At 67.6% G+C, this 56,455-nt stretch carries 59 protein-coding genes (2 of these 59 cut by a window edge); 28 read left to right on the forward strand and 31 right to left on the reverse strand.

Annotation, left to right across the window (positions count from 1 at the left end; all coding sequences use genetic code 11):
• Window positions 1-630 carry the 3' portion of a TetR/AcrR family transcriptional regulator gene (locus BJ987_RS07955; protein ID WP_209886250.1) on the forward strand. It extends 129 nt beyond the left edge of the window, so the window shows 630 of its 759 coding nt (coding positions 130-759); the start codon falls outside the window, past its left edge; the stop codon is at window positions 628-630.
• 9 nt (window positions 631-639) lie between these two features.
• On the opposite strand, the gene BJ987_RS07960 is transcribed toward BJ987_RS07955, so the two are convergent.
• Entirely contained in the window at window positions 640-1,176 is a 537-nt protein-coding gene (locus BJ987_RS07960; protein ID WP_209886253.1) for a carboxymuconolactone decarboxylase family protein, read from the reverse strand.
• Between the two features lie 203 nt (window positions 1,177-1,379).
• Between BJ987_RS07960 and BJ987_RS07965 the strand changes: the two genes are divergently transcribed.
• Complete coding sequence (locus BJ987_RS07965; protein WP_209886256.1) at window positions 1,380-2,267, forward strand: nuclease-related domain-containing protein; 888 nt, start codon at window positions 1,380-1,382, stop codon at window positions 2,265-2,267.
• 6 nt (window positions 2,268-2,273) lie between these two features.
• Here BJ987_RS07965 and BJ987_RS07970 read toward each other — a convergent pair whose 3' ends face one another.
• The 6 genes from BJ987_RS07970 to urtA all read right to left on the reverse strand — a co-directional run bounded on the left by BJ987_RS07970 (window position 2,274) and on the right by urtA (window position 7,975).
• Window positions 2,274-3,035: a GntR family transcriptional regulator gene (locus BJ987_RS07970; RefSeq protein ID WP_209886259.1), complete on the reverse strand. Its 762-nt coding sequence runs from the start codon at window positions 3,033-3,035 to the stop codon at window positions 2,274-2,276.
• A 7-nt stretch (window positions 3,036-3,042) separates the two neighbouring features.
• Window positions 3,043-3,735, reverse strand: coding sequence for an urea ABC transporter ATP-binding subunit UrtE (urtE, locus tag BJ987_RS07975; RefSeq protein ID WP_209886262.1), 693 nt, complete (start codon window positions 3,733-3,735; stop codon window positions 3,043-3,045).
• Window positions 3,735-4,568 carry an urea ABC transporter ATP-binding protein UrtD gene (urtD, locus tag BJ987_RS07980; RefSeq protein WP_209886265.1) on the reverse strand — a complete coding sequence of 278 codons (834 nt, stop codon included), beginning with the start codon at window positions 4,566-4,568 and terminating at the stop codon, window positions 3,735-3,737. Before urtD ends, urtE begins: the two co-directional genes overlap by 1 nt.
• Window positions 4,565-5,710, reverse strand: a complete 1,146-nt coding sequence (urtC, locus tag BJ987_RS07985; RefSeq protein WP_209886267.1) for an urea ABC transporter permease subunit UrtC — start codon at window positions 5,708-5,710, stop codon at window positions 4,565-4,567. The genes urtD and urtC overlap by 4 nt, the downstream gene beginning before the upstream one ends.
• Window positions 5,707-6,591, reverse strand: a complete 885-nt coding sequence (gene urtB / locus BJ987_RS07990; RefSeq protein WP_209886270.1) for an urea ABC transporter permease subunit UrtB — start codon at window positions 6,589-6,591, stop codon at window positions 5,707-5,709. The genes urtC and urtB overlap by 4 nt, the downstream gene beginning before the upstream one ends.
• A gap of 109 nt (window positions 6,592-6,700) precedes the next feature.
• Window positions 6,701-7,975 carry an urea ABC transporter substrate-binding protein gene (gene urtA / locus BJ987_RS07995; protein ID WP_209886273.1) on the reverse strand — a complete coding sequence of 425 codons (1,275 nt, stop codon included), beginning with the start codon at window positions 7,973-7,975 and terminating at the stop codon, window positions 6,701-6,703.
• Between the two features lie 467 nt (window positions 7,976-8,442).
• Between urtA and BJ987_RS08000 the strand changes: the two genes are divergently transcribed.
• Window positions 8,443-10,269: an acyl-CoA dehydrogenase gene (locus BJ987_RS08000; RefSeq protein ID WP_209886276.1), complete on the forward strand. Its 1,827-nt coding sequence runs from the start codon at window positions 8,443-8,445 to the stop codon at window positions 10,267-10,269.
• Window positions 10,270-10,288: 19 nt separating this feature from the next.
• Here BJ987_RS08000 and BJ987_RS37170 read toward each other — a convergent pair whose 3' ends face one another.
• The 5 genes from BJ987_RS37170 to BJ987_RS08020 all read right to left on the reverse strand — a co-directional run bounded on the left by BJ987_RS37170 (window position 10,289) and on the right by BJ987_RS08020 (window position 14,131).
• The gene (locus BJ987_RS37170) at window positions 10,289-10,573 is read right to left on the reverse strand and encodes a DUF3349 domain-containing protein (protein ID WP_307869534.1); all 285 of its coding nucleotides are present in this window, start codon (window positions 10,571-10,573) and stop codon (window positions 10,289-10,291) included.
• Between the two features lie 9 nt (window positions 10,574-10,582).
• On the reverse strand, window positions 10,583-10,909 hold the full coding sequence (locus tag BJ987_RS37175; protein ID WP_245365866.1) for a DUF3349 domain-containing protein: 327 nt from the start codon (window positions 10,907-10,909) through the stop codon (window positions 10,583-10,585).
• 11 nt (window positions 10,910-10,920) lie between these two features.
• Window positions 10,921-11,205: a hypothetical protein gene (locus BJ987_RS08010; RefSeq protein WP_209886279.1), complete on the reverse strand. Its 285-nt coding sequence runs from the start codon at window positions 11,203-11,205 to the stop codon at window positions 10,921-10,923.
• A gap of 10 nt (window positions 11,206-11,215) precedes the next feature.
• Window positions 11,216-12,436, reverse strand: a complete 1,221-nt coding sequence (locus BJ987_RS08015) for an inorganic phosphate transporter (protein WP_209886282.1) — start codon at window positions 12,434-12,436, stop codon at window positions 11,216-11,218.
• Window positions 12,437-12,538: 102 nt separating this feature from the next.
• The gene (locus tag BJ987_RS08020; protein ID WP_209886285.1) at window positions 12,539-14,131 is read right to left on the reverse strand and encodes an ATP-dependent DNA ligase; all 1,593 of its coding nucleotides are present in this window, start codon (window positions 14,129-14,131) and stop codon (window positions 12,539-12,541) included.
• A 93-nt stretch (window positions 14,132-14,224) separates the two neighbouring features.
• Between BJ987_RS08020 and ramB the strand changes: the two genes are divergently transcribed.
• Complete coding sequence (gene ramB / locus BJ987_RS08025) at window positions 14,225-15,631, forward strand: acetate metabolism transcriptional regulator RamB (protein ID WP_209886288.1); 1,407 nt, start codon at window positions 14,225-14,227, stop codon at window positions 15,629-15,631.
• Between the two features lie 58 nt (window positions 15,632-15,689).
• The gene (locus tag BJ987_RS08030) at window positions 15,690-15,962 is read left to right on the forward strand and encodes a hypothetical protein (protein WP_209886291.1); all 273 of its coding nucleotides are present in this window, start codon (window positions 15,690-15,692) and stop codon (window positions 15,960-15,962) included.
• Window positions 15,963-15,964: 2 nt separating this feature from the next.
• Here the strand turns inward: BJ987_RS08030 and BJ987_RS08035 are convergent, their stop codons facing one another.
• The 5 genes from BJ987_RS08035 to BJ987_RS08055 all read right to left on the reverse strand — a co-directional run bounded on the left by BJ987_RS08035 (window position 15,965) and on the right by BJ987_RS08055 (window position 21,065).
• Window positions 15,965-16,792, reverse strand: a complete 828-nt coding sequence (locus tag BJ987_RS08035) for a class II fructose-bisphosphate aldolase (protein WP_209886294.1) — start codon at window positions 16,790-16,792, stop codon at window positions 15,965-15,967.
• A 17-nt stretch (window positions 16,793-16,809) separates the two neighbouring features.
• Window positions 16,810-17,760 carry a hexose kinase gene (locus BJ987_RS08040; RefSeq protein WP_307869535.1) on the reverse strand — a complete coding sequence of 317 codons (951 nt, stop codon included), beginning with the start codon at window positions 17,758-17,760 and terminating at the stop codon, window positions 16,810-16,812.
• A complete protein-coding gene (locus tag BJ987_RS08045; protein ID WP_307869536.1) occupies window positions 17,757-18,965 on the reverse strand; it encodes an N-acetylglucosamine-6-phosphate deacetylase in 1,209 nt (402 codons plus the stop codon). The genes BJ987_RS08040 and BJ987_RS08045 overlap by 4 nt, the downstream gene beginning before the upstream one ends.
• Window positions 18,966-19,239: 274 nt before the next feature.
• Complete coding sequence (locus BJ987_RS08050) at window positions 19,240-20,262, reverse strand: ROK family protein (RefSeq protein WP_307869537.1); 1,023 nt, start codon at window positions 20,260-20,262, stop codon at window positions 19,240-19,242.
• Window positions 20,259-21,065 (reverse strand): SIS domain-containing protein, encoded by an 807-nt coding sequence (locus BJ987_RS08055; protein WP_307869538.1) that lies wholly within the window; start codon window positions 21,063-21,065, stop codon window positions 20,259-20,261. Before BJ987_RS08055 ends, BJ987_RS08050 begins: the two co-directional genes overlap by 4 nt.
• 367 nt (window positions 21,066-21,432) lie before the next feature.
• On the opposite strand from BJ987_RS08055, the gene BJ987_RS08060 reads away from it, so the two are divergent.
• From BJ987_RS08060 to BJ987_RS08075, 4 genes are all read left to right on the forward strand, one after another.
• Window positions 21,433-22,683 carry an extracellular solute-binding protein gene (locus BJ987_RS08060; RefSeq protein WP_307869539.1) on the forward strand — a complete coding sequence of 417 codons (1,251 nt, stop codon included), beginning with the start codon at window positions 21,433-21,435 and terminating at the stop codon, window positions 22,681-22,683.
• A gap of 50 nt (window positions 22,684-22,733) precedes the next feature.
• Entirely contained in the window at window positions 22,734-23,630 is an 897-nt protein-coding gene (locus BJ987_RS08065; protein ID WP_307869540.1) for a carbohydrate ABC transporter permease, read from the forward strand.
• Window positions 23,627-24,529 (forward strand): carbohydrate ABC transporter permease, encoded by a 903-nt coding sequence (locus BJ987_RS08070; RefSeq protein WP_209886297.1) that lies wholly within the window; start codon window positions 23,627-23,629, stop codon window positions 24,527-24,529. Before BJ987_RS08065 ends, BJ987_RS08070 begins: the two co-directional genes overlap by 4 nt.
• Window positions 24,530-24,617: 88 nt before the next feature.
• Window positions 24,618-25,409, forward strand: coding sequence for a DeoR/GlpR family DNA-binding transcription regulator (locus BJ987_RS08075; RefSeq protein WP_209886299.1), 792 nt, complete (start codon window positions 24,618-24,620; stop codon window positions 25,407-25,409).
• Here BJ987_RS08075 and pnuC read toward each other — a convergent pair.
• A complete protein-coding gene (gene pnuC, locus BJ987_RS08080; RefSeq protein WP_209886301.1) occupies window positions 25,406-26,077 on the reverse strand; it encodes a nicotinamide riboside transporter PnuC in 672 nt (223 codons plus the stop codon). The genes BJ987_RS08075 and pnuC overlap by 4 nt on opposite strands.
• Window positions 26,078-26,134: 57 nt before the next feature.
• Window positions 26,135-27,184 (reverse strand): XdhC family protein, encoded by a 1,050-nt coding sequence (locus tag BJ987_RS08085; RefSeq protein WP_209886303.1) that lies wholly within the window; start codon window positions 27,182-27,184, stop codon window positions 26,135-26,137.
• A gap of 391 nt (window positions 27,185-27,575) precedes the next feature.
• Here BJ987_RS08085 and uraD point away from each other — a divergent pair, with 391 nt between their 5' ends.
• The 3 genes from uraD to pucL are packed head-to-tail and all read left to right on the forward strand — an operon-like array spanning window position 27,576 to window position 29,298.
• Window positions 27,576-28,076, forward strand: a complete 501-nt coding sequence (gene uraD / locus BJ987_RS08090; protein ID WP_209886314.1) for a 2-oxo-4-hydroxy-4-carboxy-5-ureidoimidazoline decarboxylase — start codon at window positions 27,576-27,578, stop codon at window positions 28,074-28,076.
• Window positions 28,073-28,390 (forward strand): hydroxyisourate hydrolase, encoded by a 318-nt coding sequence (gene uraH, locus BJ987_RS08095; protein WP_209886317.1) that lies wholly within the window; start codon window positions 28,073-28,075, stop codon window positions 28,388-28,390. Before uraD ends, uraH begins: the two co-directional genes overlap by 4 nt.
• A gap of 2 nt (window positions 28,391-28,392) precedes the next feature.
• Entirely contained in the window at window positions 28,393-29,298 is a 906-nt protein-coding gene (gene pucL / locus BJ987_RS08100; protein ID WP_209886320.1) for a factor-independent urate hydroxylase, read from the forward strand.
• A gap of 4 nt (window positions 29,299-29,302) precedes the next feature.
• On the opposite strand, the gene BJ987_RS08105 is transcribed toward pucL, so the two are convergent.
• On the reverse strand, window positions 29,303-29,920 hold the full coding sequence (locus tag BJ987_RS08105) for a TetR/AcrR family transcriptional regulator (RefSeq protein WP_209886323.1): 618 nt from the start codon (window positions 29,918-29,920) through the stop codon (window positions 29,303-29,305).
• Between the two features lie 100 nt (window positions 29,921-30,020).
• Here BJ987_RS08105 and BJ987_RS08110 point away from each other — a divergent pair, with 100 nt between their 5' ends.
• The 5 genes from BJ987_RS08110 (at window position 30,021) to puuE (ending at window position 34,707) form a co-directional block, all read left to right on the forward strand.
• The gene (locus BJ987_RS08110; RefSeq protein ID WP_209886326.1) at window positions 30,021-31,085 is read left to right on the forward strand and encodes an SDR family oxidoreductase; all 1,065 of its coding nucleotides are present in this window, start codon (window positions 30,021-30,023) and stop codon (window positions 31,083-31,085) included.
• 11 nt (window positions 31,086-31,096) lie between these two features.
• Window positions 31,097-31,432, forward strand: a complete 336-nt coding sequence (locus BJ987_RS08115; RefSeq protein ID WP_209886329.1) for a hypothetical protein — start codon at window positions 31,097-31,099, stop codon at window positions 31,430-31,432.
• A 138-nt stretch (window positions 31,433-31,570) separates the two neighbouring features.
• Window positions 31,571-32,806 (forward strand): DUF6986 family protein, encoded by a 1,236-nt coding sequence (locus BJ987_RS08120; RefSeq protein WP_443677953.1) that lies wholly within the window; start codon window positions 31,571-31,573, stop codon window positions 32,804-32,806.
• An 18-nt stretch (window positions 32,807-32,824) separates the two neighbouring features.
• Window positions 32,825-33,793 (forward strand): allantoicase, encoded by a 969-nt coding sequence (alc, locus tag BJ987_RS08125; RefSeq protein ID WP_209886332.1) that lies wholly within the window; start codon window positions 32,825-32,827, stop codon window positions 33,791-33,793.
• Window positions 33,790-34,707, forward strand: a complete 918-nt coding sequence (gene puuE, locus BJ987_RS08130) for an allantoinase PuuE (protein WP_209886335.1) — start codon at window positions 33,790-33,792, stop codon at window positions 34,705-34,707. Before alc ends, puuE begins: the two co-directional genes overlap by 4 nt.
• 77 nt (window positions 34,708-34,784) lie before the next feature.
• Here puuE and metE read toward each other — a convergent pair whose 3' ends face one another.
• From metE to aceA, 3 genes are all read right to left on the reverse strand, one after another.
• The gene (metE, locus tag BJ987_RS08135) at window positions 34,785-37,091 is read right to left on the reverse strand and encodes a 5-methyltetrahydropteroyltriglutamate--homocysteine S-methyltransferase (RefSeq protein ID WP_209886338.1); all 2,307 of its coding nucleotides are present in this window, start codon (window positions 37,089-37,091) and stop codon (window positions 34,785-34,787) included.
• Between the two features lie 204 nt (window positions 37,092-37,295).
• Complete coding sequence (locus BJ987_RS08140) at window positions 37,296-38,168, reverse strand: 3-hydroxybutyryl-CoA dehydrogenase (RefSeq protein WP_209886341.1); 873 nt, start codon at window positions 38,166-38,168, stop codon at window positions 37,296-37,298.
• A 151-nt stretch (window positions 38,169-38,319) separates the two neighbouring features.
• Window positions 38,320-39,609, reverse strand: coding sequence for an isocitrate lyase (gene aceA, locus BJ987_RS08145; RefSeq protein ID WP_209886345.1), 1,290 nt, complete (start codon window positions 39,607-39,609; stop codon window positions 38,320-38,322).
• 485 nt (window positions 39,610-40,094) lie between these two features.
• Here aceA and BJ987_RS08150 point away from each other — a divergent pair, with 485 nt between their 5' ends.
• Window positions 40,095-41,222, forward strand: a complete 1,128-nt coding sequence (locus BJ987_RS08150) for a lipase family protein (protein WP_209886348.1) — start codon at window positions 40,095-40,097, stop codon at window positions 41,220-41,222.
• A 51-nt stretch (window positions 41,223-41,273) separates the two neighbouring features.
• Here the strand turns inward: BJ987_RS08150 and BJ987_RS08155 are convergent, their stop codons facing one another.
• The 3 genes from BJ987_RS08155 to BJ987_RS08165 all read right to left on the reverse strand — a co-directional run bounded on the left by BJ987_RS08155 (window position 41,274) and on the right by BJ987_RS08165 (window position 43,675).
• On the reverse strand, window positions 41,274-42,503 hold the full coding sequence (locus BJ987_RS08155; protein WP_307869541.1) for an AI-2E family transporter: 1,230 nt from the start codon (window positions 42,501-42,503) through the stop codon (window positions 41,274-41,276).
• A gap of 102 nt (window positions 42,504-42,605) precedes the next feature.
• Window positions 42,606-42,809 (reverse strand): hypothetical protein, encoded by a 204-nt coding sequence (locus tag BJ987_RS08160; protein ID WP_209886351.1) that lies wholly within the window; start codon window positions 42,807-42,809, stop codon window positions 42,606-42,608.
• A gap of 122 nt (window positions 42,810-42,931) precedes the next feature.
• Window positions 42,932-43,675 carry a GntR family transcriptional regulator gene (locus BJ987_RS08165; RefSeq protein ID WP_209886354.1) on the reverse strand — a complete coding sequence of 248 codons (744 nt, stop codon included), beginning with the start codon at window positions 43,673-43,675 and terminating at the stop codon, window positions 42,932-42,934.
• A gap of 200 nt (window positions 43,676-43,875) precedes the next feature.
• Between BJ987_RS08165 and BJ987_RS08170 the strand changes: the two genes are divergently transcribed.
• The 6 genes from BJ987_RS08170 to BJ987_RS08195 all read left to right on the forward strand — a co-directional run bounded on the left by BJ987_RS08170 (window position 43,876) and on the right by BJ987_RS08195 (window position 47,939).
• On the forward strand, window positions 43,876-44,265 hold the full coding sequence (locus BJ987_RS08170) for a hypothetical protein (RefSeq protein ID WP_209886357.1): 390 nt from the start codon (window positions 43,876-43,878) through the stop codon (window positions 44,263-44,265).
• Between the two features lie 19 nt (window positions 44,266-44,284).
• A complete protein-coding gene (locus tag BJ987_RS08175; protein ID WP_245366680.1) occupies window positions 44,285-44,911 on the forward strand; it encodes a hypothetical protein in 627 nt (208 codons plus the stop codon).
• Window positions 44,908-45,597, forward strand: a complete 690-nt coding sequence (locus BJ987_RS08180; RefSeq protein ID WP_209886359.1) for an ESX secretion-associated protein EspG — start codon at window positions 44,908-44,910, stop codon at window positions 45,595-45,597. The genes BJ987_RS08175 and BJ987_RS08180 overlap by 4 nt, the downstream gene beginning before the upstream one ends.
• A 21-nt stretch (window positions 45,598-45,618) precedes the next feature.
• Window positions 45,619-46,467, forward strand: a complete 849-nt coding sequence (locus BJ987_RS08185) for a polyphosphate kinase 2 family protein (RefSeq protein ID WP_209886362.1) — start codon at window positions 45,619-45,621, stop codon at window positions 46,465-46,467.
• Between the two features lie 150 nt (window positions 46,468-46,617).
• Entirely contained in the window at window positions 46,618-47,373 is a 756-nt protein-coding gene (locus BJ987_RS08190) for a DsbA family protein (RefSeq protein WP_209886365.1), read from the forward strand.
• Entirely contained in the window at window positions 47,370-47,939 is a 570-nt protein-coding gene (locus BJ987_RS08195) for a vitamin K epoxide reductase family protein (protein ID WP_209886369.1), read from the forward strand. The genes BJ987_RS08190 and BJ987_RS08195 overlap by 4 nt, the downstream gene beginning before the upstream one ends.
• 4 nt (window positions 47,940-47,943) lie before the next feature.
• Here BJ987_RS08195 and BJ987_RS08200 read toward each other — a convergent pair whose 3' ends face one another.
• From BJ987_RS08200 to BJ987_RS08220, 5 genes are all read right to left on the reverse strand, one after another.
• Window positions 47,944-48,975, reverse strand: a complete 1,032-nt coding sequence (locus BJ987_RS08200; RefSeq protein WP_209886372.1) for an alpha/beta fold hydrolase — start codon at window positions 48,973-48,975, stop codon at window positions 47,944-47,946.
• A 128-nt stretch (window positions 48,976-49,103) separates the two neighbouring features.
• The gene (locus BJ987_RS08205; RefSeq protein ID WP_209898052.1) at window positions 49,104-49,403 is read right to left on the reverse strand and encodes a DUF2516 family protein; all 300 of its coding nucleotides are present in this window, start codon (window positions 49,401-49,403) and stop codon (window positions 49,104-49,106) included.
• A gap of 197 nt (window positions 49,404-49,600) precedes the next feature.
• Window positions 49,601-50,281: a heparin-binding hemagglutinin gene (locus BJ987_RS08210; RefSeq protein ID WP_209886375.1), complete on the reverse strand. Its 681-nt coding sequence runs from the start codon at window positions 50,279-50,281 to the stop codon at window positions 49,601-49,603.
• Window positions 50,278-50,775 (reverse strand): helix-turn-helix domain-containing protein, encoded by a 498-nt coding sequence (locus tag BJ987_RS08215; protein WP_245365868.1) that lies wholly within the window; start codon window positions 50,773-50,775, stop codon window positions 50,278-50,280. Before BJ987_RS08215 ends, BJ987_RS08210 begins: the two co-directional genes overlap by 4 nt.
• 147 nt (window positions 50,776-50,922) lie before the next feature.
• A complete protein-coding gene (locus BJ987_RS08220) occupies window positions 50,923-52,242 on the reverse strand; it encodes a DUF445 domain-containing protein (protein WP_209886377.1) in 1,320 nt (439 codons plus the stop codon).
• 220 nt (window positions 52,243-52,462) lie between these two features.
• On the opposite strand from BJ987_RS08220, the gene BJ987_RS08225 reads away from it, so the two are divergent.
• The 4 genes from BJ987_RS08225 to BJ987_RS08240 all read left to right on the forward strand — a co-directional run.
• Window positions 52,463-53,164 carry a TetR/AcrR family transcriptional regulator gene (locus BJ987_RS08225; protein ID WP_209886380.1) on the forward strand — a complete coding sequence of 234 codons (702 nt, stop codon included), beginning with the start codon at window positions 52,463-52,465 and terminating at the stop codon, window positions 53,162-53,164.
• Between the two features lie 135 nt (window positions 53,165-53,299).
• On the forward strand, window positions 53,300-54,751 hold the full coding sequence (locus tag BJ987_RS08230) for an ABC1 kinase family protein (RefSeq protein WP_209886384.1): 1,452 nt from the start codon (window positions 53,300-53,302) through the stop codon (window positions 54,749-54,751).
• A gap of 16 nt (window positions 54,752-54,767) precedes the next feature.
• On the forward strand, window positions 54,768-56,018 hold the full coding sequence (locus BJ987_RS08235) for a saccharopine dehydrogenase family protein (RefSeq protein ID WP_209886387.1): 1,251 nt from the start codon (window positions 54,768-54,770) through the stop codon (window positions 56,016-56,018).
• A 96-nt stretch (window positions 56,019-56,114) separates the two neighbouring features.
• Window positions 56,115-56,455, forward strand: the 5' portion of a protein-coding gene (locus BJ987_RS08240; protein ID WP_209886390.1) for a class I SAM-dependent methyltransferase. Its footprint extends 292 nt past the window's final position; the window shows 341 of its 633 coding nt (coding positions 1-341); its start codon is at window positions 56,115-56,117; its stop codon lies off the right edge, out of view.

Here is a 56,455-nt window from a genome sequence, read left to right on the forward strand (position 1 = left end):
GAGATCGCGGACGAAGCCGGGCTGGAGGCCCTGACCATGCGCGCGGTCGCGGCGAAGCTGGGCCTCACACCGATGGCGACCTACACCTACATCCCGGGCAAAGCGGAACTCGTCGACCTGATGCTGGACACCGTCTATCAGCAGATGACCCGGACCGATCTGTCCGAACTGGACTGGCGCGCGCGGGTCACCGCCGTCGCCGAGGAGAACCGCGCGCTGCTGGCGCGGCATCCGTGGGTGGCCTATCTGCCCACCACCCGGCCGCCGCTAGGCCCCGGTCTGGCCGCCAAATACGACCATGAGCTGCGGGCCTTCGAACGCATCGGCCTCAATGACGTGGAGATGGACGCCGCGCTGACCCACCTGCTCGGGTTCGTCACCGCGGTCGCGCGCATTTCCATCGACACCACACGTGCCGCCGCCGACAGCGCGATGTCCGACCACCAGTGGTGGGAACGCGCCGCGCCGCTGCTGGAGCAGGTCTACGACAGCGAGCGCTACCCGGTGGCCGCCCGCGTCGGCGCGGCCGCCGGGCAGAACCACGACGCGGCCTACAGCGCCGACCACGCCTGGAAATTCGGGCTCATGGTGGTGCTGGACGGATTGGAGACGCTGCTCATCGAACGCTGAGCGGCTGGTTCAGAAACCGTCACGCTGGATGCGCAGCGCGGTGATGGAGGCGGCCAGGCCCTCGTATTGGTTGGTCAGCAGGACGATTTCGATGAGACGGCGCTCGTCGTAGTGCTCGGCGAGCGCGGCCCAGGCGCTGTCGTCCAGATCGCGGGTGGCCACGATCTGGTCGACGGCGGTGAGCAGGGCGCGGTGCTTGTCCGACCAGCCGGCGGCGGTGGGTCCGGTGCGCAGACGTTCGAGGATCTCGGGCGTCACGCCGGCCTTGGCGCCGAGCCGGATGTGGTGGTCCATCTCGTAATCGCACTGGCGCAGATGGGCGACGCGCAGGATGACGAGTTCGGCGTCGTGCCGGGGCAGCCGTCCGCCCGGCATGAGTTTGCCCGAATAGTGCAGCCAGCCGCGGAACAATCCGCCGGTGCGGCCCAGCGTGCTGAACAAATGTGCGTCGCTGGTTCCGGCGGCGCGCGAGAGCGCCTGCCAGACAACCCAGTTGATCGGGCCCAGTTCCCGGACCCGGCCGGGTGCGATCCGTGGTTCCGTCATCGCGGTCCGCCTCTCACGTGGGGTTCCCGCCCGTCCGGGCCGGCGCTGGCGAGCGTACCTGCGAATGCCGCCCGGATCGAGGGCCCCAGTTAGTTCTCGGCTTTCGGTAGCCCCAACTCGGCAAGGCGGGCATCATCGGAACCGGCGTGCTGGGCGAGGCAGGGTAGCCGCCGCGCTTCGAGACAGGTTGGCAGGGGAAAGAAATGCTGGTGAAGATCAGGGCTGGAGCGCAGCTCTCGGCGGCCGAACAGGAGTTCGTCGACTGTCTGCGGTCCTACCCGAGCACCGGCCTCGCCGCCGTCGACGTGCATGTGGGGATGCACGGCACCCGGCAGATCGACGCGGTGGTCATCACCCCGCGCGGCATCACCGTCGCCGAGATCCGTGGGTTCCGCAAGCGGCAGAGCGGGATTCTCAACCTCACCGGCGACGGACCGTGGCAGGTCAGCGCGGCTCCGGCGGCGCTCGACGACAGCGACACCAGCCCCACCGACCGCCTGGAACAGTGCGTTTACGCGGTGCGCGCGAAAATCGAACGGGCGCTGCAGGATCCGGGCGACGTCTGCGGCGTGGTGGTCTTGGTCCCGCAACGCGGTGCGATGGTGCGGCCCGCTCGGACATCCATCCGGCCGGGCATCGATGTGGTGATCGCGAATGTCGACGACGCCACCGAGCTGCGAATCTATCTGGAGGGCTTCTCGGCCGGGGCCCGCAGCTGGACGGTAGATCGGGTGGTGCAGGCCGCGCAGGTGCTGGGGATGGATCCGAAGCCGTCGCGGGCCGAACTGCTGGCCGACGGGTTCGACGAAGTCCGGCCGGCCCCGCTCGGCGAGGTCACGCCGGCGGCCAAACCGCCGCGTCCGCCACGTCCGCCGCACACGCCCGGTCCACATACTCGGCGGCAGCAGGCCGGTGCCTGGGGCGCGGTGGTCGTCGCGGTCATCGGCATGCTGCTCGTGTTCTGGGTGGTCGCCAAGGTTTTCATCGACGGCCCGGCGGACTCCGGTCCCGCGCCGACCACGACGATCTCGGTGACGCCCACACCGCCCCCGACCACCCGGCACTGCTGGCCCTTCCAACCGGACTGCTGACCTTCCTCAATCCCGCACGGCCCGACCCAGTTTGGTGAGTTCGAGCGCCTGCTGAGCGCGAGCCAGGACGTGCGAGCGGGACATTTCGAGGTGGGCGAGCAAGGCGCGCAGCGCGGTATCCGGGTCACCGGCGAGCAGATGTTCGGCGATCGTGATGTGCTCGGCTGTCATGGCGGCGACGCGGTCCGGGGTGTACCGGTCGAGCGTGCGGACCGGCCGGACCCGGATATAGACCGCGGCCAGCGCCTCGGTCAACGCCGCGTTTCCCGCCGCGGCGAGGAGGGTGGTGTGGAATTGTTCGTCCGCGGCGACTAGGTCGGGGCCGGGGGCCGGCGGGGTCTCACGGAATCGTCGCCAGGTCTCGAGCTCGGCGCGCACCAGGGAAAAGTCATGTCCCGCCGTGGCATTCGGCGGATCCCAGCCGGTGAAGGACGGCGGCGCGGACCGCGCCGTGCCGCCGAGTGCGCGCTGCATGCCACGCGCTTCCAGCAGTATCCGCAATTCGTAGAGCTGGTCGAGTTCCTGTAGCCGCGGCCGGTACGGATACAGCCCGTCGGACTGGCGTTCGACCAGCCCGTCGGCCCGCAACCGGGCCAGGGCCTCGCGCACCGGGGTGCGCGAGACACCGTAGATGTCGGCCAGCCGCTCTTCCCGGAGACGTTCGGTGGGCACGATCGTTCCGGCGGCGAGATCTCGTCGCAGCGCCTGGTAGACCTGCTCTCCGAGCCGGCCCGCCGCCCCGGCTTCGCCTGTCCCCCGGCCGGCCATGGCCGGCTCAGATCGCCATCGCCGAGCGGACCGCGGTCTCCGCGCCCGCCCCGCCGTCTCCGGTGGAACTCACCCGCCCCGATTGCAGCACGTAATACCGTTGCGCCGCTTGCAGTGCGAAACCGATGTGCTGTTCCACCAGCAGCACACTGAGCCCGCCCCGCTGGGTGAGATCGATGATGGTGCGTTCGATCTCGGCGACGACGGAGGGCTGGATGCCCTCGGTGGGCTCGTCGAGGATGAGCAGCACGGGTTCGGTGATCAGGGCCCGTGCGATGGCCAACTGCTGCCGCTGGCCGCCGGAGAGCAGGCCCGCCTTGCGAGGGAGTAGTTCGCGCAGGGCGGGGAACAGGTCGAGGGATTCGTCGATCAACGCTTTGCCGCGTTTGCGGCCGTCGGCGACGACCTGCAGGTTCTCCGCTGTGGAGAGCTGGGGAAAACTCTGCTGCCCCTGCGGAACGTAGGCGATGCCGCGTTCGACCCGCCTGGAGGGGGACAACTTGGTGATGTTCTCCCCTTGAAAACGGATCTCGCCGGACTTGGCGGCGATCAGTCCGACGGCGGTGCGCAGCAGGGTGGTTTTGCCCGCTCCGTTGTGGCCCATGATGGCGACCACGCTGTCGTCGGGCACGGTCACCGCGACGCCGTGGATGACTTCGGTCCGGCCGTAACCGGCGTGCAGGTCGATGAGTTCGAGCATCAGGCCTCCTCCAACACGTGGGCGGTCTCTTCGGTTTCCAGTTCGGTGCCCACCGCGGCGGCGGTGCCGAGGTAGACCTCCTGCACCTTGGGATCGGCCTGCACCTCGGCGACGGTGCCCTCGCTGAGCACCTTGCCGCCGGCCAGCACGGTGACCGAGGTGGCGAAGGCCCGCATGAAGTCCATATCGTGCTCGACGACCACCACGACCCGCTCACCGCCGATGCGGCGCAACAGGTTTCCGGTCTCCTCGCGTTCCTCGGCGCTCATACCCGCGACCGGTTCGTCGAGCAGCAGTACCGACGCGTTCTGTACCAGCAGCATGCCGATCTCCAGCCACTGCTTCTGACCGTGTGCGAGCACGCCCGCGGGCTGATCCCGCAGCGCGCCCAGACCCGTGATCTCCAGCGCTTCTTCGATACTCGGCAGGACGGACTTGCGCCGCCGGAGCATGGTGAACGCGGAACGGCGGGCCCCGGCCGCGATATCCAGGTTCTGCAGCACGCTCAGTTGCTCGAAAACGCTTGCCGTCTGGAAGGTTCGGCCGACGCCGAGCCGGGCGATCTGGTGCACCTTCTTGCCGAGCAGTTCCGCGCCGGACTTCTGCGCCGAACCGGTGGCGGGCACCAGCCCGGTGATCGCGTCGATCAGGGTCGTCTTACCCGCGCCGTTCGGCCCGATGAGGAAACGGAGATCACCTTGCAGCACAGTCAGATCCACATCGGTGACCGCTTTGAAGCCGTCGAAACTGACCGACAGGCCGCGGATTTCGAGGTATTCGCTGTCCATGCCCGCATTGCCGCCGGGCTTGGGTTCGTGAGTTGCCGTCGTCATCGGGATTCCACCTTCTCCGGCTCGACCGTTTCGACTTCGGGGGTTTCCGGCGGCGCCGGCGCTTCCCGGCCACGCCGGAACCTGCTGTCCAGGAAGCCCTTCAGCATGGGCCACACACCCGCGAGCCCAGCCGGGATGAAGCCGACCACCACGATGAACAGCACGCCCTGCAGGTAGGTCCACCCCGAGGGGAACTGCTCCGAGAGCGCGGTCTGCGCCCAGGCCACGCCGATCGCGCCGAGCACCGGCCCCAGCAGCGTGGTGCGCCCGCCGATCGCGACGCCGATCAGGAAGGCGATCGAGGGCACGACGCCGATATCGGCGGGGGAGATGATGCCGACGATCGGGGTGAACAGCGCGCCCGCGATACCGGCGAAGAAGGCCGCCACCACGTACGCGACGATCTTGACGTTGGCGGGGTCGTATCCGAGGAAACGGACCCGCTCCTCCTGATCCCGCACCGCCACCAGCAGTTCCCCGTACCGGCTGTGCATCAGCTGCCGCACCAGCGCGACCACCGCGAGCAGCGTGCCCGCCGCGATGAAGAACAGCATCTGGCGGTTCACCGGATCGGACAGTTTGAAACCGAAGAACGCCCGGAAGTCGGACAGGCCGGTGAACCCGCCGATGGCCTGCTGGCCGGTGAGCCAGATGGCGAGGGCGGCGGCCAGCGCCTGACTCAGGATGGCGAAGTAGGCGCCTTTGACCCGGCGCTTGAACACGCCGTACCCGAGCACCGCCGCCACCAGTCCCGGCAGCACCAGGATGCCCAGGATGGCTACCGGCGCGGACGCGAAAGGCTGCCAGAACGACGGCAATTCGCGGATACCGGAGATCTCCATGAACTCCGGTACGTCGTTGCCGAGTCGCGCGGCATCGGTCATCTGCAGATGCATGGCCATGATGTAGGCGCCGATGCCGAAGAACACGCCCTGGCCGAGGGTTAGCATTCCGCCTCGGCCCCAGGCCAATCCGATGCCCGCCGCGACGATGGCGAAGCACAGGAACTTGGCGAGCAGGTTCAGCCGGAAATCGCTGAGCACCGCGGGTGCCACCGCGAACAGCAGGACGGCGGCGATCGCGAACCCGCTCAGCGCTTTGAGCGAGGAGCCCGCACGCAGTGTGCCGACGAGTGCGGTCATGCCAAACTCCTTGTCCGGACGGTGAACAACCCCTGCGGGCGGACCTGCAGGAAGATGACGATCGCGGCGAACACGATGACCTTCGCGATGGACGCGGTGGTCGAGTACTCGATGAACGAATTGAGCAGGCCCAGCGCGAAGGCCGCGATGACCGTGCCCTTGATCTGCGTGAGCCCGCCGATCACGACCACGAGGAACGCGTCGATCAGATAGCTCTGCCCGATGGTGGGGCTGGTCGAACCGATCAGCGTCAGCGCCACGCCCGCGACCCCGGCCAGTCCGGAGCCGAGGAAGAACGTGCTGATATCGGTGAAACGTGAGGAGACGCCGCTGGTTTCGGCGAGGTCGCGGTTCTGCACCACGGCGCGGATCCGGCGGCCCAGCGACGTCGTCTGCAACACCACGGCCAGCACGGTCACCGCGACGACGGCCAGCACCAGGATGAAGATGCGGGTCTTGGGCACCACCGCGCCCATGATGTCGACGCCGCCGCTCAACCAGGAGGGGGCCAGCACGTTCTTGGCGGGCGCGCCGAAGATGTCCCGGGCCAGCTGCTGGAGCACCAGCCCGACACCGAAGGTGACCAGCAGGGTGTCCAGCGGCCGGTTGTACATCCAGCGGATCAGGCCCATCTCCAGCGCGGCGCCCAGCGCGCCGCCGACCAGGAATCCGATCAGCAGGGAGACGAACAGCGAGACGCCCGCTGACGAGATGACCTTCTGCACAACATAAGTGGTGTAGCAACCGGCCATGATGAACTCGCCGTGCGCCATATTGATCACGCCCATCTGACCGAAGGTCAGCGACAGGCCCAGCGCCGCGAGCAGCAGAATCGATCCCAGGCTCAACCCCGTGAAGAGCTGGCCGACAACGACATCCATAAAGTTCTCCTGTGACTGCGTTGCGGCGCCCGCGGCACCGCGTGTTCGCGGCCCACCCCGAGTGGATGGGCCGCGAACATTCCGGCCGCGAACTCCGCGCTCGGGTGGGCTACTTCAGGCCCTTGGCCCAGTCGTAGGACTTCAGGTACGGGTCCGGTTGCACGGCCTTGCCGGAGTCCCACACCGTGTAGATCAGGCCGTCCGGGCGGATTTCGCCGATCCGGGCGGTCTTGGTGATGTGGTGGTTGCTGCCGTCGATGGTGACCAGGCCCTCGGGCGCTTCGAAGCTGACGCCGTCGGCGGCGGCCTGAATGTCGGCCACGGCGAAGGACTTCGCCTTCTCGACGGTGTTCTTCCACAGGAAGACCGAGGCGTAGGCGGCTTCCATCGGGTCCGAGGTCGGCTTGTCCGCGCCGAACGCGGCCTTGTAGTCGCCGACGAACTTCTTGTTCACCGGCGAATCCACGGTCTGGTAGTAGTTCCAGGCGGTGAGCTGGCCCGCGATGTTCTGCGCGCCGATGCCCGCGACTTCTTCCTCGGCGATGGACACCGAAATGACAGGCATCTCAGCGGCTTTCAGGCCCGCGTTGGTGTATTCCCGGAAGAACGCGACATTGGAGTCGCCGTTGAGGGTGTTGAACACCGCGCCCGCCTTGGCGCTGCGCACCTTGTTGACGATGGTGGAGAAGTCGGTGGAACCGAGCGGGGTGTAGTCCTCACCCTTGATCTCGATGCCGTTGGCCGCCGCGTACGCCTTGATCTCACGGTTGGCCGTCTGCGGGAAGACATAATCCGAGCCCACCAGGTAGAGCGAGGTCACGCCCTTCTGCTTCAGGTAGTCCAGCGCCGGAATGATCTGCTGGTTGGTGGTGGCGCCGGTGTAGAAGATGTTCTTGCTGTCCTCCAGGCCCTCGTACTGGACCGGGTAGTAGAGCAGCGAGTTGAGGCTCTCGAATTTCGGCTTCATGGCCTTGCGGCTCGACGAGGTCCAGCCGCCGAAGACCGCGGCGACACAGTCGGAGCTGATGAGTTTCTCGGCCTTCTCGGCGAAGGTCTTGGGGTCCGAGGCGCCGTCCTCGAGCACCAGTTCGATCTTCTTGCCGAGGACGCCGCCGGCGGCGTTGATCTGGTCGACCGCGAGCTTGGTGGAGTTGGCGACGGTGACTTCGGAGATCGCCATGGTGCCCGAAAGCGAGTGCAGGGAGCCGACTTTGATGGTGTCCCGGGAGGTGTCGACGCAGGAGGCGGCGGTCGAGCCGGGCGCGGCGTCGTCTTTTGCTCCGCAGGCGGACAGCAACAGGCCGGCGAGCGCCAGCGCGGTCGGCGCGACCAGTGTTCTGGTCAGGCGGGCATGTGGCCGGCGGGCGGCACGGGATTCTGGCATGGGGCGAACCCTTCTAACTTCATCAGGTGGAGCGGCGGCGCTGGACGCGCCGTGCCGAATACGCCCGCCTGCGGCACCGGCACGGTTCGTATCGGCTGCTCGCGGGGTGCCGCGGCGGCCTGTGCACCGCGCTGTATACAGCGGCTGTATTCGTGATGCGAACGGTAGCCAGAAGTTGTTGCGAGGGAATATCTCTCGGTGACGAGTCCGTTGCGTGCGTTTCGGCTGCGTGAATTAGTGCTCACCGCAAGCCTTTCCGACATGCGCGGCTGTTGGTCGACCAGCGTCCGCGAAATGTCACAGTTACCTCACAGCTATCGCTTTGGGGAGCCGGGAAACCTACGGTCACGTAGTGTTTTGCCTACGGTTGCGTAGCTCGACAGCGGTACGGCACTCTTCGTTTCGTACGACGTCAGAACCCGAATTCGCGGCCACCGGGCCGCGGCGGTGAGTCAGGGAGGACCACGGTGGGTCACTACAAGGCGAACGCGCGAGATCTCGAGTTCAACCTTTTCGAGGTGCTCGAACTGGACAAGTTGCTCGACACCGGCGCCTACGGTGACCTCGATTCCGACACCGTCCGCGAGATCCTCGGCGAGGTGAAGCGGCTGGCCGAAGGGCCGATCGCCGAGTCCTTCGCCGCGGCCGACCGTGACCCCGTGACCTACGACCCGGCTACGTATTCGATCTCCGTGCCGGAGCCGCTGCGCAAGACCGTCGCCGCCGTGCACGAGGCGGACTGGAGCCGGCTCGGCCTGCCCGAGGGAATGGGCGGCACCGCGGCGCCCGCCGCCGTGGTGTGGGCGGTGCAGGAGATGATCACCTGCGCCAACCCGGCGGCCAGCTTCTTCAATATGGGCCCGGTCATGGCCTCGGTGCTCTACAACGTCGGCACCGACGAGCAGAAGCGCTGGGCCACCGAGGGATACGAGCGCGGCTGGCAGGGCACCATGGTGCTGACCGAGCCGGACGCCGGCTCCGACGTCGGCGCGGGCCGTACCAAGGCGATCGAGCAGGAAGACGGCTCCTGGCATATCGAGGGGGTGAAGCGGTTCATCTCCGGCGGTGACGTCGGCGAGACCGCCGACAACGTCTTCCACCTGGTGCTGGCGCGGCCCGAAGGCGCGGGCCCGGGCACCAAGGGCCTGTCGCTGTTCTATGTGCCGAAGTTCCTCTTCGACTCCGAGACGCTCGAACTCGGCGACCGCAACGGTGTCTACGTCACCGGTGTCGAGCACAAGATGGGCCTGAAATCCTCCCCGACCTGCGAGGTGACTTTCGGCGGCGCGGTGCCGGCCAAGGGCTGGCTGGTCGGCGGGGTGCACAACGGCATCGCCCAGATGTTCCAGGTGATCGAGAACGCGCGCATGGTGGTCGGCATCAAATCCACCGGCACCCTGTCCACCGGATACCTGAATGCCTTGGAGTACGCCAAGACTCGCGTACAGGGCGCCGATCTCACGCAGATGACCGACAAGGCGGCCCCGCGCGTCACCATCACCCGGCACCCGGACGTGCGCCGTTCCCTGGCGCTGCAGAAGGCCTACGCCGAAGGTCTGCGCGCGGTCTACCTGTACACCGCCGCGCACCAGAACGCCGATGTGGCGCAACTGGTTTCGGGAGCCGATGCCGATCTGGCGCACCGCGTCGACGACCTGCTGCTGCCCATCGTCAAGGGCGTCGGCTCCGAACGCGCCTACCAGTACCTCACCGAATCCCTGCAGACCTTCGGCGGCTCCGGCTACCTGCAGGACTACCCGATCGAGCAGTACATCCGCGACGCCAAGATCGACTCGCTCTACGAGGGCACCACCGCCATCCAGGCGCAGGATTTCTTCTTCCGCAAGATCATTCGGGACAAGGGCGCGGCCCTGGCCCACGTCAACGCCCAGATCACCGCTTTCCTGGACGGCAAGACCGGTCGCTTCGACACCGAACGCGCCCTGCTCGCCACCGCCCAGGCCGACGTCTCCGCCATGGCCGCCACGCTCACCGGGTACCTGATGGCGGCCCAGCAGGATCCGGCCGAGCTCTACAAGGTCGGTCTCGGCTCCGTCCGCTTCCTCATGTCGGTCGGCGACCTGCTCATCGGCTGGCGTCTCCTGGTGCAGGCCGAAATCGCCGCCGCCGCCCTGGGCGCGGGCGCCGGCCCCAAGGATGTCCCCTTCTACCAGGGCAAAGTCGCCACGGCCGCGTTCTTCGCGAAGAACGTCCTGCCCGAGCTGACTGCCACCAAGAACATCCTGGCCACCCTCGACACCGACATCATGGCCCTCGACGAAGCCGCCTTCTGACCCGTCGCCCAGGCGGTGCTCACTGGTCCGGGGTCGGCCAGGGAGCTTCGAGGCGGGACTGCACGCGGGTCACGTCGGTTTCTGCGGGCAGCTCGTCGGTGACCTTGGTGATCATCACCTGGATGTCGGTTTCGTCGGCCGGGAAATCGCCGGTACTGGCGAGCTCGGCCGCGATCAGCCGAACTTCGTCATCGGAGAGCCGGCGGCGCAGCAGGGCCAGCAGCGGAATGTAGTCGGATTCCGGGACGCCGTCGGGATATCCGGCGCGCAGCCAGTCGATGATGGCGTGCAGGAAAGGAGGCACGGCGGCTCGTCAGTCCGACTCGGTGAGCGGGGTCGCCAGCGGCCAGCCGCCGGCGGCCAGATGCGAGGCGACGCGGGCGACGTCCTGGGGATCGGGCTGCTCGATCGCGAAGCGGGTAATCGCGTTCTCGATGTCGGCGTGGCTGATCTCCGACTCGGGATTGCGGTCGGCGACCAGTTCTTCGGCGATGGTGACGACCTCGTAGTCGGTCAGATGGCGGTGCAGCACCGCGAACAGCGCGACGTAATCGGATTGCGGGACGCCCTGGGGGTATCCGGCGCGCAGCCAGCCGATGACCCGGCCGAGCAGCTTCTGCCGTGAGGCTTGTTCCGTCATTGCTTCGCCCTTCAGGACTGTCCGAACACATGGATGCCGAACTTGGCGGCGAGGAAGGCCTTCGCGGTGTAGAGGATGCCGACGACGATCGCGGCGAGCACCAGCGCGAAGCAGACCCAGGCGCCGGCCAAGGCCGGGTAGTTCCGCCGGGCCGCGCTGCCGTCCGGGCCGACACTATCCGCCGACGACCACAGCCGCACACCGACCGCGAAGACGATCGGCAGTCCGGCGCCGAGGATCAGCGCCGCCAGGGTGACATCCCACAGCGCCTTCAGATTGGTGGTGAGCGTATGCATGCCTGCTCTCCTACTTCTTCGCCGGCCGCGGACCGGCGGACACCTCGGTGGACGTGATCACCTTGGTCTCCACCTCGGCGACATTGACGACTTCGGTCGAGCTCGGCCACTCGTTGACGTTGTGTGTGTCGACCGGATTGCGACGCGACCGCAGCCACATCAGCGTCGACAGCGCGATCAGGATCGCGAACACCACCAGCACGCCGGCCAGTCCGCCGATGAAATGTGCGATGGCCCAGCAGATCGCGCCCGCCACACCGGCCAGCGGCAGCGTCAACATCCAGGCGACCACCATCCGGCCCATCACGCCCCAGCGCACTTCCGCGCCCTTGCCCAGGCCGCTGCCCAGGATCGAGCCGGTCGCGGTCTGGGTGGTGGACAGCGGCAGCCCGAAGTGCGCCGAGGTCAGAATGATCGCCGCCGAGGAGGATTCGGCGGCCAGCCCCTGCGGCGAATCGATCTCGACCAAGCCTTTGCCGAGGGTGCGGATGATCCGCCAGCCGCCGAGGTAGGTGCCCGCCGCGATGGCGACGGCACACGCGGCCATCACCCACAGCGGCATCTCCGCGTCCTTGGTCAGCGTGCCGTGCGCGACCAGCGCCAGGAAGATGACGCCCATGGTCTTCTGCGCGTCATTGGTGCCGTGTGCCAGGGAGACCAGAGAGGCCGAACCGATCTGTCCCCAGCGGAAACCGGTGGTGACCTTGTCCTCATTCGACCCGCGGGTGATCCGGTAGACCGCGCGCGTGCCGATCGCGGAGACCAGCGCCGCCACGATCGGCGCGAGCACCGCGGGCAGCACGATCTTGGTCAGCACACCCTGGGAATCACCGGTCCAGATCACCCCGCCCCAGCCCAGCGAGGCGATGGTGGCGCCGATCAGCCCGCCGAACAGCGCGTGCGACGAACTCGACGGCAGCCCGAACAACCAGGTCAGCAGATTCCACAGAATGCCACCGACCAGACCCGCGAACACGATGCGCAACAGATCCTGTCCGTGCACCGAATCGAGTTGCACGATGCCCTTGGCCACGGTCGCGGCGACCGCGACCGACAGGAACGCGCCGATCAAGTTCAGGACCGCCGATACCGCGACCGCGACCCGCGGGCGCAGCGCCCCGGTGGCGATCGAGGTGGCCATCGCGTTGGCAGTGTCGTGGAAGCCGTTCGTGAAATCGAAAGCGAGTGCCGTGACGATGACTATCACGAGTACCAGTAATTCGGCGGTCACGGCTCCAGTGTCCCGTATGGGCTGTCCGGATTGCCATGCGGTTGCCGTATGTCGCGTTCTGATCGGTATGCGCTAGCGTGGTTCGCCGAGCTCTATCCCCCGTCAGGGCAGTAGCGCGCGTACGGCGTCGATCGTGTCCGCGTCGGCCGGGCCCTTGTCGGGCCGATAGCGGACGACGCGGGCGAAGCGCAGTGCTACTCCGCCGGGGTAGCGCGGGCTCACCTGGACACCGTCCAAAGCGATTTCGACGATGAGCTCCGGCCGCAGATAGACGGTGTGCTCGTCTCGTGCGCGTTCGTGGCGCGGGAATTCCGCTGTCTGCCAGCCCAGGAGCGCGTCGGTGAGGCCCTTGAAGGTCTTACCGACCATGACCGGTTCACTGGTTTCCGGATCGCGGGCGCCCAGGTGCAGATTCGACAGGTATCCGGTGCGGCGGCCGTAACCCCATTCCGCGCCGAGCACCATCAGGTCCAGGGTGTGCGTCGGTTTGATCTTCTGCCAGGCCCGGCCGCGGCGGCCCGCGGCATAGGGCGCGTTCAGCGCCTTGATCATGACGCCCTCGTGGCCGGAAGCCAGGACGCCGTCGAAGTATTCGGCGGCGGCCTCGGCGTCCGGACGGATCAGCGCCGGGATGGTGTATTCGGCGGCCACCTCGGTCAACGCCGCGCGGCGCTGGTAGAGCGGGGAATCGAGCAGGTCGCGGCCGTTCAGGTGCAGACAGTCGAAGAAGTACGGGTGCAGCAGCAGTTCCTTGGTGACCGTCGCCGCCGCGGCTTCGGCCACCGGACCGGGCGCGTCGGGCGCGGGTTCGGGTACCGGGGTGGTCTCGACGGGGGTGAGCACCGAGGTCGCGAAGCGGCTCATCGTCTCCTGGAACGGGCGCGGGCGACCGGAATCGGTGAGCGCCAAGGTTTCTCCGTCCAGCACGACGCTGGTGCAATCCAGCGCGCCGACCAGGGCCACCAGTTCGGGCACGCGATCGGTGATGTCGCGCAGGGTCCGGGTGAACACCCACACCCGGTCGCCGTCGCGATGCACCTGGATGCGGGCGCCGTCCATCTTGTGCTCGACGGTCACCTCGCCGTCGAACTCGGCGAGCACTTCGTCCAGGGAGGCGCCGGGGGCGGCCAGCATCGGCTGGATCGGCCGGCCGACCTCGAGCCGGAACTCCCGTAACGCGGGCGCGCCGCCGGTCAGCGCGGCCGCGGCGGTGACCGGCAGCTGCCCGGACAGCATGTAGGCGCGACGGACCAGCTCGACCGGAACGTCCGCGGCGGCGGCGACGGCTTCGGCGACGATCGCGGTGAGCGCGCCCTGCCGCAGCTCGCCGGTGAGCAGGCGCAGCAGGAAGCCCTGCTCGTCGGCTGTCGCGGCGGCCCACAGCGCCGTCAGCAGCTCCTTGCGGCGGTTCGTCGAACCGCTGCCGGAAACGCCGGCCAGCTCGGTGAAAGCCGCGTCGACGGCGGCGACCGTCAGCGTCGCGGTCGTGGCCGGGGTGCCGTCCACCGTGGTGAGGGTGCGCCAGCCGGTGCCGATGCGGCCCTGCCGGAGCTCGCCGGAAACCCACGCCACCACCGGCGCCAGCTCCGCCGTCTCGGCAGCGGCGAGCAGCGCGGAGAGGGCAGCGATTTTCGTCTTCCGGGACCGGGTGGCGCGAACGGTCTCCGAAGCCTGGACGACATCCGAGAACAGCACGCGTCGACGGTAGCGCGCCCCTGTGACAACTGGCTCGGCACCGCTGTTAAGACCGCATTGGCAGGTGTGTGAAACGGCGCCTAAACTGGACATATGGCCAAGACTTACGTCGGGGCGCGGCTGCGTCAGCTGCGGACCGAGCGGGGACTGAGCCAGGTCTCACTCGCCACCAAGCTGGAGATCTCGGCGAGTTACCTCAACCAGATCGAGCACGATGTGCGCCCGCTGACCGTGCCGGTGCTGCTCAAGATCAGCGAAGTCTTCGGCGTCGACGCCACCTTCTTCTCCTCCCAGGACGACACCCGGCTCATCGCCGAGCTCCAGGAAGTGGTGATGGATCAGGAGCTCGGCATCGAAGCCGACACCCAGGAGATCGCCGACATGGTCTCCGCGCATCCGAGCATGGCCCGCGCGCTGGTGAACATGCACAACCGCTACCGCAACACCAGCGCCCAGCTCGCCGCCGCCACCGAGGACCGTTTCGCCGACGGCTCCGGCAGCGCCGCCATCAGCAAACCGCACGAGGAAGTCCGCGACTTCTTCTATCAGCGCCAGAACTACATCCATGAGTTGGACACGGCCGCGGAGAAACTCACCGACCGGATCCGTTTCCACGGCGGCGACGTGAACCGCGAGATCGCCCGGCTGCTGCGCGACCACGACGTACGCATCGTCGAACGCATCGACCTGGGCGAGGGCCTGCTGCACCGCTACGACCCCGAAGCCCGGGTGCTGGAGATCGCACCGCACCTGTCCGGCGGGCAGCGCACGTTCAAACTCGCCGCCGAACTCGCCTATTTCGAATGCGGTGAGCTGCTCGAAAAGCTGGTCGAGGAAGGCAATTTCGCCACCGAGGACTCGCGCAAACTGGCGATGCTCGGCCTGGCCAATTACTTCGCCGCCGCGACTGTGTTGCCTTACACGCACTTTCACGAAGTGGCCGAGGACTTCCGCTACGACATCGAGCGACTATCGGCCTTCTTCACCCAGAGTTACGAGACCATCTGCCACCGGCTTTCGACCTTGCAGCGGCCCAAACTGCGCGGCGTGCCGTTCTCCTTCGTCCGGGTGGATCGTGCGGGCAATATGTCGAAAAGACAGTCCGCCACCGGTTTCCACTTCTCCTCCAGTGGCGGCACCTGCCCGCTGTGGAATGTCTACGAGACCTTCGCCTATCCCGGCAAGATCATGACCCAGATCGCCCAGATGCCGGACGGACGCAAATACCTCTGGGTGGCACGAACGGTCGAACGCCGGGCCACCCGCTACGGTCAGCCCGGCAAGACCTTCGCCATCGGCCTGGGCTGCGAACTGCGCCACGCCGCCCGCGTCGTCTACGCCGACGGCATCGATCTGGACGAGGCCACCCCCACGCTGATCGGCGCGGGCTGCCGGGTCTGCGAACGCACGAACTGCCCGCAGCGGGCCTTCCCGCCGCTGGGCAAAGTGCTCGATATCAGCGAACATCGCAGTTCGGTCTCGCCGTACGTGCTGAAATAGTTTCTCGCGGTTAGGCTTGTCGGCGATCCGTGCACGGGATACGTCAGGGAGAGCGCTTATGACCCAGTCGAAACCGCGCTATGAGATGCCTACCGGCATGTACATCTACGGCACGCCGGAAGGCTGGCGGCACAGTATCTTCACCGAAAACTCGATGATCTGCGGGCATCTCTATCGCATTCCGGCGGACGCCACCGCGTTCCAGGCCAGGCAATCGGCCACCGAAATGCTCACCGAGTACGCGCGCGAATTCCACGACGCCGACATCAGTCTCAGCTGGACTCGGGAAGCCGCGGACAAGTGGATGGCCGACGTGGTGCGAAGGTCCTGAGTTCAGCGGGCCAGGACGCCGAGCAGGTGTTCGACTTCCCGCTGGATCGCCGTCCGGCCGGGCGCCAGGTATTTGCGCGGGTCGGAGAGGGTTTCGGAGCCGCCGAGGGCCGCGCGGACGGCGGCGGTCATGGCCTGGTTCAGCCGCGTGGCCAGATTGATTTTGGTCATGCCGTGCTCGACGGCGGCGCGCAGACCGGCGTCGGGCACACCGGAGGAGCCGTGCAGCACCAGGGGGACGGGAACTTTCGCGGATAGTCGGGTGATGAGGTCGTTGTCCAGTTCGGCGGTGCGCGTGTGCATGGCGTGCGAGGAGCCGACGGCGACGGCCAGGGCGTCGACGGTGGTGGCGGCGACGAACTCGGCGGCTTCGGCGGGGTCGGTGCGAACACCGGGGGCATGCGCCCCGTCTTTGCCGCCGACTTCGCCCAATTCGGCTTCGACGAAGACGCCGCGGGCGTGGCACCAGGCGGCGATGTCGGCGGTGGCGGCGACATTCGCGGCGTAGTCCAAGGCCGAGCCGTCGTACATGACCGAGGTGATGCCGAGGTCGACCGCGGTCCTTACGAGATCGAAGGTGGTGGCGTGATCCAGGTGGACCGCGAGCGGAGCGGTGCTGTCGGCGGCGATCCGCAGGCAGGCGAGCGCGAGCGGTGCCGGACCGCCGTGGTAGGCGGCGGTGTTCTCCGAAATCTGAAGTACCGCAGGGCAATTCGCGGCTTCGGCGGCTGCCGCGATGGCCTCGGCGTGTTCCAGGGTGATGACGTTGAACGCACCCAGGCCGCCGGGGCGGGCGGCGGCGATCAGCTCGGGCACAGGCGTCAACGGCATGGGTGGGGCTCCTGGAACTAGGCGGTGGTCGGTTGCGAGGTGGTCAGTTTTTCCACCACGACGGTGGGCGCGATGCGGGTGCGCAGGCAGCGGTCGATTTCGCCGGCCACCGGAATGACGACGGCGGCGGCGGAGGTGGCGACGGCGTTGACCAGAATGGCGGGCCAATCGGGTTCGCCGCGTTCGGACAGCGCCGCGATGACCGCGGCGGCAGCGGAATCGCCCGCGCCCGTGGGGTTTCCGGCCAGCACCTCGGGTAGCTCGGCGAACCAGGCGCCCTCGGGGGTGATGGCGATCATGCCGTCGGCGCCACGGGTGGCGATGACGGCGCGGGTGCCGCGGTCGAGCAGCAGTGGGCGGACCGCGTGCACGACCTCGTCGGGGGTGACGGGGACGCGGCCGGTGAGGCGTTCCAGCTCCTCGGTGTTGGGCATGAGGATCACCCCGGGGACCTCGGCGGCCAGCCGCAGCGCCTCGCCGTCCACGTCGCAGATGGTCGGGACGCCCGCGTCGACCGCGATGCGGGCGATTTCGGCGGGCAGACCGGGATCGATCCCACCGGGTAGGGAACCGGAGATGACGAGGCCGTTGATGTCGGGTAGCAGACCGGCCACCCGGATCGTGAGTTGTTCCGCGGCATGGGGATTGGAGACGCGAGCGCCCGGCTCCCAGAGGGCGGTGGCGGTGCCGTCGTCGGATTCGCTGATCACTACCGTGCGGCGCACCCAGGGCAGGGCGTGCACGAAATCCACCGGCATCTCCAGCTCCGCCGCGGCGGCGAACGCGTGGTCCGCGAAACCTGTTGCTCTGGCGTATTTTCCGAGCTGATTCAGTACTCTCGTGACATTGATGCCCTTGCCGCCGATGCGCTGCTCGACCGAGCGCACGCGGTGCGCCTGGCCGCGTTCGAAACGCTCCACGCGATAGGTCATGTCGTAGGCGGGATTCATTGTCACGGTGAGGATCACGACAACCACTGTCCACGTCTGAGCACCCGGCGCAAGTGCAGATTGTCATCGGCTATCACCAAGTCGGCGAACTGGTTTGTTCGCAAGTCACCCACATCGGTCAGCCCGGCCGCCGCGGCCGGCACCGCGGTAGCGGCGGCCACGGCCGCCCGCAGCGGCACTCCGCATTCCGTGACCGCCCACGACACGCATCGCAGCAGGGTGGCTGTGCCGCCGGCGATGGACCCGCTCGGTACCCGGGCGACGCCGTCGACCACGCGCACCGACTGTGGCCCGAGCCGATATTCGCCGTCCGGCATGCCGGCGGCCTGCATCGCGTCTGTGACCAACGCCACACTGCCGGGCGCGGCGGCGAAGGCCATCGCGGCGAAGCCCGCGTCCACGTGAACGGCGTCGCCGATCAACTCGACCACCGCGTCACCGGCGGCCGCGGCCACCAGGGCCGCCGCCACCGGACCGGCCGAGCGGTGATGCAGAGTGGGCATGCCATTGGCGAGATGCGTGACGAGGCTTCCGAACCCGCTCGGGCGCAGGGCTTCCCGGAACGCGCGGAAGTCGCTGTCGGTGTGACCGAGGGCGACAACCACCCCGTGCTCCGAGAGGAGTTCGGCCACTTGCGGGTATCCGGGCAACTCCGGCGCGATCGTCATCACCCGAAGGTGCCCGCCGCCGGCGGCGATCAGCTGCTCGGTCAGCCGCGGATCGGGATCGCGCAGGAACCGAGGGTCCTGCGCCCCGCAGCGCGCTACGGCCAAAAACGGTCCCTCGGCATGAATCCCGCCGATCACGCCGTCGTCGGCCAACCCGCGCAACACCGCCGTCTGCGCGACCATGTCCGCCGGGGCGCCGGTGACCACACTCGCCACCACCGTGGTGGACCCGCGTGCATGATGGAATGCCGCGGCCGCCCGCGCTTCCCCGGCATCGACGGTATCGAACCGATGCCCGAACCCACCGTGATTGTGGATGTCGACCAAACCGGGCAGCACCGTGCCCTGGAACACCGGTTCCGGTGCCTCCGGGTGGTCGGCACGCCATTCGGCAAAGGTCCGGACCGCCGCGATGCGACTGCCCGCGATGCTCACCACACCGTCGTCCACCAGGTGTTCGGCCGATACCAAGCGTCCGCGTACGTCGAATACCCGCGCCGATGTCATGCGCTGACCCCCATGGTTTTCCAGATTGCCGGGCGGTGTCTTACCCACGCTCCAACGGTCGGTCGACCGTATCCAGGGCAAGTCCGGTACATCGGCGGCAAGTACGCAGATCGTGCTACCGGCGGCAAGTACGCAAATCGTGCTACCGGCGGCAAGTATGCAGATCGTGCTACCGGCGGTGACAAGTGATCTCGGCGGCTTCCGTGTGAATACCGCACCGGCTGCATACTCGGCCTCGGGTGGTCGGACCTGTGGAGACGCGGGTGCGCAGGTCGTGGAACATCGCGGCGGGCCGGGCTGGATCGGCGCGGACGACGGCGGTTCATGCGAGCTCACCATGCCGGGCGAACAGGGCGGCGCCCGCAAGCCCGGCGCGGGCCCCGAATTCACCGAGCACTACCTCGGGTGCGGGGACCAGGCGCAGACGCTCGGTCAGCGCTCGGTGCAGCGGATCGGTCAGGGCCGCACCCGCGCCCGCGAGCCCGCCACCGAGGATGATCAGTTCCGGGCAGGTGGCATGGATGAGGCCCACCAGCCCGTCGGCGAGCGCGTCGACGGCGTCGGCGAGGACTGCCTTGGCGTCGGTATCGGTGTCCCGGAGCCCGAAAATCTCCGCGGCGCCGGCGGTTCGGCCGGTCCGGGCGGCATATGCGCGTGCGATGGAGGCCCCGGAGGCGACCGTCTCGACGCAGCCGGTATTTCCGCAGGCACAGGGCAGGCCGTTGTCGTGGCGGACCGAGATGTGGCCGTATTCGCCCGTCTGCCCGATCCCGCCGCGCACCAATCTGCCGCCGACAGAGAGCGTCCCGCTGATGCCGGTGCCGAGGATGACCACGCACACGTCGTCGTGTCCGCGGCCCGCGCCGAAGCGCCACTCGGCCCAACCGGCTACGGCGACATCGTGTTCGATCAGCACCGGCAGGTGCCAGCGGGCGCTGAATCGATCACCGATATGCACATCACGCCAGCCGACGTTGGCGCTGAACACCGCGATGGACCGCTCGACGTCGATGATTCCCGGCAGCACGACCGACGCTCGGGCTACCGAAGCGCGCTGCCGCGGAGTCAGCCGGGCGAGCAATTGATCGCCCAGCACGCCCATCGTCTCGAAAGCGGCCTCGCCCTGCGGAGTGTCCAGGACGCCGGAAGCCAGGGCGGCTCCGGTGATGTCGGTGATTTCGCCCTTCATGGTGGTGCCGCCGACGTCCAGGGCGAGCACCAGCGCGTCGTCCGGCACCGCGTGCGGGACCGCCGTGCCGCGGGCTTCGGGGCGCACCGAATCGGGTGACTCGGTCGAAGGTGTGCCGGGGCGAGGACGTTGTTCGCGCGGGGTCGTTCGGTTCACTGCTCGAGAATGATCGAGCGGTTGAGGTTGCGCGGATGGTCGGCGTCGAGACCGAGGTCCGCGGCGCGCAGCAGGCAGAGTCGCTGCACGCGGACGAGATCGGCCATCGGATCGATTTCGCGGTGCTCCAGGTGTGCGCCGGTCACGGCGACGTCCTCGGCGAAACCGGGCTCCAGTGGGCCGAAGGCCCAGACGGCCCGGCCGGGAGCGGCGATGCTGATCGGGCCGTGGCGGTACTCGGTCGCGAGGTAGCCCTCGGTCCAGGCTTGGCAGGATTCGCGCAATTTCAATCCCGCCTCGTCGGCGATGGCCGCGGCGAAACCCATGCCCACGAAGCTGATCTGCTCGGCCCGGCGCACGGCGGCCAGTGACTCCGCCGGGTCTTCGGCGAGCACGTCGCGGGCCTGCGCGATGGCCGCGGCGAGATCCTCGCCGAGGTGCCAGCGCAGGATCGCCAGCGTCGTCGTGGCGAATCGGGTTTGTACCACCGACTTTTCGTCGACCTCGTCGATCAGGATCGCATCGCCCAACTCGAGCACCGGGGTGCCCGGACTGCTGCAGATGACGGTGCGTGGAATGTGCGCGGGGATCTGCTCCATCGCCCGCACCACCTCGGTGGTGGTGCCGGAGCGGCAGATGAACAGATAGCGGTCGTATTCGCGCCCGAGCCGGAGCTGGCTCGCGGGCCAGGCGTCGGTCAGGCCCTGACCGGCTTCCTCGCGCAGCGCGGCGATGGCGCGGGACATGAACAGCGATGTTCCGCAGCCGACCACGGCCACGCGCTCGCCGGGTCGCGGCAGCACGGCGCGGTGCTCCGCCGCGATTGCGGCGGCTGCTGCCCAGTTTTCGGGCTGGGTGGAGACCTCGGATTCGAGGTGGGTGCTGGGGGCGGGAGCGGAGCCTGCGGAGTGACCAGAGGGGGCAGGAGCGGAGCCTGCGGAGTGACCAGAGGGGGCGGGAGCGGAGCCTGCGGAGTGACCAGAGTCGGGGGAGGTGTGAGCGGAGGTCGGCACCTCATCAGAATCACCCTGGTGATCGTTCATGTCAACTTTACATTCAAATCAGTCACATACGATCACCGATGGCGCTACATTGTCCGCAAGGCGGTGGGTTGCTCCCATCATCGGCGGGTCCGGCCTGTGCCGGGTGCAAAATTGAAAGGTTCTGCTCGTGAAAAGAACGTTCCGCGGATTATTCGCGGGAATCGCGATGTCCACCGGCGTCGCGCTGGCCGTCACATCCTGTGGGTTCGGCGGCGACGACAAGGCCGACTCCGACACCACGATCAACTTCCTGGCTCCCACCTACAGCGACGGCGCGAACGGCACCAAAGCCCTGTGGGACGGCATCATCGCCGAGTTCGAGAAGAAGAACCCCGACATCACGGTGAACCTGCAGATGGAGTCCTGGGACACCATCAACGACGTGATCCGCACCAAGTTGCAGGACAAGTCGACCACTCCCGATCTGCTCAATGTCGACGCCTACGCCAGCTTCGCCGGTGACGGCATGCTGTTCCCGGCAGCCGAGATCGCTTCGCCGGCAACACTTTCCGACATCCAGCCGGGCTTCGCCAAGAACGCCTCGCTGAACGGCACCCAGTTCGCGCTGCCGCTGTTCGCCTCCACCCGCACCCTGTTCTACAACACCGAACTGTTCCAGCGCGCCGGCATCGCGAATCCGCCGAAGACCTGGGACGAGCTGACCGAGGCGGCCAAGAAGATCCAGGCGCTCGGCGGCGGTGTGTCCGGGTACGGCCTACCCCTGGGCAGTGAGGAGGCCCAGGGTGAGACCTCCATCTGGACCTTCGGCGCGGGCGGTAAGTGGTCCGACGGTGACAAGGTCACCGTGGACACCCCGGCCAACCTGGAGGGCGTGAAAGCGATGCGCGCTCTGGTCGATGCCGGTGTGACGCAGCCGAATCCGGGTGCCACCGATCGCAAGGACGTGATCAACGCCTTCATCCAGGGCAAGATCGGCATGATCGAGGGCCTGCCGCCCACCATCGGCCAGATCCAGTCCAAGAACGCCGCCCTGAAGTACTCGACCGCGCCGTCGCCGACCAAGACCGGCCAGCCGGTCACGCTCGGTGTCGCCGATCACCTGATGGCGTTCAAGAAGGACGGCAAGAAGGCCGAGACGATCAAGAAGTTCGTCGACTTCTTCTACAGCGCCGACGTGTACTCCGGTTTCGTGCAGAAGGAAGGCTTCATCCCGATCACCAACAGCGGTGCGGCGAAGCTGGCCGAGGATCCGGTGACCAAGGCGTTCGGGGCGACTCTGCCGGTGGCGCAGTTCTACCCGAGCAACAATCCGAAGTGGGCGGCGGCGCAGGGCGCGATCCGGCAGCAGATGGGCACGATCGCGCAGGGCGCGGATCCGGCCACGGTGCTGGCCAAGATTCAGGAAGCCGCGAAGTAGTCGTGGTGGTGGCGGTAGTTGTCCGGTGCGTGAAGGGCGTCTGAGTGGTTGTGAGTCAACGTAGTTCGAGGTCGCGGCAGGCGTTGGGGGCATTGCCCTGGATCGGCCCGACCCTGGTGCTCATCGTCGCGATCGTCGCCTTTCCGGTCGGCTACATGCTGTGGACGAGCACCCGGGACCTGAGCCAGTACGGCCAGGACCGGGGCTCGGCCGGGCTGGGCAACTTCCGCACCCTGTTCGACATTCAGGAACTGGGCTCGGTGCTGCTGAACACCGTGTTCTGGGTGGTCGCCGTGGTCGGCATCACCCTGATGCTGTCGGCCGCGCTGGCCCAGTTCCTGAACAAGCAGTTCCCCGGGCGCACCGCGGTGCGCATGGCGATCCTGGTGCCCTGGGCTGCGTCGGTGGTGATGACCACGACGATCTTCTACTACATGCTCGATCCGGACGTCGGCATCGCGAACCGGTTCCTCGTCGACATCGGATTGCTGGACCGCGGTTACGGTTTCACCAAGCAGCCGGCGCAAGCGTTCGTCGTCGCCATCGTGGTGGGCGTGTTCGTCTCGATCCCGTTCACCACCTACACGATTCTCGCCGGGCTGCAATCGATTCCGGCGGAGATCGTGGAGGCCGGCCGGGTCGACGGCGCGAGCGCGTGGCAACGGTACTGGTATCTCCTGTTGCCGCAACTGCGTCCGGCCATCGCGGTGGCGACCATCATCAACATCATCAACGCCTTCAATTCCTTACCGATCCTGCAGGTGATCACCGGCAGCATCGCCGGATTCGGGGCGGACACCACGACAACACTGACCTTCAAATTGATTCGGCAGAACCAGCAGCTGGATACGGCCGCCGCGATGAGCGTGCTGAACTTCGTGCTGATCATGGTCATCATCGGGATCTACGTGAAGGTGATCAAGCCGACGCGGGAGGTCGACGCGTGACGAATTCGATAACCGAACCCCCGGTGACCGTGCTGCCTCCACCGGCCGAACGACCGGCGGACACCACCGGTAAATCCACCCGCCGGCGGTGGGACCTGACCGTGATCGGTGTCCTCATCGCCGTCGTCTTCCTGTTGCCCTTCGTCGTGATGGTGCTCGGGTCGTTGAAGAGCGCGACCGAAATGCTGCGCATCCCACCGTCGTACCTGCCCGAGTCCTGGCATCCGGACAACTACGTCACCATGTGGGACACCCCGGAAACGCCGCTGCCGTTCAATATGGCCAGCACGATCATCATCTCGGTGTGCTCCACCGTCCTGGTGCTGCTGGTCGCCATTCCGGCCGCGTATTACACAGCGCGACGGCGCTTTCCGGGCCGCGCGGTATTCCTCGGGCTGGTCCTGATCACCCAGATGATGCAGCCGACGGTGGTGGTGACCGGGCTGATCCGGGAGTTCTTCACCCTCGGTATCAACGACACCTGGCTGGCGATGATCCTGGTGAACGCCGCGTTCAACCTCTCGTTCGCGGTGTGGATCCTGCACAGCTTCTTCGCCTCGGTGCCGGTGGAGATCGAGGAGGCCGCGCAGCTGGACGGGCTCAGCCGCTGGCAGATTCTCACCAAAGTCAGTCTGCCGCTGGTCTGGCCGGGCATCGTCACCGCGACCATCTTCACCGTGGTGGCCTGCTGGAACGAATTCGCCGCCAGTCTGGTGGTTTTGACCACGCCGGAGAACCAGCCGCTCTCGGTGGCGCTGACCAAGTTCGTCGGACAGTACGACACCGCATGGCATTACGTCTTCGCCATCTCGACCGTCGGCATCATTCCGGTGGTCATCCTGTTCGCGTTGATCGAGAAGCGGCTCGTCGCCGGGCTCACCGCCGGCAGCGTGAAGTGAGCGCGCCGCCTCGCGCGGTCATCATGGTGGCGTGTGGTCAGATGGTGCGCGTGGAACAGGAGATGCCAGTGCGTCGGAGCGGTACCCGGTGACCGGGCCGATCGACCGGTCCCAGCGGTGGAACCGCCTGCTGGAGCTGCTGTCCGAATCCGGGCGACTGTCCGTGGAGGAGGCCGCCGAACGGCTGGGTGTGTCCCCGGCCACCGTGCGCCGCGACTTCACCGCGCTCGCCGAACAGCAGCTCGCCACCCGCACACACGGTGGCGTGGTCGCCACCTCGGTCGCCTACGACCTGCCCGCGCGCTACCGGCAGACCGGCGGCGAAGCCAAACAGCGCATCGCCGAGCACGCCGCGAGCCTGGTCGAGCCCTCCTCGGTGGTGGGGATCAACGGCGGTACCACCACCACCGCGGTGGCCCGCGCGCTCGCCGGCCGCACCGATCTCGCCGAAGCGGGCGGCGATCAGCTGACCATCGTCACCAACGCCCTCAATATCGCGGGGGAGATGGTGCTGCGGCCGCACCTGCGCACCATCTGCCTCGGCGGCGTCGCCCGGCGCGAATCCTATGAGCTGCACGGGCCGCTGGCCGAGCGCGCGCTGGCCGAATTACGTTTGGACGCATTGATTCTCGGAGTCAACGCGATCACCGCCGACGGCGGGGCGCAATGCCGTCACATCGACGAAGCGGGCGTCACCACCGAAATGGTGCGTCGCTCGCGGCAGGTCACGGTGGTGGCCACGGCCGACAAGCTGGAGCGCACCGCGCTGGCCCGCATCTGCGGACTGGATCAGGTCGACGTGCTGGTCACCGACACCGACGCCGATCCGGCGGCCGTAGCCGAGATCCGCGCCGCCGGAGTGCGCGTCGATCTGGTCTAGCGCCGATGCGCTACCGGCTCCGGCGCGGGGCGCAGCGATCGCGCCCAGACGCTGAAACCCCACGCGACGAACCCGGCGTAGACGATGTAGAGGAAGGCCGACGGGTAGTAGCCCGCCCGCAACAGCAGCGGCACGCCCACGATGTCGACCGCGATCCAGATCAACCAGAACTCGGCCCACCCCCGCGCCATGCCATAGGTGGCCAGCACCGAACCCGTGAAGATCCACGCCTCGGCCCACGGCCCGTATGAGCCGAGCCACTCGAACAACTGCGAGAAGGCGGCCGTGCCGACCAGCATCGCCGCTACCAGCAGCCAGCGTTCCCGGGCCGTGGCCCAGCGCGGATCGACGCCCCGATGCTCCAGCCCGGTCTCGCGGGAGTGCCGGTACCACTGATACCAGCCGAACGCGCTGACCGCGATGAACATGAGCTGCCGCCCGGCCTGCCCCGCCAGGTTCAGTTGCTGCGGCGTATTGAAGATGCCGCCCACGAACACCGTGAACAGCAGCGTGTTGCCGGCGATGCCGACCGGCCAGGCCCACACCCGCCGCCGCATGCCGCCGACCGCCGAGGCCAGCCCGAACCCGTTGCCGATGACTTCGCGCCACAGGATCTCCGAGCCCGCGATGTGCAGTTTGGCGTCGAGTAGCGCGTATATCGGGTTCACGAATAGATGCAACCACGCCGAGGCCCGTCCTCGTCCCGGCCGTCGAGCGCGGGGGCGCTACAGGGCGGTGATGAAGGCCTGCTCCGCGGTATCGAAGGCGCGCTGGTCGGTGACCGGCGCGGTGCGCGGTGATCGGATCTGCCCGGTCCGGCCCGAGCGGGCGGCGAGCAGTTCGGCGGCGATGGACAACGCTGTCTCACCGGCGGTGCGGGCGCCCAGATCGAGTCCGGCGGGTGAGTGCATGGTGGCGAGCGTCTGTTCGTCGAAACCGCCCGCGCGGAGGTCCTCCATGCGGCGGGTGTGCGCGGCGTAGGTGCCGGCCGCGCCGAGATAGCCCAGTTCCGGCAGCCGCAAAGCGACGGTGAGCAACGGGATTTCGAACTTCGGATCACCGGATAACACGACTATGGCTGTGCTGGAGTCGATTTCGCCCGCAGCGGCGAGCGTGTTCAAGTACCGGTGCGGCCAGTCCACCACGACCTCGGCGCCCGGGAAAGCTTCCGGGGTGGCGTAGGTTTCGCGGGAGTCGCAGATGGTTACCCGGTATCCGAGTAGTCGGGCCTGCGTGGTCAGGGCGGCGGCAGTAGCGTTGGCGCCGAAGACGATCAGCCGCGGTGGCGGCGCGAAGGAGACCACGAACAGGTCCGAATCCGGCAGCGCCACCAGTTCGGTGTTGTGCCGCTTACCGGTGATCAGGTGCTGGCCGATCAGATCCGGATCCGGATTCCACACCACGGTGAACAGCGTCACCCGTCTGTGCGCCGCGATTTCGGCGGCGATGTTCGGGAATTCGGGGAAGTCGTGCCGGGAGAACGGCTCCACGAAGACGTCGACCATGCCGCCGGTACTCGAACCGGTCTCGCTGGCCGGGACGCCGAAGCGGTGCATACCCCGGGCGCCGGTGCGGGCGGCCTCGACGGCGGCCTGCTGCACGGTGTGCTCGACGATGCCGCCGAGCATCGAGCCGTACACGGCGCCGTTGGCATCCACCAGCAGGGAGGTGCCGACGGTAAGCGGCCCGGATCCGACGGTCCGGACGATGGTGGCCAAGCCCCCGGTCCGGCCGGAATGCCACACTCGCAAAAGGTCATCGATGATGTCGCGCACTGTCTAGCTCCGATCCACCCATGCGTCCGCTGGCGGGAAATCACGATCCATTCCCGTCACCAAATCGTCGCACGTGACGCACACCATATCTGGTGTAGCGCCGGAATAGGTGCGCGGTCCCGAATCTGTACTCACCGCAGAGGTTATCGAGGTCCAGCCATTGTGCGTGAGCACAATGGCTCGCCCGGATGTGTTGTGAAACACGGTGTAGGAGCGCGTCTGGCGGGCGCGGTCCGAGGGGCGGGGTGCGGCCATGGCACATACGGTAGTCCGAGTGCTATGGCCGCCGGGTTACCGAAAGCCGAAACATTAACGCGATATTTCGAAACCACGGGTGTGATTCGGCGCCGGTCGACTGGCGGCCGGGCGGGGTCTGCTCGATGCTGGACCGATGACGGACGAGAGTGGTCTCGCGGGATTGAACGCGCTGCCCGGACCGGCGGCGACGCAGGCATTGCTCACCTGTTGCTCTTCTCCGGAGTGGGCCCGCGTCCTGGTTGCCGCCCGGCCCTATGCGAGCGACGCGGAATTGTTCGCGACCGCCGATTCCGTCTTGGCGGCATTACCGGAATCGGAGATCGATCAGGCGCTCGCGGGGCATCCGAGAATCGGCGCGCGGCCGGATTCCGCCGCCTCGGCACGGGAACAGGCCGGGGTGGCCGATGCCGCGGATACGGTGCGGGTGGCGCTGGAAGAAGGCAATCGGGCATATGAGGAGAAATTCGGTCATATCTATCTGGTGTGCGCGACGGGCAAATCCGGCCCGGAATTGCTCGATATTCTGACCGCCCGGCTCGGCAACGATCCGGCGACCGAAAGGCAGGTCATGCGAACCGAATTGGCGAAGATCAACCGAATCAGGCTGGCACGCTTGCTGGGCGGTAACGCATGAGCACGCTGAGTACCCACGTGCTCGACGCGGTGCGCGGGGTTCCGGCCGCCGGGGTCGGGGTCGCGCTGCATGCCGGCGCCGATCAGCTCGACTCGGCCACCACCGACTCCGACGGGCGCATCGGCAAGCTGGGTTCGGACCTGGCCCCGGGGACCTACCGGCTGGTGTTCGACACCGGCACCTACTTCGCCGCGCAGCGGGTGGACGCGTTCTTTCCCGAGGTCACCATCGCCTTCGTCGTCACCGCCGAGCGGCACTATCACGTTCCACTGTTGCTGTCGCCGTTCGCGTTCTCCACCTATCGAGGGAGCTGACCATGGAACTGACCGGACCGATCACGCTGTCCGACAACCGATACGGCAAGGCCGAGAATCGCGTCGTCCGGGTGTACCGGGACAGCGCCCGCCACGAGATCCGCGACGTGAACGTCTCCACGGTGCTGCGTGGTGACTTCGCCGCCGCCTACACCGTCGGCGACCAGACGAAGGTGCTGCCCACCGATACCCAGAAGCAGACCGCCTACGCCTACGCCAAAATCGCCGGGCCGCAGCCGATCGAGGATTACGGGCTGGCCTTGGCCCGGCACTTCGTGGACCGGACGGACCCGGTGCACAGCGCCCGCATCGAGATCGAAGAGTATGCCTGGCAACGTGTTTCGGTGAACGGCGGGCCGCACGACCATGCTTGGACCCGGCAGGGGCCGGAGGTGCGCACCGCCACGATCACGGTGGCGGGCAAGGATGCCGGACAGCGGGACTGGGTCATCGGCGGTGTCAAGGATCTGGTGCTGTTGAAGTCGACCGGTTCGGAGTTCGCGGATTTCCTGGTCGACGAGTTCACCGTCCTGGAGCCCACCGCCGATCGCATGCTCGCGACTTCGCTCGACGCGCAATGGCGTTTCGCGACGGTGCGGGGGATCGACTGGGATGCCGCGTACGCCGGGATCCGGCAGCGCATGATCGAAGTCTTCGCCACGCGGCACTCGAAAGCGTTGCAGCAGACGCTGTTCGAGATGGGCAAGGCCGCGCTGGAGGCATACCCGTGTCTGGCCGAGGTGCGTCTGGCCGCGCCCAACAAACATCACTTCGACTACGACCTGGGCCGTTTCGGTATCGAGAACCGGGGCGAGGTCTACCACGCGGCCGATCGGCCCTACGGCCTCATCCATGCCACGGTCGCGCGCGCCGACGCCCCCGACCCGGGACCCGCCTGGACGGCGTGAGCGGCTATTTCGCGGTGTCGCGGACCAATCCGGTGCACGCTTGAATGATGTTCTGCACCAGCTCCGGCGCGGTGGTGCCCAGCAGCCCGGCTCGCTTCTCCAGCTGACCGTCCAACCACAGCGAGGCCAGCCCGTGCGCGATGCCCCACCAGGCGACGGACACGGTGTCCGCCCGCTCCGCGGCGATCAGACCCGAGGCCACGCAGTCGCCGATCGTCGCGGCCAGGACATCGAAGGCGGCCTCGCCCGCGACCGTGGCGTCGGGGTGCTTCTCGGGCTGGGACAACTCCGGGCGGAACATCAGCCGGAAATAGGCGGGCTGCTCGCGGGCGAACCGCACATAAGCCTCGGCGAGGGCGGTCAGTGCCGCGAGCGGCGACTCGGCCGCGGCTCGGGCGGCGGCGAGTTCGGTGCCGAGTCGCTGAAAGCCGTTGGCGGACAAGGCCGCGAGCAGGCCGGCCCGATCGGCGAAATGGTGATAGGGCGCGCCGGTACTGACGCCCGCCTCCCGGGCCACCCGGCGCAGGCTCACCGCCGCGATGCCCTCGGTCTCGATCAGGCGCAGGCAGGCGTCCATCAGCGCGTCGCGCAGGGCGCCGTGGTGGTAGCTGGTCCGCGTCACCCTCCGAGCGTAGGCGACGACCACTGGACGTCCAATCTGAACAGTGCTTAAATTATCTAAGCGGCGCTCAGATGGAGCCCGCCGGAATGGATGGGACATCATGGGCACACAGGTATTGGTCACCGGCGCAACCGGTTTCGTGGCCGGCCACGTCATCACCGAATTGCTGGAACACGGATACGCGGTCCGGGCGACGGTGCGCGACCTGGCCGCGACGGCCAAGCGGGCACATCTGGTCGAGGCCGCCGCGCGGATCGGCGGCGAGCTGGAATTCGTCGCCGCCGACCTGGACCGGGATTCCGGCTGGGCCGCCGCGGTGGCCGGCTGCGCGACCGTCCTGCACGTCGCCTCGCCGTTCCCCGCCGCGCCGCCGGAGGACGAACAAGAACTGATCACCACCGCGGTGGACGGCACGTTGCGGGTGCTGCGCGCGGCAGCCGCGAGCGGAACCGTGCGCCGGGTGGTGCTCACCTCGTCGATCGCGGCCATCGCGCACGGCCACGCCGACCACGGCGTGGTGCGCACCGAGGCGGACTGGTCGATCGTGGCGAAGTGCGCTTCGTATCAGAAGAGCAAGACCCTCGCCGAACGCGCGGCCTGGGACTTCGCCGCCGCCCTGCCCGCCGATCAGCGCTTCGACCTCGTCGTGGTGAACCCGGGCATGGTGCTGGGTCCGGTGCAGTCCGCGAACACCAGCACCTCGCACGAACCGGTGCGCCGCCTGCTTTCCGGCGCGGTCCCGGGTGCGCCACGAGTCGGGTGGTCCGTGGTCGACGTGCGTGACCTGGCCGTGCTGCACCGGCTGGCCATGGAGGTGCCCGAAGCGGCGGGCAACCGCTATGTGGCGGCGGGCGAACATGTCTGGATGCGCGATATGGGGCGCATGCTCGCGGCCGAATTCGGCCCGCGCGGCTACCGCGTCCCCACCCGAGCGCTGCCGGATCTCCTCGTGCGCGCCGTCGCCGTGTTCGACAAGGGTGTCCGCCTGACGCTGCCGACGCTGGGCGTAGCGGAACTGCTCAGCTCGGAGAAGGCGCGGCGCGAACTCGGCTGGACCATGCGCCCGCCCCGGGAATCGGTGCTCGATACCGCGGAGAGCCTGATCCAGCACGGAATCGTCGGCGGTCCGCGCCGCGCCGCCCGCCCGGTCGCCGCTACCGCGTAAGGAGCTCGGAAATGCTGATAGCGACACTGATCGTCACCACGATCGCGCTCGTCCGCCGCCGGTTCGCTCGAAAGACCGGCAAGGATATGCCGACGGCCGGACCGCGACCGGGCACGGACATATCGGGAACTGGACAGCGGCTGGACATGAACATATCGGGGACTGGACAGCGGCCGGGCATGAACATGCTGGGGACTGGACGGCGACCAGGCAAGGACACGCCAACGGCGCGACGGCGGCCGCTGCGGAAATCTGGTCCGATCCTGCGCCGCCCCGCACCGGTGCTCGCCACCGCTGCCACCTTGGCGGTCCTCGGTGCGGGCGGCGGCGTGTTGATGCAGTGCTGAGCGCAGCCGCACACCTGGCATCGGATGGGTCGCCCCCGCGCCGGGGAACGCCATCCGGAATGCTTGCGGGGTACGGCCGGACGGGTCGCCGCTGACGGCGACCCGGATCCGGCGCGCAATGCGAGAAGGAGAGCAAGGGTGACGTCCACACGGTTGCCGGAAAATGTCCGGGCCAGGATCGAGTCGATGCTCGATTCCGTCGACGCCGAACTGCATGCCCATTACCCCGGTCCGGATAGCCGTGATCAGCCGATTCATACCGCTTATGTCGGTGCTGATCGGGTGACCGTCGAGACACCGAAGGAATGGGGTGCGGCTGCTGTCGAGTTGCTCGATAGCCAGCGGGCATTGCTGTCCGAGCTCGACACCACCGACTCCCTGGACGCCGTGCGGGCCCGGCTGGAGCGGGAACCGATCCAGGACATGCGGATCGATTTCGAGGACGGCTACGGATTCCGCAGCGACGCCGAGGAGGACGCGGCGGCCGCCAACGCCGGCGCGGTCCTGGCGGCTTGGGGGTCGGCGGCCGCCGAGGCGGGTGCGGACCTCGGCGGGCCCGGCAGTTTCGGTCTGCGGATGAAGGGTCTCGCGGGTAATGAGCGCCGTCGCGCGCTGCGCACCCTGGAGTTGGTGCTGGACGGCATGGGCGGGGTGCCCGACGGATTCGTGTTCACGGTGCCCAAGATCCGGTCCGCCGGGCAGGCGGCCGCGCTGGCGGCCATGTGCGAGGGCATCGAACGGGGCTCCGGCCTGGCCGAGGGCACGCTGCGGTTCGAACTGCAGATCGAGAGCCCGCAGGCGATCATCGCCGCCGACGGCACCGCTCCGATCGCCAAGATGATCGCCGCCTCCGGCCACCGGTGCAGCGGACTGCATTTCGGTACCTACGACTACACCGCTGCCTGCGGCGTCGCGGCCACCGATCAGGCCCTCGACCACCCGGCCGCCGATTTCGCCAAGTCGGTGATGCAGGTCGCGGCGGCGCAAACCGGTGTGTGGGTGTGTGACGGTTCCACCCAGATCGTGCCGGACGGCGATCCGGAATTCGCCCTCCGCAACCATCATCGGCTGGTCGGGCGGGCCCTGACCCGCGGCTACTACCAGGGCTGGGACATGCACCCGGCGCACCTGGTCACTCGCTGGCTGGCCACCTACGACTTCTTCCGCAAGGCCATCGACGTGGCCGTGCCCCGGCTGGAGGCCTACCTGGACCGCCGCTCCGGCGGCGTCATGGACGAACCGGCCACCGCGGAAGCCTTGGCGGCCACCGTGTTACGCGGCCTGAGCTGCGGCGCCCGCACCGCGGGCGAACTGCCCGCGCAGCTGACGCCGGAGGTGCTGCGCGCGCTGGTCGCCCGCCGGCCCCTGTCCTGATTCCACCCGGAAGGCACGATGAGCGAACTATCCGACTTCACCCTCCTACCGGATCTCGCGGTCCGGCCGCTCGGCGGCTCGGTGATCTGGGCCGATGACGAATTCTTCGCCGAGAAGGAGAATTTGATCAAGCCCGGACCCGCCGACTACCGGCCCTCGACCTTCGGTCACAAGGGACAGGTCTACGACGGCTGGGAAACCCGCAGGCACCGCGGCAAACCCGGTGACGACAGCGCCGTCGTCCGGCTCGGCGTACCCGGTGTGATCCGCGGCGTGGTCGTCGACACCGCCTGGTTCAAGGGGAACTATCCGCCCGCGATCTCGTTGTCCGCCTTGGCGATCGAGGGCTATCCGTCCGCCGAGGAGATCGCCGGGCGCGACGATTGGGTCACCCTGATCGAGCACGCGCCGGTGGCGGGTGACAGCCGTAACCCCTTCCGCGTCGACAGCGAAAGCCGTTGGACCCACGTCAAACTCACCATGCATCCGGACGGTGGCGTCGCCCGGCTCCGGGTGCACGGCGAGGGCAGACCCGACCAGAAGTTGTTCGGCCTCGGCCCGGTCGATCTGGCCGCGCTGGAAAACGGCGCCCTGGTTCTGGACTGCTCGAACCGCTTCTACAGCGCACCGAACCAGATGCTCTATCCCGGCCTGGCCCGGGAGATGGGCGACGGCTGGGAAACCGCCCGCCGTCGCGACGACGGAAACGATTGGGTGCGAATCCGTTTGGCGGGTCCGGGGCTGATCCGGCTCGCGGAGATCGACACCTCCTATTTCCTCGGCAACAGCCCCGGCGCGGCAAAGCTCACGGGTACCACCTCCGACGGCACCGAGGTGGAGTTGCTGCCGCGTACGGATCTGCAGCCCGACACCCGGCACCGCTTCCCGATCGCGCCGATCGCGGCGTCGGTCGCCGAGGTCCGCCTCGACGTCTATCCCGACGGCGGTCTCGCCCGGCTGCGCCTGTACGGGGAACTCGGCGCATGAGCGATCACCTATCCGGCCCGCCCCGGAATTTCATCGGCTACGGCAAGAACCCGCCGGACCCCCGGTGGCCCGGTGCCGCCCGCATCGCCGTGCAATTCGTCCTGAACTACGAGGAGGGCGGCGAGAACAACGTCCTCGACGGCGACGAGCACTCGGAGACCTTTCTCTCGGAAATGACTCCGGCCCAGGCCTTCCCGAATCGCCACATGAGCATGGAATCGCTCTACGAGTACGGCTCGCGTGCCGGTCTGTGGCGCGTGCTGCGCCTGTTCGAGCGCCACGACCTGCCGCTGACCATCTTCGCGGTGGCCCGCGCTATGCAGCGAAATCCCGAGGCGGTAGCGGCTTTTCAGGAACTCGGGCACGAAATCGCCGCGCACGGCTTGCGCTGGAAGTCCTACCAGCTGACCGATGCGGACACCGAGCGCGCCCACCTTGCCGAAGCCGTGCGCATCCTCACGGAGCTGACCGGCGCGGCACCGCTCGGCTGGTACACCGGCCGCGACTCGCCGCGCACCCGGGAGCTGGTGGTCGAGCACGGCGGCTTCGTCTACGACTCGGACTCCTACGCCGACGACCTCCCGTACTGGGTGCAGGTGCAGGACCAGGACCACCTGGTCGTCCCGTACACCCTCGACACCAACGACATGCGCTTCGCCTCCCCGGCCGGATTCCCCACGGGCGAACAGTTTTTCGCCCACCTCCGCGACGCCTTCGACGTCCTGTACCGCGAAGGCGTCGAAGGTGCTCCGAAGATGCTCTCGGTGGGCCTGCACTGCCGCATCGTCGGCCGACCCGCCCGCCTGGCTTCCCTGGAGCGCTTCCTCGACCACATCCAGTCCCACGACAAAGTCTGGATCACCCGGCGGATCGACATCGCCAACCACTGGCGGCAGGTACACCCGCCGGCCTGACCGGCCGATCCCACCCGCGACCGGTAACACGAAGGCCGCCTTGCCCATTCGGGGCAGGCGGCCTTCGTGCCGGGTACTTACTTCTCCGCGGCCAGTGCCCTGCGGCGCACACGGCGCGCGGCCGCGACCATGTTCCGCAGCGACGGTTCCAGCTGCCAGTAGTGGCGGGTCTTCAGGCCACCGTCCGGATTCGCCCAGAGACGTTCCGGCGTCACGGCTTTCGCCGCCGCCGTGAGCAGCTCATCCAACTCGTCGATATCCGGTATGCGCGCAGAGCGGCTCTCGTACACACCGGGGCCGACGCCGTGGCTCAGGCCATGGCCCGAGGCGCAGTCCTCGGTGAGCGCCTTCAGCACCCATTCGATGGAGCGGGTCGCGACGATCGCGGTGACATCGCAGTCGAGTTCCTCGATCGCCTCGACCACTTCGGTGCGGCCGGAATAGGAGATGTGCGTGTGGATCTGGGTCTCCGGCCGGACGCCCGAGGTCGCCAGCCGGAACGCGCCGACCGCCCACCGCAGGAACTCCGCCCGTCCTTCCGGGCGCAACGGCAGCAACTCGCGGATCGCGGGCTCGTCGACCTGGATGATCGAGATGCCGGCCCGTTCCAGATCCACCACCTCATCGCGGATGGCCAGCGCGACCTGGTCGGCGGTCTCGTACAGCGGCTGGTCTTGACGCACGAACGAGCGCGCCACCATGGTGACGGGGCCGGTGACCATGCCCTTGACCGGCTTGTCGGTCAGCGACTGGGCGTAGGTGATCCAGTCCACCGACATCGGCGCGGGCCGGGAGACGTCGCCGTAGATGATCGGCGGTCGCACACAACGGGATCCGTACACCTGCACCCAGCCGAAGTGGGTGGTCGCGAAGCCGTCGAGCAGCTCGGCGAAGTACTGGATCATGTCGTTGCGTTCGTGCTCGCCGTGCACCAGCACGTCCAGGCCGATGTCCTCCTGCAACCGGATGGTCGCCTCGATCTCGGCCTCGATCTGCTTGCGGTAGTCCTCGTAGGACAACCGGCCCTCGCTCAATTCGTAACGAGCCTGGCGGATCCGGTTGGTCTGCGGGAAGGAACCCAGAGTGGTCGCGGGCACCGGCGGCAGATTCAACTTGGCCTGCTGCGCTTCCCGGCGCACCTCGTACGGCTCGCGCTCCCGCATATCCGGGGTGACCGCGTAAACCCGTTGCCGCACAGCGTGTTTCTGCTTGAAGTGCACCTCGGTCGGCCGCTTGCGCCACTTGTCCGAGGGGCCCTCGGTGAGCGCCTTGGCGAGCGAAACCACTTCGCCCACTTTTTGTTTCGCGAACGCCAGCCGGTCGGCGACATTGCCCTCGATGTCGTATTCGACGAGCAGGTCGTAGGGCACGTGCAGCAGGGTGGTACCGGTGGAGACCACCAGATCCGGGCACACCTGAGCCAGTGCGTTCAGGTACTCCAGCGTCACGTAGCGGTCGGCCCGCCACACGTTCTTGCCGCTGATCACACCCGCGTACAACCGCTTGCGGCGAATACCGGGGATCGCGGCCAGCTCCTCGGGCTGGATCCGGTAGCTGGCCAGATCCAGGCCGATCGCCTCGACGTGGGTCTGCGCCAGAATCCGCAGCGCCGCACCGAAATCGCCGTACTGGCCGGTGACCAGCATGCGCGGACGCAGCGGTGCCTTGGATAGTCGCTCGTAGGCCCGCTCGAAGGCGGCCAGCTCGGCCGCGCTGCGCTCGCTGGTGAACGACGGCTCGTCCAACTGCACGCAGGTCGCGCCGCGCTTGGCGAGGATCTCGAACAGCTCCTCATACACCGGCAGCAGCTTGTCCAGCAGGCTCAGCGTGTCGAATTCCGCCTCGCCGGGCACATGGCCCGCTTTGGACAGCAGCAGCAGCGACACCGGGCCCAGCATGACCGGCCGCAGCTCGATGTCCTTGGCCTTGGCCCGGTCGAACTCGTCCAGCAGGGCCTCGGCGTGCAGCGAGAACGCGGTATCCGGGTCCAGCTCGGGCTGCCGGTAGTGATAGTTGGTGTTGATGAACCGGACCAGTTCCAGCGGCGGCAGATCCGGCCGGCCCCGCGCCATCAGGAAGTAGAAGTCCAGCGGATCCATCACATCCTGGTACGCGCGGAAGCGCTGCGGGACCGCGCCGAACATGAGCGCGTTGTCGAGGATGTGGTCGTAGAAGGAGAAGGTATTGCCGGGCACCTGGGTCAGGCCGGTGGCGGCCAGCTCACTGAACTGGCTCTCCTGGATCTCACGGCCGACCTCGAGGAGCTCCTCGCGCGGGATCGCACCGCGCCAGTAGGCCTCGAGTGCCCGTTTGAGTTCCCGGTGCGAGCCGATCCTCGGGTAGCCGAGAATGCTGGATCCGTAGCCGTCGGTCACGTTCACCATGAGCGCTCCTGTGTCTGATTGGCGGCGCCTCCGGCGCCGCGTGTTCGCGGCCCATTGCTGTCTCGCATCCGAGCAGCCGAGACTCCCGCCTGCGGCGGATGCGCTTCGGCTGCTCGGATGCGAGACGGGCCGCGAACGGTCGCTCGTAAGACTCGCTCCGTCGTGGTCGCGTCGGCAATCACGGTACGGCCCTTCAGGAAAAAATCAGGAGCGGTTGTACTGGTAGAAACCGGCGCCGGTCTTCTTGCCCAACAGCCCGGCTTCGACCATACGCATCAGCAGCGGCGGCGCGGAGTACAGCGGCTCCTTGAATTCCTGGTACATCGAATCGGCGATCGACTTGACGGTGTCCAGACCCACGAGGTCGGTCAGCGCGAGCGGGCCCATCGGGTGGGCACAGCCCAGCACCATGGCCTTGTCGACGTCGTCCTTGGTGGCGAAACCGGACTCCACCATGCGAATGGCGGAGAGCAGGTAGGGGACCAGCAGCGCGTTGACCACGAAGCCGGAACGGTCGGCCGAGCGCACGACCTGCTTGCCGAGGACCTCGGCGGCGAACTGCTCGGCGCGCTTGGACACCGACTCGCTGGTCTTCAGCGTGGTGACCAGCTCGACCAGCGGCAGCACCGGCACCGGGTTGAAGAAGTGCATGCCGACCACGCGCTCGGGGTTCGCGGTGGCGACGGCGATCTTCATGATCGGGATGGAGGAGGTGTTGGAGGCCAGCACCGCGTTCGGGTCGGTGACGACCTTGTCGAGCTCGGCGAAGATCGAGGTCTTGACCTCTTCGTTCTCCAGCACCGCCTCGACCACCAGCTGGCGGTCGGCGAAATCGCCGAGGTCGGAGGTGAAGCGCAGTCGCCAGGCGGCCTGCTCCCGCTCCCGCTCGGTGATCTTGCCGCTGCTCACGCCACGGTCCAGCGACCGCAGGATGCGGGCGCGACCGGCGGCCGCGAGTTCCCGGGTCTGTTCGTAGACGAGCACGTCGACATGCGCCCGGGCACACACCTCCGCGATTCCGGCACCCATCTGTCCGGCGCCGATGATGCCGACGCGCTGAATCTTCTCGCTGCTCACGTCCCGCTCCTGCTGGGTTGGTCTGGCTCTGTGGGGATCGAAGTCAAAGATAAAGGGATGCCCTCCCCGCCGAGGGCTGTTCAGCGGGGAGGGCGGTACACCCCTACTGGGGATCTCGGTATCCGGGTGCTGACCCGAAAACCCGTCTAACTCAGTGGAACTGACCCTCTTCGGTCGAGCCCTTCAGGGCCGCGGTGGAGGTGTTCGGGTCCACGGTGGTGGCGATGGTGTCGAAGTAGCCGGCACCGACCTCACGCTGGTGCTTGACGGCGGTGAAGCCACGCTCCTTGGCGGCCTTGAACTCGCGCTCCTGCAGGTCGACGAACGCGGTCATGCCCTCGCGGGCGTAGCCGTGCGCCAGGTCGAACATGCCGTAGTTCAGCGAGTGGAAGCCGGCCAGGGTGATGAACTGGAACTTGAAGCCCATCGCGCCGAGCTCACGCTGGAACTTCGCGATGGTCGCGTCGTCCAGGTGCGCCTTCCAGTTGAACGAAGGCGAGCAGTTGTAGGCCAGCAGCTGGTCCGGGAACTCGCCACGGACGGCCTCGGCGAACTTGCGCGCGACCTCGAGGTCCGGCACGCCGGTCTCCATCCAGATGAGGTCGGAGTACGGCGCGTAGGCCTTGGCACGCGCGATGCAGGGCTCGATGCCGTTCTTCACACCGAAGAAGCCCTCGGCGGTACGGGTGCCGTCCAGGAACTCCCGGTCGCGCTCGTCGACATCGGAGGTGATCAGGGTGGCGGCCTCGGCGTCGGTGCGCGCGATGATGACCGACGGGACACCGGCGACGTCGGCCGCGAGGCGAGCCGAGGTCAGGGTGCGGATGTGCTGCTGGGTCGGGATCAGCACCTTGCCGCCGAGGTGGCCGCACTTCTTCTCCGAGGCGAGCTGGTCTTCCCAGTGCACGCCCGCGGCGCCGGCCGCGATCATGGCCTTCTGCAGCTCGTAGGCGTTCAGCGCGCCACCGAAGCCGGCTTCGGCGTCGGCGACGATCGGGGCGAGCCAGTTGGCGACCGAGGTGTCGTCCTCGACCTTGGCGATCTCGTCGGCGCGCAGCAGCGCGTTGTTGATGCGACGGACCACGTTCGGCACCGAGTTGGCCGGGTACAGCGACTGGTCCGGGTAGGTGTGGCCGGACAGGTTCGCGTCACCGGCGACCTGCCAGCCGGACAGGTAGATGGCCTTCAGGCCGGCGCGCACCTGCTGCACGGCCTGGTTGCCGGTGAGGGCGCCGAGCGAGTTGATGTAGTCCTCGTTGTTGACGAGATCCCACAGGATCTCCGAGCCGCGACGCGCGAGGGTGTGCTCCTCGACGACGGTGCCCTGCAGCTTCACAACCTGCTCGGCGGTGTAGTTGCGGGTGATGCCCTTCCAACGGGGATTGGTGTCCCAGTCCTGCTGGATTTCCGCGGCGGTCTTCGGGGTGCCGGTGGTCGACATCTCTGACTCCACTTCCTCTGTTCGTTCGATGCCCACGGTCGAGCGTGAATTCAGCTCGAACTGCTGGAGCAGCAATTTGCAGGCTTGCTAGGCCCTTGGGGTGTACTTCCACACGATGGCACATCAGGAAATAGCCGTCTACCTGTTGCTAATGTGAATCTCAGCTAGGTTTCAGACGCTCTTTGCTAACTTTGTGAAATTTGCGGAGTAATTGCAAGCCGCAAACTTACCCGCCGGTAGCGCTGACGTGCGGTTTTAGCGTAACGCTCGTACTGTTAGCGATCTTCACCGGATCCTGAGGTTCGGCGGGGTGCCGTGCGGGCTTGTGAGTCGATTCACAGGTCGGGACGACCGTCGGTGCTGTGGGCCGGGCCACCCTGTGCGTCGCTCCGGTTCCGGCGCTCGGGCACACTGAGCCGGAAGCAATCTCGGGCAGGCGTCCAGTAGCCCGCTGGGCAGCCTCGGATCGATCTAAGGAGACACTGTTGCGGAAACTGTGCGCCGCCGCTCTGGTCGCGGCCGCCTCCCTGTTGTCCCTGCCCACGGCCGGTGCGGACCCGGCGGTGGGCAGTGTCGAGTCGGTGACCGCGCTGACTCCGGCGGCGACATTGCCCGGTTCGGTGCACGGCGCGCGCCTGCTCTACCGGACCACCACCGCCGGTGCCGCGCCCACCACCGCGAGTGCCGCGGTTTATTTCCCGCCGGGCGAGCCGCCCGCCGACGGCTGGCCGGTGATTGCCTGGGCGCATGGCACCGTCGGACTCGGGGACGAGTGCGCCTACAGCGTCGCCGGGCCGTCGGCGGTCGAGCGGGACTGGGCATACCTGGGGACCTGGCTGCGGCAGGGATACGCGATCGTCGCCGCCGACTACGCGGGGCTGGGCGCCGAGGGCGAGCATCCCTATTTGAACGGGATCGTGGAGGCGCACAACGTGGTCGACGCGGTCAAGGCCGCGACCAGGCAGTACGACTCGCTGTCGAAGAAGTGGGTGACCGTCGGCCAGTCCCAGGGCGGCGGCGCGGCGGTGTTCGTCGCGCGCTACGCGAGCGAGTTCGGCGGCGGCGAGCTGGATTACCGCGGCGCGGTGGGCACCGGTGTGCCGGCCTATATCGAGGACATTCTGCTGCCGCTGGGACCCGGCGTGCCGCCGGTCGAACTGGGTCCGCACAGCACCGCCTACGTGCTGTACATCCTCAACGGCCTGCGCACCAGCTATCCCGAGCTGAATATCGAGTCCTACCTGACCGATTCCGGCCGGCACTGGCTGGAGCGGGCGCGCACCTCGTGTATCGAGCCGTTCGGCAACGAACTCGGCGCGGCCGGCGTCATCCTCGGCGACCTCTTCTCCCGTCCGCTGCTGCAGATCCCGGACCTGCCGGGTGTGCTCACCCGGACCATGGGCCTGCCCGAAACCGGTTACGACAAGCCGCTTTTCCTCGGTCAGGGCCTGCGCGACACCGATGTCATCACGCCCGCGACGCTGCTCTTCGCGGAGAAGCTGCGGGCCAACGGCCAGCCGGTGACGTTGCGAACCTACGACGAGGACCACAGCGGAGCGGTGAACGCCTCCCTGGTGGATTCGATCCCGTTCGTGCGCGGCCTGTTCGGCTGAGCGCGCGCGAGCCGGTGGGCTTCGGCCCACCGGACGCGCGGGCGTCGCGAGTCACTGCACCGGGCGGCCGATGAACCGAATCGTCATCTGCCGGGTCCACTTTCGCGGCTTCCGCTTCGGCGGTTCCGGCGGGATGTCCTTGATATCGGTCTTGACCTCGTAGCGCCGGATGTATGCGCCCGCGAAGGCCTGCACCGTGGCTGTGACGGGGATGGCCAGTAGCGCACCGGTCGGCCCCAATATCGCGGCGCCCGCCAGGACCGCGCCGAAGGCGACGGCGGGGTGCATGTCGAGCGTGGTCGCGGTGATACGCGGTTGCAGCACATAGTTTTCGAACTGCTGGTAGAGCAGGATGAAGCCGAGGATCCACAGGGCGGTGGCGGGGCTGTCCACCAGTGCGACGATCACCGGGAGCGCGCCCGCGAGATAGGTGCCCACGGTGGGGATGAACTGCGAGAGCACGCCCACCCACAGCGCGAGCGCGAATGCCGAGGGCACGTCGAGCACGCGCAGTGCGACATAGTGCGCGAGGGTGGAGCACAGCGCGAGCAGGGCTCGGGAGTAGATGTAGCCGCCGGTCTTGTCGACGGCGATGTCCCAGGCCCGCAACACATGTCGTTGCCGGCGCGGCGGCAACAGCGAGCAGACCGCGTTACGGAAGCGCGGTCCGTCGGCGGCGAAGTAGTAGGTGAACAGCAGCACGCCGAGTACCTGGAACAGCGCGCCGATCGCGGCCGTGCCGATGCCCCAGGCGTCTCCGGCCAGGCCGGTGAGCACGCCCTGGAGTTTGTCGCTCCACTGGGTGGCGTATTTCTGGATGTCGGTGCCGGAGATGTCCTGGTGGAAGGTGTTGTTGAACCAGTCGACGGCCTCGTCGGCGTATTGCGGCGCGTTGCGCACCAGCGTGGTGACCTGGTCGACCAGCAGTGCGCCCAGTGTCCACACGAAACCGACCGCCACGAGCACCAAGCCGAGGAATACGACGCCGGTGGCCGGGCCGCGCCGCACCCCGCGAGCGGCGAGCCAGTTCACCGCCGGTTCGATGGCGAAGGCCAGGAACAGCGAGACCATGAGCACAGTGAGCAGACCTTGGAGCCGTTGCAGCACCCAGAATCCGGCGATGAGCCCGCCGACGGTGGCGGCGGCGAGCAGGAACGCCCGCAGGAGCCAGGGGGGCGGTCCGGCCGTCATCTCGGCGGTGACCACGGCGTTGGTCGTCGATTCGGTCAACGCGGTCTCGGCGGATTTGGTGGGTGGCGTGAAATCGTCTTCCCCAGGCACATCGTCAACGTACCCACGGGGGAGGCGGTTAGCCCGCAGGCACGTCGGGTGTCACAGCCGCCCGCCCGCGCCGGTGCCGCGGGCGGTGCGGCCGTGCGCGGCTCAGGCAAGAGCCGGGGCGCCCGGTGGCGAGTTGCCGAGGTCGACCATTTTGCGCAATATCTCCGGGGCCAGGGCGAACTCGAATTCCGAACCGCCGCTTTCGAAGACGTACGTCAGGTACTCGTCGCGGCGCACCTGTGCCCGGCGTACCGAGCAGTGCTCTCCCACAATGACCCAGGTTCCGATGGACAACTGCTCGAACATCACGCCTCCCACCCTCTGGACTATGCCAATCTGACGACGTGGACTATGCCAGTCATAGCCGGTGGCTGTCAACGTTGATTTGCCGGGCGCCCAACGACCTTCGGGATTACGCCCCGCGGAAATTACGAGCCGATCGAGTATTCCTGCTGGAAAGCCCACCACTCCTGCGGATACACCGCCTCGTCGAACTGCAGCACCGTGTTGTCCAGCGCGTGCACGGTGAGCCGATAGGCCAGCACCGCAGCGGGTTCGGGCAGGGCGAGGTGTTCGCGCTCGGCCTCGGTCGCCAGTCGCGCGCTCACCTGATCGCGAGCGTAGGCGACTTTGCGGCCGGTCACCGATTCGACGTACTGGGCGGTGCCGCCGGGCAGGCGTTCCAGGCTCAGCAACCCCTCGGCGGTCTCGGCCAGCGCGCCGGGAAACCAGGAGGTCGCCAACTCGCTCAGCCCGGATTCGTTGCTGACCAGCCGGCGACGGGCGATGACGCTGCTGCCCTTGGCGATTCGCAGCGCGGAGGTGACGTGATCGGGGCCGTCCAGCAGCTCGGCGGACAGCACCGTCACCGATTCCTGCTCGGTATACATGGTGCCGTAGCGCCGGGCCCGCTCGTAGCGCTCGCGGGCCTGCGGCGCGATCCGGCTGTCGGCCACGTAGGTGCCGGAGCCGCGCTGGGAGATCACTAATCCTTGCTGCCGCAACGTGTTCAGCGCTTTGGACGCGGTCGGCCGCGCGACCTTCCAGGCGGCGGCCAGTTCCCGTTCGGAGGGCACCTCCGCACCGGGCGCCAGTTCGCCGCTCATGATCTGGTCGCGGATATAACCCGAGATCTGCAGGTACTTCGGGAGCACTTCTTCGATTTCGGGCACTGAACGCCTTCCGCTGGCGAGACCTCCATAGACCACCGGCCAGTGTAGCAATCTGCTGGCAGCCCAGGGTGCGCTACATCACAGGGGTACGGCGTAGGCAAGTGGGGAGCGGTGGTATTACCGGCCGGTAGAGTCGGCCTTCTGTCTGGGCTTGTGGCACAGGCGCGTTGGTGGACCGAGCAGAAGGGGTTGCGACCCAGATGGCGGTACCGGATATCGGGCAGCGCAGGGCGCGGGAATTGTATGCGGCGGCAACCGGGGCCGGCGGCGACCGCTTCGAGCTGGCGCCGGAGGTGGCGCAGAACCTGGCGGCGGCGTGCGACAAACTCATCGAGGATCTGCGCAAGGCCACGGCCACCGGCGATCTCGTCACGGGGGTGACGGGCTTCCCGCAACTGCCCTCCGGGCAGGCGCTGACAAAGGGCTTCGGCAACAAGGGCCGCGAATTCCTCGACACCGTCACCGCGTTCCAGGAAACGGCGCTGCTGTTCAAGGCCGCCTACCTGGCGGCCGGGCACCGGCTGGCCGAGGCCGACGCGGCGAACAAGGCCGCGCTGCAACTGATCTCCGATTACCTGGATCCGCGATGACGGACGTCGCGCGGGGGTGATGGTGCTGGATGCCATGTCGGCGGCCGCCGACGAGATCCGGGTCCGGCAGCAGGCCCTCGCCGCGGACGCCGAAACTGCTGATGGCACAACCGATCCCGCCTACGCGCCCGAACGCGAGCGGTTCGGCGGATACACCCATCAGGAGATCTGGGACCACGTGCACGAGGCGCTGGACCCGGCCGCGCTCGGCCGGACGGCCGCCGCCTGGCAGTCGAACGCCACCGCGCTCGGCACGGCGTTCGAGAACTTCGCCGCGGCCACCAGCCGCGAATTCGCGGACTGGACCGGACGTTCCGCCGACCAGGCGCTGCGGGCCACCCGGGAATTCATCGCCCAGGGCCTGGCCGCGCAGGAGGTCTGCGCCACCGTCCAGCGGCTGATGGAGCTGAATGCCGATGCGGCGCAATCTATTCGAGGCGCACTGCCGCCTCCGCCGGAGTACTTACCCTTGGCCGACCCGGTGGCGGAAGCCGTACACGGAGGCCGAAGACGCATGGAGCACGACCTGTCCGCCGCGGCGGCGCAGGCCGAGGCTCGCGACGTGATGACTTATCTCTACAACCCCACCATGCCCGCCACCGGCGATAGTGTTCCCCGCTGCACAGGCGGGAGCGGCACACGGTGAGATGGGTACTCACCCCGGACGAATTCACCTACGTCTGGGAGAACGAAACGAATCTGGACCGGCGGCCCTACCCGGTCAACCTGATGCCCGCCTCGCTGGTGCGCACCGAAACCGAGTACGCCGCACTGCGTCTGCCGCAGCGTTTCGCCCGGCAGGCCGACCCCGATCTGGCCGCGGCGCTGATGCTCTGCGCACGCAACGACGCCACCACCCTCACCCTCTCCGGCGAGCGCGGCGCCGACCGCGTGCTCGTCTTCGCGGCCGCCGTGCACCACCATGCCGCCATCCTGATCGGCACGCCCGAGAAGGTGACGGTGCTGATGTGCCATGCGCGCAATCTGGGTGAGCGCCTGGTGCAGATCATCGGCTCGAATCGACCGGGCCGCCAGGGCGCGCTGCGCGAAAACCAGGACGCGGTGCTCAATCAGGTCGACGCGAACGCCAACGGACACCGCGGCGCCGCGCGATTCCGCAAGATGCTGCGCCAGCCGACCGACGGCCGCGGTTTCCTCACCGTCACCGTGGAACCGGACAAGCCGATGTCCCCGCCCACCCGGCACCGCACCTGGCTCGATGTCAGCGGGGACGGCCGCTACCTGCTCACCACCGCACACGACCTGATCCTCACCCCGGTCTCCGACGCGGAGTTCGCCGCCCAGTTGTTGCGCCTGGCCCAAATCCGCTGACGACCGTGGTTCTCTTGAGAGATGGCGACGTGGACCATGCCCGCGACCGAGGCCTTGCGGGCCGACGGGCTGCGGCTCGAAGATCTGAACACCTCCGGCACACCCGGCTTCGCCGGTGACAAGAAGGCCGGCCAGCGACTGCTGACCGAACGCGCCGCGGTGCTCTCGGACTTGCAGGAGCGGCTCTACGCCAACGGCCGTTCCGGCGATCACCGCAGCGTGCTGCTGGTGCTGCAGGGCATGGACACCGCGGGCAAGGGCGGCATCGTCCGGCACGTGATCGGCTCGGTCGATCCGCAGGGCGTCGACCACGCGGCCTTCGGCGTGCCGACGCCGGAGGAGCGGCAGCACCACTATCTGTGGCGGATCCGCAACGCGCTGCCGCGGGCGGGTCAGCTGGGCGTTTTCGACCGCTCGCACTACGAGGACGTGCTCGTCGTCCGGGTGCACGACCTGGTGCCGCGGTCGGAGTGGGAACCGCGCTACGACGAGATCAACGCCTTCGAACAGGAAGTGGTGGAACAGGGCACCACGCTGGTGAAGGTGGCCATGTTCGTCTCGCTCGACGAACAGAAGCGGCGGCTGCGCGAACGCCTGGTGCGGCCCGACAAATACTGGAAGTTCAATCCTTCCGATATCGACGAGCGTGCCTACTGGCCCGCCTATCAGGAGGCCTATCAGGCGATGCTGGACCGCACCAGCACCGAGTACGCCCCCTGGTACGTGCTGCCCACCGACAAGAAGTGGTACTCCCGCCTGGCGGTCACCGAACTGCTCATCGAAGCGCTGCGGCAGTTGAAATTGGAGTGGCCACCGGCGGCGTTCGATGTGGCCGAACAGCAACGCCGGTTGGACGCCGACGGGGCGTGAGCGGACTCACCCAGCGGAAATTTCGGAAACTCTCAGGTTCACCCAGGAGGATGTGGGCGTTACCCGACCGTGCCGGGAAATCCCCGCAACTACCATCGGGTCGGCAGAGCTGGAACCGGCAAGGCGAGCGAAAGGCGTGGTGAACGCACGGTGAGCAAGAACCCGGGTGGGCGAAAGAATCCGAATCCGCTGGCGGCGGTGCAGCAGGCCGACCGGAACCGCAACCTCGCGATCCAGATCGGTGTGGCCGCCGTCATCATCGGCCTGATCGCGGCCATCGGCATCGGCATCGCGCTGAAGAAGAAGGAAAAGGACGACCCGGGCCCGACCCCGTCCATTCCCGCCGCCGCGGCCGCGAACGGCGTCACCGGTTCGCTCACCGACAACGGCTCCATCCGCATCGGCAAGCCGGAGGCGAAGACCACCGTGCGCGTGGTCGCCGATCTGCAGTGCCCCGCCTGCCAGGGCTTCGAGGCCCAGTACAAGGACCTGCTGGAGAAGAATGTCGCCGACGGCAAGATCGCCGTCGAATACAACATCATCTCGTTCCTGGACAAGGCCTCCGGCACCGAGTACTCCACGCGCGCGGCGAACGCGTCCTACTGTGTCGCCGAAGCGGATCCGGCCAAGTACCAGACTTGGCTGAGCGCCATGTTCACCGCGCAGCCGCCGGAGGGCGCGGGCGGTCTGACCAACGACCAGATCATCGCGATCAGCAAGCAGGCCGGTTACGGCGATGACGTCGCGAGCTGCATCAACGACCAGAAGTACAGCAAGTACGTCAAGCTGAAGACCGAGGAAGCCTTCGACTCCGGCGTCCAGCAGACGCCGACGGTGTTCGTCGACGGCAAGCAGGTCAACCCGGCGCAGCTGGAGCAGGCGATCGCGGGAGCAGCGGGGCAGTGATCGACGCGCCACCCCGGTCCGCCTGGCTGCTGTTGCTGGGCGGGCTGGCCGGCTGGCTGGCCTCGGTGACCTTGACCGTCGAACGGATCAGGCTCTACACCGACTCCGGCTACCGCCCCTCCTGCAGTATCAATCCGATCCTGTCCTGCGGGACCGTGATGGAACGGCCGCAGGCGTCGGTCTTCTTCGATATGCCCAACCCGCTGATCGGCATTGTCGGATTCTCGGTGGTCGTTACCCTGGGCGTGCTCGCGGTCGCCGGCACCCGGATTCCGCGCTGGGTCTGGGGTGGGCTGTGGCTGGGCACCTTGCTGGGCACCGGCTTCATCTGCTGGCTCATCTTCCAGAGCCTCTACCGCATCAACGCGCTGTGCCCGTACTGCATGGTGGTCTGGGTGATCATCGTGCCGCTGCTGGCGGTGCTCACCCAGATCCTGTGGGGCGGGTCGCGTGGGCCGCTCGGGGTCGCCGCGGAATGGCGGTGGACCGTGGTCGCGGTGTACTACGCGGTGGTGCTGCTGCTGGTGTTCCTGCGGTTCCAGGATTACTGGATGACGCTGGTCTAGCAGGTCACCCGGTCGCCGCCGTGCGGCGGTGGTAAGCCGCGTCGAGCACGCGCGCCAGCTCGTCGTTGAACTGCTCATAGGCCTCGGTGTTGCCGAGGTGGCCGGTCGGCAGCACCGTCATCCGCACGAAACTGCCGGTCTTCCGGAGCATTTCGGCGATGTGCTCGGCATGCGCCACCGGGGTCATGTCATCGAAGGAGCCCGCCACGATCGTGGTGGGCACCACCAGCTTTCGCGCCGATTCGCCGAGATCCATCTCGGCGAGCAGGAAACCGAACCGCGCGCGGACCAGAGCCGGGCAGGAGCGGACGATGTTCAGACTGAAGTCGAGCAGATCGCCCGCCGCGGCGGTGCTCATGATCTGCCGGGCGAACAGCCATTTCACGGGGGCGATCGGGGGGAAGACGATCGGGCACCCGAGACCGTAGCGGCCCAGCAGGAACGGCAGCGGCACTTTGAGTTTCAGCAGCCGGGCCGGGCGGTTGAACAGCGGCACCACGGTGGTTTCGAAGATCAGATGTGCCGCGGCGGTATTGGTGAGCAGCACCGCGCGGGCGCGCGCCGGCACCTGTTCCGGGTAGCGCCCGGCCCAGGCCTGGAGCGTCATGCCGCCGAGGCTGTGGCCGACCAGCACCGCGCGCTCCTCCGCGCCCAGGGTGGCGTCGAGCACGGCGGCCAGGTCGTCGGCCAAGAGGTCCATGCTGAGCTCGCTGGAGCCGAATTCGCTCGCGCCGTGGCCGCGCTGGTCGTAGGCGATGACGCGGTACTCGCCGGCGAAGGCGTTGATCTGGGCGTTCCAGTATTCGATGGCACAGGTCCAGCCGTGCACCAGCACGATCGCCGGTGCGTTTTTCGGACCGTAGGAGTGCACCCGCAGCCGCGCGCCGTCCCGAGTGGTCACCGGGACGACCTCGTGCGAAACGGTGGGCGGATTGAACGCCGCGGTCGCGTAGGTACGGGAACGCAGGTTCGCACGATGGCTGTCGAACAGGGCACTGGATAGGCCGGTCAACGCCGTCGTCAGCAGGGCACGCATCGGACACTCCTTTGTGTTACTGATCGACACAGTAACGCGAAAAGGGGCCCGCTAGCTAGTGCAAGCACTAAAAAGTTATGGAGTGTTCTTTGTCCGTGATCGGCCGGTGCGCCCCGGCGAACACCGATCTACCAGCGCGGACCGCGCTGTACCTCGTCCACTTTCGGACGCACGTCGGCCAGGTAGATACCGGTGGCGATGATCGCGATGAAGGTGAACAGTCCGAAGCCGCCCAGGCCGCCCGCGAGCAGGGGAATCGCCAGCAGGAACAGGGAGACCCCGAGGATCGCCAGCCAGAGTTGCTTGGTCTGTTTGTCCACCGCGGTAAAGGCATCCGGACGCTGGCGGATCGCGTGGATCAGCGCGAAGATCGTCGCGCCCAGCGCCAGCAGCCAGAGCGCGGCCTCAATCCAGAATCTCACCTGCAAGACAGTCACCTCACCATCCTAGGAGCAACTCCGCCGCATCCATGTGCGGCAAAGCAGCGCACGCGGGGTGTCGTCCGGACAATTGTCCGCCCGGAAGCGGTTCGGCGGAGCGTTCCGGTGATGTCGCGCTGGTGAATTCCCTTGCACAGCACAGCGACCCCGCACCGATGGGTGCGGGGTCGCTGTGGCGAAAAGGTTTACGCCTTCTTAGGGGCGGCCTTCTTGGCGGGAGCCTTCTTCGCGGCCGGCGCCTTCTTCGGGGCGGGGGCCTTGACCGGCTCCGGGGCCGGCGTGGTCTCGGTGGTGACCTGCACGACCTCGGCCTCGACGACCGGGGCGTCGACCGGGGCGTCGACGACGGCCGCGTCCACGACGGGGGCGTCCTCGACCTTGGCGGGACGGCCCAGCAGGCCGTTCACCCGATCCAGCGCCTCCTCGGCGCGCACGGTCGCGTCCTTGTACAGCGCCTCGACGCGCTCGATCTGGTCCTCGACCAAGTGGTTGGCGCGCAGCCGCTCCACGGTCTCCTCGCCGCGCACGGCCAGGTCGGCGTAGAGGTCGAGCACCTTGGCGCGGTACTCGTCGGCCAGCTTCTTCAGCTCTTCGGCGGTGAACTTCTCGCGCAGCTCGGCCAGATCCTCCGGCAGTTCGGAGGGCAGCCCGGCCAGGCGCTCGCGCAGCGTCTCGAACTGAGCCTGTACGTCGGCGGGCACGTGGGCGAAGCGCTCGCGGGCCTCGTCGACCCGGCCGGACACGTCGGTGCCGACGGCGCGCTCACGCACCTGGGTCACCACATCGGTGACGACGGTGTAGACGGCGTCGCCCGCGCCCACGGCGGCGAGCAGCGGCTTGGTCACGGTGACATTCTTTTCGGTCATAATTCTTCGTTCTCCTGGCGTGGCGGAGTTTCGTTTGTCGTACGCGGAACGGCGCTGTCCCATGCATTCCCCCCTGGCTCGTCTCCTCCGTTTTCCCGGCGAAACGATTCATAGATATCCAGCAGGACCTGCTTCTGCCGCTCGGAAATCGAGGTGTCGGCAAGCAGGGCATCCCGGACCGGACTGTGCGGCCGTTGTTCCAGATAGCCAGCCCGTACGTACAACACCTCCGAGGACACCCGCAGTGCCTTGGCGATCTGCGCGAGTACTTCGGCGGACGGATTACGCAATCCGCGCTCGATCTGACTCAGGTACGGATTGCTCACTCCCGCCAGCGCGGCGAGCTGACGCAGCGAGACCTGCGCGGCTTCGCGCTGCGATCTGATGAAACCGCCGATGTCGTGCGCTGCACGTCCCACTTTGTCGCCGACACCTTCGGATTGCTCGTCCGGTCTGTCGGTGTACTCGGCGGAAACCTCGGGCTGGTCTGCCATCACTCACCTTCCGGCGGTTGTACGGGTCCAATTCTAGGGCAGGGTGCTAACTCTTGCAAGCACCCTGTTAGCACTATTCGGGCAAATGCCGAGCGGCACTCGATCCGTAGTGCTCGTAATGGTTTTCGCCGGGCGATCCACTGCTCGTCAGCTGTGGAACAGCAACTGCGAAATCGTGTAGATAGCGAGCCCGGCGAGCGCGCCGACCACCGTGCCGTTGATCCGAATGAATTGCAGATCACGCCCGACCTGCAATTCGATCTTCTTGCTCGCCTCCTCGGCATCCCACTTGGCCACGGTATCGGTGACCAGGGTGGTGATCTCGGCGGCGTAGTTCTGCACCAGATAGCGCACGCCGCGATCGAGCCAGCCGTCCACATTCGCGCGCATGGCGTCGTCATCGCGCAACCGCTCACCGAGCTGCTGCACGTTCTCGGCCACCTTACGGCGCAGCGTACTGCTCGGATCGTCGGCCGACTCCAGGATCAACCGTTTGGCGGCGCGCCACGTGGCCTCGGCCATGCCGGTGATCTCCTCGCGGCCCATCACCTGCGCCTTGATCCGCTCCGCCTTCTTGATCATGGCGTCGTCGTGCTGCAGGTCGAAGGCGAATTCCTCCAGGAAACGATTCGCCGCCAGCCGCACCTCGTGCTCCGGATCCGAGCGCACCTTCCAGGTGAATTCCACCAACTCGCGGTAGATCTTCTCAGCCAGCAGGACATTGGCGAATTTCGGCGCCCAGGAGGGCGCGTCGCGCATGACGATCCGGTCGATGGTCTCCTGGCTGCCCAGCGCCCATTGGTGCGCGCGTTCGGCCAGCATGTCCAGCAGCGCGAGCTGGCGATTGTCGGCCAGCAGCTCGGCCAGCACCCGGCCGATCGGCGGACCCCACAGCGGTTCGGCGATCCGCTTGACGATGGTGTTGTCGATGATCTGCTGCACGTCCTCGTCCCGCAGCGCGCCGACGACGGCACGCAGGATCGTCGAACTCTCCTCCGCCACCCGGGCCGCGTGCCCCGGATCCGCCATCCAGCGACCAATCCGCAGCGAGACCTCCGCCGATTGCACCTTCGCCGAAACCACTTCGGGAGCAAGGAAATTGGTGCCGACGAAACTGCCCAGACTGGCGCCGAGCTGGTCTTTCTTCTTCCGGATGATCGCGGTGTGCGGGATCGGCAGACCCAGCGGATGCCGGAACAGCGCGGTGACCGCGAACCAGTCGGCCAGCGCGCCGACCATGCCCGCCTCGGACGCGGCCCGCACGTAACCGACCCAGTCACCGCCGGAGCCGCGTGATTCCAGCCAGCGACAGAACAGATAGATCAGTGTGGCGAAGGCCAGCAGCCCGGTCGCGAACGCCTTCATCCGGAACAGGTCGCGCCGCTTGCTCTCCTCGTCGACGAAGAAACCATTGGGCACAGACGGGACGGACGGGGCGGGCGCTAGCGTCGTTGGCGCGTTCTCCATGCCGTCCATTCTGCTGTGTCGTAGTGACCGCGCCCCGCCGCGCACGGCCGAAATGTGTGGGATGCCCCGCATCCAGGACCCAAAAGTGACGCACGGCGGTAGCCGGGACCTAAGCTGGGGGCAAACCCGGAACCATCGACCGAGGGAGCGAACGCTGTCCACCGATGACCTTGTCGACGTCGACGCGCGTGGCGAGCGTCCGGCGGCGCGCGGCGGCGGGGTGTCGACCCACCCCGGAGGCGCCGCTGCTCAGCCCGCTCCCGCGGACGGCCGCAAACGCCGCTGGCGCCAGCACAAGATCGACCGCCGCGAGGAACTCGTCGACGGCACCCTGGCCGCCATCCGCAAGCGCGGCAGCAATGCCGGCATGGACGAGATCGCCGCCGAGATCGGCGTCTCCAAAACCGTCCTCTATCGATATTTCTCCGACAAGAACGACCTGGTGCACGCGACCATGCAGCGGTTCATCGAGACCACGCTGATGCCGCGGGTGTACGGCGCGATCAACCTCGATGCCGCGGAATACGATCTGGTCCGCTCGGCGCTGGCCGAGTACGTCGGCACCGTCGACGAGGATCCCGAGGTCTACCGGTTCATCATGGGCAACGGCTCGGGTGACCAATCCTCGCTGGCGGAGTTCGAGAAGCTGTTCGCCGAGGTGGTGTCCACGGTCATCATCGATCGCGGCCGGGCGCACGGCGCCGAGACCGAGGGCGCGCTGCTGTGGTCGTATGTGCTGGTCGGCGGTATCCAGCTGGCCACGCACTGGTGGACCACGGACAAGACGATGTCCCGCGATCAGGTCATCGATTACCTGACGATGATGGCGTGGAGCGCGATCGAGGGCATGATGCGCGCCGGCGGTTCGCCCGCCAAGTTCGCCCAGATGCCGCACGTGCTGCCGGAGCGCGAAGAGGACTGATCGAGGGTCGCGGCCCGCGCTGAGCGGCCGAGTGTGCCGGGCGACTCGCCCGCCTTGCGCGGTTGGTTAGTCTGAGACGGATGCGGTGCGCCAGGGGGCACCGTTTGCGCGGTCGGCACCAATGGAGGTACCTCGATGGCGAAGCAAGTCCCGACTTCCCGGCTTGCTCGTGGCACCAAACTGGGTGCCGTCGCTGCCAGTTCGGTGCTGCGTACCCAGCGCACCCGGCTGTCCATGCGGGGAAGATCCGAGGCCGTGCGCGCGAAGATGGCCGAGGAGTCGATGATCCGCACCACCGAGCAGGTGGTCATGGTGCTGGGCACCATGAAGGGCGTCGCCATGAAGTTGGGCCAGATGCTCTCGGTGCTCGATATGGATTTGGTTCCCGAGGCGCACCGGGAGCGGTTCCAGAAGCGGCTGGCCGTGCTGCGCGACTCGGCGCCGAACGTCTCGTTCGAGGCGATGAAGCAGGTCATCGAGGAGGACTTCGGCCGCGCGCTGGAAGAGGTGTTCGCCGAGTTCGACTCCGAAGCGGTCGCGGCCGCCTCGATCGGGCAGGTGTACCGGGCGCGGCTGCACGACGGCCGCGAGGTGGCGGTCAAGGTGCAGTACCCGGGCATCGACGCCGCCGTGCGCGCGGATCTCAAGAACCTCAACATGTTTCGCAAGGTGTTGCAGTCGGCGTTGCCCTGGGTGACGCCCGCGGTGCTCGACGAACTGCGGTTGAACATGGAGGGCGAACTCGACTATCACGCCGAGGCCGCCACCCAGCTGCAGATCGCCGAGCTCTACGCCGGGCACCCGTTCATCGTGGTGCCGCGATCGATGCCGGAACTGAGCTCGACCCGCGTGCTGGTCAGTGAATACCTGCCGGGCAAGGGCTTCGAGGAGATCCGGCAGCTGCCCGACGCGGACCGGGACCGGGTGGGCGAGATCATCTACCGGTTCTATGTGGGTTCGCTGTTCACCTTCAACGAGTTCTGCGGCGACCCGCATCCCGGCAATGTGATGCTCGCCGACGACGGCCGCGTCGGCTTCCTGGATTTCGGGCTGTTCAACCGGATGGACCCCGAGTATGTGAAGTTCGAGGCGATCTGCCTGCGCGCGGCCGCCGAGGACCGCGCGGAAGACTTGCAGCGGTTGATGATCGAACGCGGCGTGATCGGCTCCCCGGAGGAGGTCGGGCCGGAGGAATGCCTGGAATACGTGCTGGCCGCCTCGGAATGGTGTCTGGTCGACGAGGAACTCACCATCACCCCCGACTTGGCCAGCGGCGCGTTCCTGCTCGCCGTCGACCCGCGCGCCAGCGAATTCGCCGGGATGAAACAGCAGAATCTGCCGCCGGAGCACCTGTTCTCCCGGCGCGCGGACTTTCTCACCTTCGGCATGCTCGGCCAGCTCAACTGCACCGCGAACTGGCATCGCATCGCCCGCGAGTGGCTCTACGACGAGCCGGCCGTCACCGAGCTCGGCAAAGTGCACGCCGAATGGTTGGCCGAGCATCCACCGGTAACCCCGAAGAAGACGCGCGCGAAGAAAGCCGCGCCGAAGAAGACCACCACACGCGCCCGTCGCGGCCCAGCCTGAACGAGAGAGTGTTGCCATGGCAGAGAACCGGGAATTCGATCTGATCCTTTTCGGCGCGACGGGTTTCGTCGGGAAGCTGACCGCGGAATACCTGCGCGACGCGGCTCCCGTGGAGGTCCGCATCGGACTTGCCGGACGGTCGCTGGACAAGTTGACCAAGGTTCGCGCCGACCTGGGCGCGGCGGCGGCCAACTGGGGTTTGGTCGTGGCCGATTCCGGCGATCAGGACGCGCTCGACGCGATGGCCGCGCGCACCAAGGTCGTGGTCACCACGGTGGGTCCGTACCTGCGCTACGGCATGCCGCTGGTCGCGGCCTGCGCCAAGGCCGGCACGCACTACGCCGACCTCACCGGTGAGCCGCTGTTCATCCGCGACGCGATCGACGCCCAGCACGACGCGGCGGTCGCGAGCGGCGCGAAGATCGTGAATTCCTGTGGCTTCGACTCGATTCCGTCGGATCTGAGCGTCTACCAGCTGTATCGGGCCACGGTCGCGGACAACACCGGCGAGCTGACCGACACCACGCTGATCGCGTCCATGAAGGGCGGCTTCAGCGGCGGCACCATCGATTCCGGGCGCGCCATGATGGAAGCCATCGCGCAGGATTCCGCCAAAGCCTCGGTCATGATGCACCCGTATTCGCTGAGCCCGGACAAGTCGATGGACCCGGACGTGGGCCGCCAGTCCGACCAGGCGCTGGAGCGCGCGAGCAACATCGACCCCAGTCTGGACGGGTGGGTGTCCACCTTCATCATGGCGGCGCACAACACCAAGATCGTGCGGCGCACCAATGGCTTGCTGGGCTGGCCGTACGGCAAGAACTTCCGCTACCGCGAGGTGATGAACGCCGGGAAATCGGCGGCCGCGCCGCTGGTCGCCGCGGGTGTGGCGGGTGCCCTCGTCGCCACCATGGCGGTCGGCTCGGTGCTGTCGCGGGCCGAGGCGGGACGCAAACTGCTGGACCGGGTGTTGCCGAAGCCGGGCACCGGGCCGAGTGAAAAGGCCCGCGACAGTGGGTGGTTCACCATGAAGACCTATGCGAGCACCACCTCCGGCGCGAAGTACGTGGCCACCTTCGCCGGAAAGGGCGACCCGGGCTACAAGGCCACCGCGGTGCTGCTCGGCGAATCCGGATTGTGCTTGGCGCTCGATACCGGCACGCAGCCGGAGCTGGCGGGCGTCCTCACCCCGGCCGCGGCGATGGGCGACGCGCTCACCGAGCGGTTGCGGGCCGCCGGAATGACCATCGAAGTCCAGCGGACCTGAGCGCTTTTCGTGACGGCGGCGCGCGGAATCGGTGCCGCCGGGCGAATCCGCCCTGTGCTCGCCGCTCTCGGAACTCCCCAACGACGAGGAGCCCCAATGAATTTGGCCCGTCGCGCCATGAATCATCCTGGTCTGGCCGCTGTCTACGAGCGTGCCTGGCGGCCCGCGGCGTTCTATGCCGCCAGCGGGCGCACGATGGAAACCGATCGGCGGGACGCCGTCCGGCAGTTGCGGCTCGGCGGATCGAAACTCGTGCTCGATATCGCCTGCGGGCCAGGAAATTTCACCCACTACCTGAGTAACACGTTGTCCGACAACGGTTTCGCGGTAGGCCTGGACTATTCCGAGGCCATGCTGGCTCGTGCTGTCGTCGACAACACGGGTCCACGGGTCGGTTATCTGCGCGCCGATGCCGCCCGCTTGCCGTTCGCGGACGG

Origin of the sequence: Nocardia goodfellowii, assembly GCF_017875645.1 — a bacterium.
In the GTDB taxonomy this organism is placed as follows: Bacteria; Actinomycetota; Actinomycetes; order Mycobacteriales; family Mycobacteriaceae; genus Nocardia; species Nocardia goodfellowii.

Excerpts from the sequence above, each read along its gene's own strand:
- BJ987_RS07960 (WP_209886253.1), bottom strand. The coding sequence starts at position 1,176 with ATGACGGAACCACGGATCGCACCCGGCCGGGTCCGGGAACTGGGCCCG.
- BJ987_RS07965 (WP_209886256.1), top strand. The coding sequence starts at position 1,380 with ATGCTGGTGAAGATCAGGGCTGGAGCGCAGCTCTCGGCGGCCGAACAG.
- BJ987_RS07970 (WP_209886259.1), bottom strand. The coding sequence starts at position 3,035 with ATGGCCGGCCGGGGGACAGGCGAAGCCGGGGCGGCGGGCCGGCTCGGA.
- urtE (WP_209886262.1), bottom strand. The coding sequence starts at position 3,735 with ATGCTCGAACTCATCGACCTGCACGCCGGTTACGGCCGGACCGAAGTC.
- urtD (WP_209886265.1), bottom strand. The coding sequence starts at position 4,568 with ATGACGACGGCAACTCACGAACCCAAGCCCGGCGGCAATGCGGGCATG.
- urtC (WP_209886267.1), bottom strand. The coding sequence starts at position 5,710 with ATGACCGCACTCGTCGGCACACTGCGTGCGGGCTCCTCGCTCAAAGCG.
- urtB (WP_209886270.1), bottom strand. The coding sequence starts at position 6,591 with ATGGATGTCGTTGTCGGCCAGCTCTTCACGGGGTTGAGCCTGGGATCG.
- urtA (WP_209886273.1), bottom strand. The coding sequence starts at position 7,975 with ATGCCAGAATCCCGTGCCGCCCGCCGGCCACATGCCCGCCTGACCAGA.
- BJ987_RS37175 (WP_245365866.1), bottom strand. The coding sequence starts at position 10,909 with ATGACGGAACAAGCCTCACGGCAGAAGCTGCTCGGCCGGGTCATCGGC.
- BJ987_RS08010 (WP_209886279.1), bottom strand. The coding sequence starts at position 11,205 with ATGCATACGCTCACCACCAATCTGAAGGCGCTGTGGGATGTCACCCTG.
- ramB (WP_209886288.1), top strand. The coding sequence starts at position 14,225 with ATGGCCAAGACTTACGTCGGGGCGCGGCTGCGTCAGCTGCGGACCGAG.
- BJ987_RS08030 (WP_209886291.1), top strand. The coding sequence starts at position 15,690 with ATGACCCAGTCGAAACCGCGCTATGAGATGCCTACCGGCATGTACATC.
- BJ987_RS08035 (WP_209886294.1), bottom strand. The coding sequence starts at position 16,792 with ATGCCGTTGACGCCTGTGCCCGAGCTGATCGCCGCCGCCCGCCCCGGC.
- uraD (WP_209886314.1), top strand. The coding sequence starts at position 27,576 with ATGACGGACGAGAGTGGTCTCGCGGGATTGAACGCGCTGCCCGGACCG.
- uraH (WP_209886317.1), top strand. The coding sequence starts at position 28,073 with ATGAGCACGCTGAGTACCCACGTGCTCGACGCGGTGCGCGGGGTTCCG.
- pucL (WP_209886320.1), top strand. The coding sequence starts at position 28,393 with ATGGAACTGACCGGACCGATCACGCTGTCCGACAACCGATACGGCAAG.
- BJ987_RS08110 (WP_209886326.1), top strand. The coding sequence starts at position 30,021 with ATGGGCACACAGGTATTGGTCACCGGCGCAACCGGTTTCGTGGCCGGC.
- BJ987_RS08115 (WP_209886329.1), top strand. The coding sequence starts at position 31,097 with ATGCTGATAGCGACACTGATCGTCACCACGATCGCGCTCGTCCGCCGC.
- alc (WP_209886332.1), top strand. The coding sequence starts at position 32,825 with ATGAGCGAACTATCCGACTTCACCCTCCTACCGGATCTCGCGGTCCGG.
- puuE (WP_209886335.1), top strand. The coding sequence starts at position 33,790 with ATGAGCGATCACCTATCCGGCCCGCCCCGGAATTTCATCGGCTACGGC.
- metE (WP_209886338.1), bottom strand. The coding sequence starts at position 37,091 with ATGGTGAACGTGACCGACGGCTACGGATCCAGCATTCTCGGCTACCCG.
- aceA (WP_209886345.1), bottom strand. The coding sequence starts at position 39,609 with ATGTCGACCACCGGCACCCCGAAGACCGCCGCGGAAATCCAGCAGGAC.
- BJ987_RS08160 (WP_209886351.1), bottom strand. The coding sequence starts at position 42,809 with ATGTTCGAGCAGTTGTCCATCGGAACCTGGGTCATTGTGGGAGAGCAC.
- BJ987_RS08170 (WP_209886357.1), top strand. The coding sequence starts at position 43,876 with ATGGCGGTACCGGATATCGGGCAGCGCAGGGCGCGGGAATTGTATGCG.
- BJ987_RS08175 (WP_245366680.1), top strand. The coding sequence starts at position 44,285 with ATGGTGCTGGATGCCATGTCGGCGGCCGCCGACGAGATCCGGGTCCGG.
- BJ987_RS08185 (WP_209886362.1), top strand. The coding sequence starts at position 45,619 with ATGGCGACGTGGACCATGCCCGCGACCGAGGCCTTGCGGGCCGACGGG.
- BJ987_RS08200 (WP_209886372.1), bottom strand. The coding sequence starts at position 48,975 with ATGCGTGCCCTGCTGACGACGGCGTTGACCGGCCTATCCAGTGCCCTG.
- BJ987_RS08210 (WP_209886375.1), bottom strand. The coding sequence starts at position 50,281 with ATGACCGAAAAGAATGTCACCGTGACCAAGCCGCTGCTCGCCGCCGTG.
- BJ987_RS08215 (WP_245365868.1), bottom strand. The coding sequence starts at position 50,775 with ATGGCAGACCAGCCCGAGGTTTCCGCCGAGTACACCGACAGACCGGAC.
- BJ987_RS08220 (WP_209886377.1), bottom strand. The coding sequence starts at position 52,242 with ATGGAGAACGCGCCAACGACGCTAGCGCCCGCCCCGTCCGTCCCGTCT.
- BJ987_RS08230 (WP_209886384.1), top strand. The coding sequence starts at position 53,300 with ATGGCGAAGCAAGTCCCGACTTCCCGGCTTGCTCGTGGCACCAAACTG.
- BJ987_RS08235 (WP_209886387.1), top strand. The coding sequence starts at position 54,768 with ATGGCAGAGAACCGGGAATTCGATCTGATCCTTTTCGGCGCGACGGGT.